The organism is Streptosporangium sp. NPDC000509 (assembly GCF_042898365.1).
Taxonomy (GTDB): Bacteria; Actinomycetota; Actinomycetes; order Streptosporangiales; family Streptosporangiaceae; genus Streptosporangium.
The window spans coordinates 172,006-228,831 of record NZ_JBIAYX010000003.1; the positions used below are offsets into that span (position 1 = coordinate 172,006).

At 69.9% G+C, this 56,826-nt stretch carries 51 protein-coding genes (2 of these 51 cut by a window edge); 15 read left to right on the forward strand and 36 right to left on the reverse strand.

Going from position 1 to position 56,826, the window contains the following annotated elements; genetic code table 11:
- From ACFY3D_RS07010 to ACFY3D_RS07040, 7 genes are all read right to left on the reverse strand, one after another.
- Positions 1 to 545 carry the start of a thymidine phosphorylase gene (locus tag ACFY3D_RS07010; RefSeq protein WP_350943462.1) on the reverse strand. Its footprint begins 736 nt before the window's first position, so the window shows 545 of its 1,281 coding nt (coding positions 1-545); the start codon lies at positions 543 to 545; its stop codon lies off the left edge, out of view.
- Positions 546 to 547: 2 nt separating this feature from the next.
- Complete coding sequence (locus ACFY3D_RS07015) at positions 548 to 1,000, reverse strand: cytidine deaminase (RefSeq protein ID WP_389975943.1); 453 nt, start codon at positions 998 to 1,000, stop codon at positions 548 to 550.
- Positions 1,001 to 1,048: 48 nt separating this feature from the next.
- Positions 1,049 to 2,326: an ABC transporter permease gene (locus ACFY3D_RS07020; protein ID WP_389975946.1), complete on the reverse strand. Its 1,278-nt coding sequence runs from the start codon at positions 2,324 to 2,326 to the stop codon at positions 1,049 to 1,051.
- Complete coding sequence (locus ACFY3D_RS07025) at positions 2,323 to 3,471, reverse strand: ABC transporter permease (protein ID WP_389975949.1); 1,149 nt, start codon at positions 3,469 to 3,471, stop codon at positions 2,323 to 2,325. Before ACFY3D_RS07025 ends, ACFY3D_RS07020 begins: the two co-directional genes overlap by 4 nt.
- 118 nt (positions 3,472 to 3,589) lie before the next feature.
- The gene (locus tag ACFY3D_RS07030; protein ID WP_389976596.1) at positions 3,590 to 5,113 is read right to left on the reverse strand and encodes an ABC transporter ATP-binding protein; all 1,524 of its coding nucleotides are present in this window, start codon (positions 5,111 to 5,113) and stop codon (positions 3,590 to 3,592) included.
- Positions 5,114 to 5,235: 122 nt separating this feature from the next.
- Entirely contained in the window at positions 5,236 to 6,315 is a 1,080-nt protein-coding gene (locus ACFY3D_RS07035) for a BMP family protein (RefSeq protein ID WP_389975952.1), read from the reverse strand.
- 300 nt (positions 6,316 to 6,615) lie between these two features.
- Positions 6,616 to 7,857 (reverse strand): M20 family metallopeptidase, encoded by a 1,242-nt coding sequence (locus ACFY3D_RS07040; RefSeq protein WP_389975955.1) that lies wholly within the window; start codon positions 7,855 to 7,857, stop codon positions 6,616 to 6,618.
- A gap of 537 nt (positions 7,858 to 8,394) precedes the next feature.
- Here ACFY3D_RS07040 and ACFY3D_RS07045 point away from each other — a divergent pair.
- Complete coding sequence (locus tag ACFY3D_RS07045) at positions 8,395 to 9,810, forward strand: peptide ligase PGM1-related protein (RefSeq protein ID WP_350943453.1); 1,416 nt, start codon at positions 8,395 to 8,397, stop codon at positions 9,808 to 9,810.
- Here ACFY3D_RS07045 and ACFY3D_RS07050 read toward each other — a convergent pair.
- Positions 9,769 to 9,987: an SCO4848 family membrane protein gene (locus ACFY3D_RS07050; RefSeq protein ID WP_389975959.1), complete on the reverse strand. Its 219-nt coding sequence runs from the start codon at positions 9,985 to 9,987 to the stop codon at positions 9,769 to 9,771. The two genes, ACFY3D_RS07045 and ACFY3D_RS07050, sit on opposite strands and share 42 nt — an antisense overlap.
- Positions 9,988 to 10,074: 87 nt before the next feature.
- Between ACFY3D_RS07050 and ACFY3D_RS07055 the strand changes: the two genes are divergently transcribed.
- Entirely contained in the window at positions 10,075 to 11,271 is a 1,197-nt protein-coding gene (locus ACFY3D_RS07055; protein ID WP_389975962.1) for a D-alanyl-D-alanine carboxypeptidase family protein, read from the forward strand.
- 233 nt (positions 11,272 to 11,504) lie between these two features.
- Here the strand turns inward: ACFY3D_RS07055 and ACFY3D_RS07060 are convergent, their stop codons facing one another.
- The 5 genes from ACFY3D_RS07060 to ACFY3D_RS07080 all read right to left on the reverse strand — a co-directional run bounded on the left by ACFY3D_RS07060 (position 11,505) and on the right by ACFY3D_RS07080 (position 16,579).
- The gene (locus tag ACFY3D_RS07060; RefSeq protein ID WP_389975964.1) at positions 11,505 to 12,686 is read right to left on the reverse strand and encodes a hypothetical protein; all 1,182 of its coding nucleotides are present in this window, start codon (positions 12,684 to 12,686) and stop codon (positions 11,505 to 11,507) included.
- Positions 12,683 to 13,036 carry a PadR family transcriptional regulator gene (locus ACFY3D_RS07065; protein ID WP_389975967.1) on the reverse strand — a complete coding sequence of 118 codons (354 nt, stop codon included), beginning with the start codon at positions 13,034 to 13,036 and terminating at the stop codon, positions 12,683 to 12,685. The genes ACFY3D_RS07060 and ACFY3D_RS07065 overlap by 4 nt, the downstream gene beginning before the upstream one ends.
- A gap of 64 nt (positions 13,037 to 13,100) precedes the next feature.
- Positions 13,101 to 14,033 (reverse strand): YihY/virulence factor BrkB family protein, encoded by a 933-nt coding sequence (locus ACFY3D_RS07070; protein ID WP_362896183.1) that lies wholly within the window; start codon positions 14,031 to 14,033, stop codon positions 13,101 to 13,103.
- Positions 14,034 to 14,215: 182 nt separating this feature from the next.
- Entirely contained in the window at positions 14,216 to 15,220 is a 1,005-nt protein-coding gene (gene trpS / locus ACFY3D_RS07075) for a tryptophan--tRNA ligase (RefSeq protein WP_362502675.1), read from the reverse strand.
- A 45-nt stretch (positions 15,221 to 15,265) separates the two neighbouring features.
- Positions 15,266 to 16,579 (reverse strand): hemolysin family protein, encoded by a 1,314-nt coding sequence (locus ACFY3D_RS07080; protein ID WP_389975970.1) that lies wholly within the window; start codon positions 16,577 to 16,579, stop codon positions 15,266 to 15,268.
- 122 nt (positions 16,580 to 16,701) lie between these two features.
- Here ACFY3D_RS07080 and galE point away from each other — a divergent pair, with 122 nt between their 5' ends.
- Positions 16,702 to 17,661 (forward strand): UDP-glucose 4-epimerase GalE, encoded by a 960-nt coding sequence (gene galE, locus ACFY3D_RS07085; protein ID WP_350943445.1) that lies wholly within the window; start codon positions 16,702 to 16,704, stop codon positions 17,659 to 17,661.
- Between the two features lie 94 nt (positions 17,662 to 17,755).
- Here galE and ACFY3D_RS07090 read toward each other — a convergent pair whose 3' ends face one another.
- The 3 genes from ACFY3D_RS07090 to ACFY3D_RS07100 form a co-directional block, all read right to left on the reverse strand.
- Entirely contained in the window at positions 17,756 to 18,604 is an 849-nt protein-coding gene (locus tag ACFY3D_RS07090; RefSeq protein ID WP_389975973.1) for a hypothetical protein, read from the reverse strand.
- 274 nt (positions 18,605 to 18,878) lie between these two features.
- Positions 18,879 to 19,856: a malate dehydrogenase gene (locus tag ACFY3D_RS07095; RefSeq protein ID WP_389975976.1), complete on the reverse strand. Its 978-nt coding sequence runs from the start codon at positions 19,854 to 19,856 to the stop codon at positions 18,879 to 18,881.
- Positions 19,857 to 20,139: 283 nt separating this feature from the next.
- Positions 20,140 to 22,608 carry a protein kinase gene (locus tag ACFY3D_RS07100; protein ID WP_389975978.1) on the reverse strand — a complete coding sequence of 823 codons (2,469 nt, stop codon included), beginning with the start codon at positions 22,606 to 22,608 and terminating at the stop codon, positions 20,140 to 20,142.
- A gap of 245 nt (positions 22,609 to 22,853) precedes the next feature.
- On the opposite strand from ACFY3D_RS07100, the gene ACFY3D_RS07105 reads away from it, so the two are divergent.
- The gene (locus ACFY3D_RS07105) at positions 22,854 to 24,455 is read left to right on the forward strand and encodes a hypothetical protein (RefSeq protein WP_389975981.1); all 1,602 of its coding nucleotides are present in this window, start codon (positions 22,854 to 22,856) and stop codon (positions 24,453 to 24,455) included.
- A 142-nt stretch (positions 24,456 to 24,597) separates the two neighbouring features.
- Here ACFY3D_RS07105 and ACFY3D_RS07110 read toward each other — a convergent pair whose 3' ends face one another.
- The 3 genes from ACFY3D_RS07110 to ACFY3D_RS07120 all read right to left on the reverse strand — a co-directional run bounded on the left by ACFY3D_RS07110 (position 24,598) and on the right by ACFY3D_RS07120 (position 27,485).
- On the reverse strand, positions 24,598 to 25,812 hold the full coding sequence (locus ACFY3D_RS07110) for an NADP-dependent isocitrate dehydrogenase (protein WP_389975984.1): 1,215 nt from the start codon (positions 25,810 to 25,812) through the stop codon (positions 24,598 to 24,600).
- Between the two features lie 113 nt (positions 25,813 to 25,925).
- Positions 25,926 to 26,216: a DUF3017 domain-containing protein gene (locus ACFY3D_RS07115; protein WP_350943439.1), complete on the reverse strand. Its 291-nt coding sequence runs from the start codon at positions 26,214 to 26,216 to the stop codon at positions 25,926 to 25,928.
- A 147-nt stretch (positions 26,217 to 26,363) separates the two neighbouring features.
- Positions 26,364 to 27,485: a citrate/2-methylcitrate synthase gene (locus ACFY3D_RS07120; protein ID WP_389975987.1), complete on the reverse strand. Its 1,122-nt coding sequence runs from the start codon at positions 27,483 to 27,485 to the stop codon at positions 26,364 to 26,366.
- A 181-nt stretch (positions 27,486 to 27,666) separates the two neighbouring features.
- On the opposite strand from ACFY3D_RS07120, the gene ACFY3D_RS07125 reads away from it, so the two are divergent.
- Positions 27,667 to 28,323 carry an FHA domain-containing protein gene (locus ACFY3D_RS07125; RefSeq protein WP_350943436.1) on the forward strand — a complete coding sequence of 219 codons (657 nt, stop codon included), beginning with the start codon at positions 27,667 to 27,669 and terminating at the stop codon, positions 28,321 to 28,323.
- A 264-nt stretch (positions 28,324 to 28,587) separates the two neighbouring features.
- Here the strand turns inward: ACFY3D_RS07125 and ACFY3D_RS07130 are convergent, their stop codons facing one another.
- The 3 genes from ACFY3D_RS07130 to purN form a co-directional block, all read right to left on the reverse strand.
- Positions 28,588 to 28,770 (reverse strand): hypothetical protein, encoded by a 183-nt coding sequence (locus ACFY3D_RS07130; protein ID WP_389975990.1) that lies wholly within the window; start codon positions 28,768 to 28,770, stop codon positions 28,588 to 28,590.
- 151 nt (positions 28,771 to 28,921) lie between these two features.
- On the reverse strand, positions 28,922 to 30,466 hold the full coding sequence (gene purH, locus ACFY3D_RS07135; protein ID WP_389975993.1) for a bifunctional phosphoribosylaminoimidazolecarboxamide formyltransferase/IMP cyclohydrolase: 1,545 nt from the start codon (positions 30,464 to 30,466) through the stop codon (positions 28,922 to 28,924).
- 46 nt (positions 30,467 to 30,512) lie between these two features.
- Positions 30,513 to 31,100 carry a phosphoribosylglycinamide formyltransferase gene (gene purN, locus ACFY3D_RS07140; RefSeq protein ID WP_389975996.1) on the reverse strand — a complete coding sequence of 196 codons (588 nt, stop codon included), beginning with the start codon at positions 31,098 to 31,100 and terminating at the stop codon, positions 30,513 to 30,515.
- A 112-nt stretch (positions 31,101 to 31,212) separates the two neighbouring features.
- Between purN and ACFY3D_RS07145 the strand changes: the two genes are divergently transcribed.
- Positions 31,213 to 31,623, forward strand: coding sequence for a hypothetical protein (locus tag ACFY3D_RS07145; RefSeq protein ID WP_362502719.1), 411 nt, complete (start codon positions 31,213 to 31,215; stop codon positions 31,621 to 31,623).
- Between the two features lie 240 nt (positions 31,624 to 31,863).
- On the opposite strand, the gene ACFY3D_RS07150 is transcribed toward ACFY3D_RS07145, so the two are convergent.
- The 4 genes from ACFY3D_RS07150 to ACFY3D_RS07165 form a co-directional block, all read right to left on the reverse strand.
- Positions 31,864 to 33,525, reverse strand: coding sequence for a DUF6350 family protein (locus tag ACFY3D_RS07150; protein ID WP_389975999.1), 1,662 nt, complete (start codon positions 33,523 to 33,525; stop codon positions 31,864 to 31,866).
- A gap of 187 nt (positions 33,526 to 33,712) precedes the next feature.
- The gene (sucD, locus tag ACFY3D_RS07155; RefSeq protein ID WP_350943426.1) at positions 33,713 to 34,588 is read right to left on the reverse strand and encodes a succinate--CoA ligase subunit alpha; all 876 of its coding nucleotides are present in this window, start codon (positions 34,586 to 34,588) and stop codon (positions 33,713 to 33,715) included.
- Entirely contained in the window at positions 34,588 to 35,769 is a 1,182-nt protein-coding gene (gene sucC / locus ACFY3D_RS07160) for an ADP-forming succinate--CoA ligase subunit beta (protein ID WP_350943424.1), read from the reverse strand. The genes sucD and sucC overlap by 1 nt, the downstream gene beginning before the upstream one ends.
- Before the next feature lie 265 nt (positions 35,770 to 36,034).
- Positions 36,035 to 36,442 (reverse strand): cobalamin B12-binding domain-containing protein, encoded by a 408-nt coding sequence (locus tag ACFY3D_RS07165; RefSeq protein WP_350943422.1) that lies wholly within the window; start codon positions 36,440 to 36,442, stop codon positions 36,035 to 36,037.
- A gap of 464 nt (positions 36,443 to 36,906) precedes the next feature.
- Here ACFY3D_RS07165 and ACFY3D_RS07170 point away from each other — a divergent pair, with 464 nt between their 5' ends.
- Together ACFY3D_RS07170 and ACFY3D_RS07175 are read left to right on the forward strand one after the other, a co-directional pair.
- Complete coding sequence (locus ACFY3D_RS07170) at positions 36,907 to 37,800, forward strand: hypothetical protein (protein ID WP_389976002.1); 894 nt, start codon at positions 36,907 to 36,909, stop codon at positions 37,798 to 37,800.
- Between the two features lie 345 nt (positions 37,801 to 38,145).
- Entirely contained in the window at positions 38,146 to 39,054 is a 909-nt protein-coding gene (locus tag ACFY3D_RS07175; RefSeq protein WP_350943419.1) for a hypothetical protein, read from the forward strand.
- Positions 39,055 to 39,340: 286 nt separating this feature from the next.
- Here the strand turns inward: ACFY3D_RS07175 and pcrA are convergent, their stop codons facing one another.
- Positions 39,341 to 41,605 (reverse strand): DNA helicase PcrA, encoded by a 2,265-nt coding sequence (pcrA, locus tag ACFY3D_RS07180; RefSeq protein WP_389976005.1) that lies wholly within the window; start codon positions 41,603 to 41,605, stop codon positions 39,341 to 39,343.
- Positions 41,606 to 41,723: 118 nt separating this feature from the next.
- Here pcrA and ACFY3D_RS07185 point away from each other — a divergent pair, with 118 nt between their 5' ends.
- Entirely contained in the window at positions 41,724 to 42,443 is a 720-nt protein-coding gene (locus tag ACFY3D_RS07185) for a PIG-L deacetylase family protein (RefSeq protein WP_350943416.1), read from the forward strand.
- A 102-nt stretch (positions 42,444 to 42,545) separates the two neighbouring features.
- Here ACFY3D_RS07185 and ACFY3D_RS07190 read toward each other — a convergent pair whose 3' ends face one another.
- The 6 genes from ACFY3D_RS07190 to ACFY3D_RS07215 all read right to left on the reverse strand — a co-directional run bounded on the left by ACFY3D_RS07190 (position 42,546) and on the right by ACFY3D_RS07215 (position 48,368).
- A complete protein-coding gene (locus ACFY3D_RS07190; RefSeq protein ID WP_389976008.1) occupies positions 42,546 to 43,553 on the reverse strand; it encodes a CPBP family intramembrane glutamic endopeptidase in 1,008 nt (335 codons plus the stop codon).
- Positions 43,554 to 43,676: 123 nt separating this feature from the next.
- Entirely contained in the window at positions 43,677 to 43,955 is a 279-nt protein-coding gene (locus ACFY3D_RS07195) for a WhiB family transcriptional regulator (RefSeq protein WP_389976011.1), read from the reverse strand.
- A 241-nt stretch (positions 43,956 to 44,196) separates the two neighbouring features.
- Positions 44,197 to 44,871 carry a neutral zinc metallopeptidase gene (locus ACFY3D_RS07200; RefSeq protein WP_389976014.1) on the reverse strand — a complete coding sequence of 225 codons (675 nt, stop codon included), beginning with the start codon at positions 44,869 to 44,871 and terminating at the stop codon, positions 44,197 to 44,199.
- Between the two features lie 55 nt (positions 44,872 to 44,926).
- Positions 44,927 to 46,396, reverse strand: a complete 1,470-nt coding sequence (locus tag ACFY3D_RS07205; protein WP_389976017.1) for a glutamate-cysteine ligase family protein — start codon at positions 46,394 to 46,396, stop codon at positions 44,927 to 44,929.
- A 51-nt stretch (positions 46,397 to 46,447) separates the two neighbouring features.
- Positions 46,448 to 47,086 carry a response regulator transcription factor gene (locus ACFY3D_RS07210; protein ID WP_362502753.1) on the reverse strand — a complete coding sequence of 213 codons (639 nt, stop codon included), beginning with the start codon at positions 47,084 to 47,086 and terminating at the stop codon, positions 46,448 to 46,450.
- Positions 47,087 to 47,153: 67 nt separating this feature from the next.
- A complete protein-coding gene (locus tag ACFY3D_RS07215) occupies positions 47,154 to 48,368 on the reverse strand; it encodes a PspC domain-containing protein (protein WP_350943406.1) in 1,215 nt (404 codons plus the stop codon).
- A 142-nt stretch (positions 48,369 to 48,510) separates the two neighbouring features.
- Here ACFY3D_RS07215 and ACFY3D_RS07220 point away from each other — a divergent pair, with 142 nt between their 5' ends.
- The 6 genes from ACFY3D_RS07220 (at position 48,511) to ACFY3D_RS07245 (ending at position 54,099) form a co-directional block, all read left to right on the forward strand.
- Positions 48,511 to 50,139 carry a PspC domain-containing protein gene (locus ACFY3D_RS07220; RefSeq protein WP_389976021.1) on the forward strand — a complete coding sequence of 543 codons (1,629 nt, stop codon included), beginning with the start codon at positions 48,511 to 48,513 and terminating at the stop codon, positions 50,137 to 50,139.
- Positions 50,129 to 50,335, forward strand: coding sequence for a hypothetical protein (locus ACFY3D_RS07225; protein ID WP_350943403.1), 207 nt, complete (start codon positions 50,129 to 50,131; stop codon positions 50,333 to 50,335). Before ACFY3D_RS07220 ends, ACFY3D_RS07225 begins: the two co-directional genes overlap by 11 nt.
- Positions 50,336 to 50,491: 156 nt before the next feature.
- Positions 50,492 to 51,067, forward strand: coding sequence for a CGNR zinc finger domain-containing protein (locus ACFY3D_RS07230; RefSeq protein WP_389976024.1), 576 nt, complete (start codon positions 50,492 to 50,494; stop codon positions 51,065 to 51,067).
- A 414-nt stretch (positions 51,068 to 51,481) separates the two neighbouring features.
- On the forward strand, positions 51,482 to 51,925 hold the full coding sequence (locus ACFY3D_RS07235) for a VOC family protein (RefSeq protein ID WP_362896135.1): 444 nt from the start codon (positions 51,482 to 51,484) through the stop codon (positions 51,923 to 51,925).
- 6 nt (positions 51,926 to 51,931) lie between these two features.
- The gene (locus ACFY3D_RS07240) at positions 51,932 to 52,906 is read left to right on the forward strand and encodes a pyridoxamine 5'-phosphate oxidase family protein (RefSeq protein WP_389976027.1); all 975 of its coding nucleotides are present in this window, start codon (positions 51,932 to 51,934) and stop codon (positions 52,904 to 52,906) included.
- A 179-nt stretch (positions 52,907 to 53,085) separates the two neighbouring features.
- Entirely contained in the window at positions 53,086 to 54,099 is a 1,014-nt protein-coding gene (locus ACFY3D_RS07245; protein ID WP_389976030.1) for an SRPBCC domain-containing protein, read from the forward strand.
- 259 nt (positions 54,100 to 54,358) lie between these two features.
- On the opposite strand, the gene ACFY3D_RS07250 is transcribed toward ACFY3D_RS07245, so the two are convergent.
- From ACFY3D_RS07250 to ACFY3D_RS07260, 3 genes are all read right to left on the reverse strand, one after another.
- Positions 54,359 to 54,847, reverse strand: coding sequence for an AAA family ATPase (locus ACFY3D_RS07250; protein WP_389976033.1), 489 nt, complete (start codon positions 54,845 to 54,847; stop codon positions 54,359 to 54,361).
- Positions 54,848 to 55,109: 262 nt separating this feature from the next.
- Positions 55,110 to 55,679: a DUF4276 family protein gene (locus tag ACFY3D_RS07255; RefSeq protein ID WP_389976036.1), complete on the reverse strand. Its 570-nt coding sequence runs from the start codon at positions 55,677 to 55,679 to the stop codon at positions 55,110 to 55,112.
- Between the two features lie 57 nt (positions 55,680 to 55,736).
- Positions 55,737 to 56,826, reverse strand: the 3' portion of a protein-coding gene (locus ACFY3D_RS07260; protein WP_389976039.1) for an AAA family ATPase. It continues 74 nt past the right edge of the window; only the last 1,090 of its 1,164 coding nucleotides appear in the window; its start codon lies beyond the right edge, outside the window; the stop codon is at positions 55,737 to 55,739.

Genomic DNA, 56,826 nt, shown 5'->3' on the forward strand with positions numbered 1-56,826 from the left:
GAGGCGATCAGCGGGATCGCCTCGACGGTGCCCGTGACGTCGCGGAGGGCGTAGAGCTTCTTGTCGGCGGGGGCGAGACCGTCGCCCGCCGCGCAGACGACCGCTCCGGCCTTGCCGAGTACGTCGAGCATCTCGTCGTTGGACAGCGACGCCCGCCAGCCGGGGATGGACTCCAGTTTGTCCAGGGTGCCGCCGGTGTGACCGAGTCCTCTGCCGGACAGCTGGGGGACGTATCCCCCGCACGCGGCGACGAGCGGCGCGAGCGGCAGCGTGATCTTGTCGCCGACGCCGCCGGTGGAGTGCTTGTCGGTGGTGGGTCCCGGCAGCGACGACCAGTCCATCCTCGCCCCTGAGCGGATCATGGCCTGGGTCCACTCGGCGATCTCCCGCCGGTTCATGCCGTTGAGCAGGATCGCCATCGCGAGCGCGGACATCTGCTCGTCGGCGACGACGCCCTTGGTGTAGGCGTCGATCACCCAGTCGATCTGCTCGGCCGACAGCTCCCTGCCGTCCCGCTTGGTGACGATGACGTCGATGGCGTCCATGTTCAGGCTCCCCGGCTCAGGTCGTGGGGCCCGAAGGCGTAGGGCAGGATCTCCGCCATCGGCTTCGGGCCGTCGATGGTCTCCAGCAACAGCTCGGGGCCGCCGAACTCGTACAGCAGCTGACGGCACCTGCCGCACGGCATGAGAAGCTCCTCGTGCCCGTCGACGCAGGTGAACGCGACGAGACGGCCGCCGCCGGTGGCCTGGAGCGAGGACACCAGCCCGCACTCGGCGCACAGCCCGATGCCGTAGGAGGCGTTCTCGACGTTGCAGCCGGACACGATCCGCCCGTCGTCCACCAGCGCGGCGGCGCCGACGGGGAACTTGGAGTAGGGGGCGTAGGCGTGCCCCATCGCCCGTACGGCCTCGGCCTTCAGCGCCGCCCAGTCGATGCCCTGGCCGCCCTGCCCGCTGCCCGGCTCGCCGGTCGGGCCGGTGTTCGCTTCGCTGCTCATCTCGGTGCCCATCGAATCAGATCCGCTCGTGAGGTGCGCGTGTCACGGTCACTTACCCTGTCCCCTGCGGTACGGCAGACCGACCGCGGCGGGCGCGCGGAGCCGCTGCGCCGCCAGCGAGAGCACCAGCAGCGTGGTGATGTGCGGAGTGACGGAGGTGAACTCCGAGGGAACGCTGTCGGTCAGCGCGAACACGACGAACACGGCGACCGCCGCGACCCCGGTGATCAGCGCGGCCCGCGTCCGGTTCTGCCGTACGAGCTGGTAGACGGCGACCCCGACGATCAGGATCGTCACCACGAGCAGCAGCGCGTGCACCGACTCGCCGCCCCTGCGCAGCTGGAGCGCGTCGGTGTAGCCGAACAGCACGGCGCCGCCGGCCAGCCCGCCCGGCCGCCAGTTACCGAAGATCATGGCGGCGAGGCCGATGAAGCCGCGCCCGCCGGTCTGTCCCTCGCGGTAGGCGCTCGCTGCCACCTGCGCGAGGAATGCGCCGCCTATGCCCGCCAGGGCGCCGGAGACGAGCACCGCGATGTACTTGTAGGTGTAGACGTTAACGCCCAGCGACTCCGCGGCCACCGGGCTCTCCCCGCAGGAGCGCAGGCGCAGGCCGAACGCGGTGCGCCACAGCAGGTAGTACGAGAGCGGGACGAGCAGGATCGCGACGATCGTGAGCGGCGAGACGTTCGTGGTCAGGCCGCGCAGGATGCCCGCCACGTCCGACAGCAGGAACCACTGCTTGGCCTCCAGCGCCCTGAGCGGCTCTCCGATCCGCGGCAAGCTCACCAGGTCGAGTTTGGGTACGGGGGGCGACTGGGAGTCGCCGCCGCCCGGCATCTCGGCGAAGGTGACCTTGGACAGGAACTGGGTGACGCCCAGGCCCAGGATGGTGATCGCGACACCGGAGATGATGTGGTCGACGCCGAACGTCACGGTGGCGATCGCGTGCAGCAGGCCGCCCAGGGCCCCGCCGATCGCGCCCGCGACGACGCCCGCCCACGGGTTGCCGAACTGGATCGCGCCCCAGGCGCCGCACCAGGTGCCCATGATCATCATGCCTTCGAGGCCGATGTTGACCACTCCGGCCCGCTCGGCCCACAGGCCGCCCAGACCGGCCAGGCCGATGGGGATGGCGAGCGCGACGGAGGCGTTGATCGCGCCCGCGGAGGTGAGGTCGACGGCGCCGGTGACGGCCCGCGCGAACGAGAGCAGCAGGACGAGCGCGCCGAGGGCGAGCAGCAGGACCCGCCAGGTGACCCTGAAGCGGGCGGGGGCCTTCGGCTCCAGGAAGGGAGCCTCCGGCGTGGTGAGGGCGCCCTGGCTCATGCCGGCGTTCCTTCCCTGGTCGGGGTGGTGTCCGCCAGCTGGCGGCTCACCCGGCGCTGCTCGGCGGAGATCTGGTAGCGGTGGACCAGCTCGTAGGCGATGATCACCGAGAGCACGATCGTGCCCTGCATGATGGTGACGATGTCCGGGGAGATCTTCTGGAGCTGCAGGATGCCCGCCGAGGTGTCGAGGAAGGCCCACAGCAGGGCGCCGAACGCGATGCCGATCGGGTTGTTGCGGCCGAGCAGCGCGATCGCGATGCCGGTGAAGCCGAGTCCGGTCGGGAAGTCCAGGCTGTAGCTGTAGGAGGCCCCGAGCAGCTGCGGCATGCCGACCAGGCCCGCCACCCCGCCGGACAGGATCATCGAGATGAGGATCATCCGCTTGACGTTCACGCCGCTCGCCACCGCCGCCGTCTCGGAACGACCGGTGGCGCGCAGGTTGAAGCCGAAGCGGGTCCGGTTGATCACCACGTGGTAGAGGACGCCCATCACGACCGACAGGATGATCAGGCCGAACACCTTCGTCTGGGTGCCGGGGATGAGCTCCAGCCCCGGCACCTGGCCGGAGGGGCCGATCGGCCTGGTGCCGATGTTGTTGCTGCCCGCGACCTCGACCGCGAGGCGCTCCTTGTTGAGCAGCCAGAAACCGACCGAGGTGGCGATCGCGTTCAGCATGATCGTGGAGATGACCTCGCTCACCCCGCGCCGCACCTTGAGCAGAGCGGCGATCGCGGCCCATCCGGCGCCGACCAGCACCGCGACGAAGATGATCAGCGCGACGTGCAGCGGGGCGGGCAGGGTGACCGCGCCGCCGACGGCCGCGGCGGTGAGCGCCGCCAAGCGGTACTGGCCGTCGACGCCGATGTTGAAGAGGTTCATCCTGAACCCGATCGCCACCGCGAGCGCGGACAGGTAGAAGTAGGTCGCGGCGTTCAGGGTGAGCACGATCGAGCGCGGCCGGATGCCGTACTCGCCCATGATGACCAGCGTGTCGAGCGGCGGGGCGCCGGTGATCGAGAGGATGACCATGGTGATCGCCGCGGCGAACGCGATGGCGACGAGCGGGGCGGCGAGCGAGAGCAGCCCCGCCGGGGAGACCCTGCCGAGCAGCCGGTCGGCGAAGGTGGACTTTTCCCGGCTCATCCGCGCGTCCCGGGATGCGTGTGCGCCGTCTGGGTTTTCATGCCGCGCGTCCCGGGGGGCGTGTGCGTCTGGGGGTTCATACCGCGCGCTCCCGGGGGCGTGTGCGCTACGTGGGTGTTCATGCCGCCTCTCCAGCACCCGTCATGGCCGAACCGAGCCGCTCGGGTGTCACGTCCTTGGGATCCACCTCGGCGACGATCCGGCCGCGCAGGATCACCTTCAGGGTGTCCGACAGGCCGATGAGCTCGTCGAGGTCGGCCGAGATCAGCAGGACCGCGAGGCCCGCGGCGCGCGCCGCGCGCAGGTGGTCCCAGATCGCGGCCTGCGCGCCCACGTCGACGCCGCGCGTCGGGTGGGAGGCGATCAGGAAGACGGGCTCCCCGCTCATCTCCCGGCCGACGATCAGTTTCTGCTGGTTGCCGCCGGACAGGGCCGAGGCGTCCACGTCGATGCCCGGGGTGCGGACGTCGTACGCCTCGACGATGCGCCGGGTGTCCTCGCGCGCTCCCGCGCGGTCGATCCAGGGACCCTTCACGTTGGGCCGCCTGGTCTGGTGTCCGAGGATCCGGTTCTCCCAGAGCGGGGCCTCCAGCAGCAGGCCGTGCCGGTGGCGGTCCTCCGGGATGTAGCCGATGCCGGCCTCGCGGCGGCGCAGCGTCGTCCATTCGGAGATGTCGTGCTGGCCGAGACGGATCTCGCCGTCGGCCGGGCGCATGCCCATGATCGCCTCGACCAGCTCGGCCTGGCCGTTGCCCTCGACCCCGGCGATGCCGAGCACCTCGCCCTTGCGGATCTCGAAGCCCACGTCGTCCACAACACGGCGGCCGTCGGCGGACAGGACGGTGAGGTCGCGCACCGACAGCGCCACCACGTCGGTGACGGTGGACTCGCGGGTCTCCGGGCTGGGCAGCTCGCTGCCGACCATCAGCTCGGCGAGCTGCCTCGCGGTCACGTCCTTGGGGTCCACGCTGGCCACGGTCGTGCCGCGCCGGATGACGGTGATGGCGTCGGCGACCGAGAGCACCTCGTCCAGCTTGTGCGAGATGAAGATGATCGTCAGCCCTTCGCGGACCAGCTCGCGCAGGTTGGCGAAGAGCTCCTTCACCTCCTGCGGCACGAGCACGGCGGTCGGCTCGTCCAGGATGAGGATCCGGGCGCCCCGGTAGAGGACCTTCAGGATCTCCACCCGCTGGCGGGCCCCGACGCCCAGGTCCTCGACGGTGACGTCGGGGTCGACGCCGAGGCCGTACGAGTCGGAGATCTCCTTGATCTTTCTTCGCGCGGTGCCGAAGTCGAGGGCGATCCCGCCCTTTCTGGGCTCGCTGCCGAGAACCACGTTCTCCAGGACGGTGAGGTTGTCGGCCAGCATGAAGTGCTGGTGGACCATGCCGATGCCCACGGCGATCGCCTCGCCCGGGGAGCGGAAGCTCACGTCCTCGCCGTTGACGCGGATCTTCCCCTCGTCCGGGCGCTGCATGCCGTACAGGATCTTCATGAGGGTGGACTTGCCCGCGCCGTTCTCGCCGACGACGGCGTGCACGTGGCCCTGTCGCACGGAAAGGGAGATGTCGCGGTTGGCGACGACGCCGGGGAATCGTTTGGTGATGCCCGAGAGTTCGACGGCCGGTGCCGAGGTGCTGATGACGGCCTCCTCCGTACGGATGCCCCGATACGGAACGTGGTGGTGAAAGTGGAACAGATGTTGATCAAGGTAGGACAAAGGGCCCGGGGGAAATGTCCGCCGGGCCCCTCATTAGTACCAGGTCAGGAGGTCTTGTCCGGAACGGTGATCTCGCCGGAGATGATCTTCTGCTTGTACTCGTCGAGCTGAGCCTTGATGTCGTCGACCTGGCCACCGGTGGTGGAGTAGTCGACGCCGTCGGCCTTGAGGTCGTAGATCGTGCTGCCGGCCTTCACCTGGTTGGTGGTGAAGCTCTTCAGGAAGTCGAAGACGGCGACGTCGACCTTCTTCACCATGGAGGTCATGATGACGCCCTGCAGGTCGGCGGCGGCGGTCTTCGCCTGGTCGGAGTCGACGCCGATGGCGAGGCCCTTGGCCGCCTTCGCCGCCTCGAACACGCCGCCACCGGAGCCGCCCGCGGCCTGGTAGACCACGTCGGCGCCCGCGTCGAACATGCCCTCGGCCGCGGTCTTGCCCTTGGCCGGGTCACTGAAGCCGGTGAAGTCCGGCGGCTGGGTGAGGTACTTGACCTCGATCTTCACGTCCGACTTGACAGCCTTGGCGCCCGCGGCGAATCCGGCCTCGAACTTGTTGATCAGCGGCACCTGCACGCCGCCGACGAAGCCCACGTGGTTCTTCTTGCTCTTCAGCGCCGCCGCGGCACCGACCAGGAAGGAGCCCTCGTGCTCGGCGAACAGCAGGTTCGAGATGTTGGGAGCCTCGGCCGCCGCGTCGTCGACGATCGCGAACTTGACGTCGGGGAACTCGGTCGCGACCTTCTTCACCGGGTTGGAGTACGCGAACCCCACGGCGATGATCGGGTTGAAGCCGCCGTCGGCGAGCAGGCGGAGCCGCTCCTCCTTGGCCGCCTCGGTCTCGCCGTTACCGGCCTCCAGCTCGCTGACCTCGGCCAGGTTCAGCTCGGTCTTGGCCTTGTCGATGCCCGCCGCCGCGGAGTCGTTGAACGACTGGTCGCCACGCCCGCCGATGTCGTACGCGAGACCGACCTTCGGTCCCGTCGCCGCCGGCGCCTCACTGCTCGCGGCCCCGCTCGGCTGCGCCGACGTGGCCGGTTCCTCGCTTCCACCACACGCGGCAGCTCCCATGAGCATGCTGCCCGCCAGTGCGGTCGCGGCCAGCTTGCCGAATCGGTTCTGAAGCAAGATGGACTCCCTTCGCGTTTCAGTGCACGCGCGAAGAGACGCACGGCAACCCTGCACGGAAGATAGTTGGTCCATCAGGGTTGACCAAACCAACGCATGAGTCCGCAACAGGTCCGTTATCCAGCTCAAGCCACCTTGTGACCCAAAAACCGGGCAGGGTTACCTGTCGGTAGCTCCGGACGTCCGCCACGGCCCGACGCCTGTGCGTCCGCCCGGGAGCCGATGATCTTCTTCGGGGACCATCGGCTGGTTCCTCAGGATATGTCCGGACTTTTCGTCTGACTAGATGTCAGGAACCCACTACTTGTCGGCGTTCACGGCCATGAGCGTGTCGCCCGCGACGGGGCGCTGCCCCTCCCACAGGGCGGTGAGCGCGGTCGCCGCGAGGAAACGTACCCCGGTGCCGATCGCGCTCTCGTCCACGTCGAAGGTGCCCTGGTGGATGTCGGCCAGGTGCGCCGACCCCGGCTCGCGGGTGCCGAGCCTCGCGAACGCGCCGGGGATGGACTCCAGATACCAGCCGAAGTCCTCACCGCCCAGACTCTGCTCCGTCGGCACGGGGGCACCCTCGCCGAGCACGCCTTCGGCGGCCTCGGCGAGCATCTGCACGCTCACCTTGTCGTTGACCACCGGCGGCACGCCGCGCACGTACTCCATCTCGGCCTCGACGCCGTACGCGCCGGCGACCGACTCGAGCAGCGACTTGATCATGTCGGGGGCCGCGTGCCAGGCCGCCTCGTCCAGGCAGCGCACGGTGCCCTCGGCGACGCCGTCGTCCGGGATGGCGTTGGCCACCGAGCCCGCCTCGACCCGGCCCCAGACCAGGCTGAGCGAGGAACGGGGGTCGATCCGGCGCGAGAGCGCGGCGGGGAGCTCGGTGAGGATCTTGGCGAGCGCGAAGACGAGGTCCGCGGTGAGGTGCGGCCTGGCGGTGTGCCCGCCGGGACCGCTCACCCGGATCGCGACCCTGTCGCAGGCCGAGGTGATCGGACCGACCTTGAGGCCGACCTTGCCGACGTCCAGCCGGGGGTCGCAGTGCAGGCCGAAGATGCGGTCCACGCCGCTGATACCGCCCGAGGCCATCACCTCCAGCGCGCCGCCGGGAAGCTCCTCGGCGGGCTGGAAGATCAGCCGGACCCTGCCGGGCAGCAGACCGGCCTCGGCCTGCTGGGCGAGGAAGAGCGAGGTGCCGAGCAGGATCGTGGTGTGCACGTCGTGCCCGCAGGCGTGACACACGCCGGGGACCGTCGAGCTGTAGGGGACGTCCTTCTCGTCGGGCACGGGCAGCGCGTCGAGGTCGGCCCGCAGCGCCACGGTCGGGCCGTCGCCGCTGCCGACGTCACAGAGCAGGCCGGTGCCGCGCGGCAGCACCGAGGGGACCAGCCCCGCGGCGGTGAGGCGCTCGGCGACGCGCTGCGTCGTGCGGTATTCGGCGAACGCGAGCTCGGGATGCATGTGCAGGTCCCGGCGGAAAGCGATGAGCTCCTGCTCACGACCGGCGAGGAACGTGTCGAGCTCTCCCCGCAAATTACGCCCCCGCATTGCACACCGTCCCATCCGCGCCGGCGGGCTCTGGATCCTCGACGCACCGTGCAACTGCCCAGGATCTCGAAACCCATGAGGCAGTCTCGAAAAAAGCGATCGCCGCACCGACGGACCGGAGTGGGGTCTCACGGGCCGCGTCAGCACGGGCTGGTCGGTCACCGACGCGTGAGCGGCAGGCCGGTGCCCCGGGGAAGCCGTCGCGTTGGCGATGACAACGACTTTATCCCTCCTCCCGAGCAGCTCGCCGACATCCAGGCCAAATGTTTTGGCACCCCATGCCCCACTCGTACACCTTCCGACCCGGGATGACCAGGAAAGATAGCCCAAATTGACTATGAGACGATGGTCGTACCGGGGGAGGGCGGGTACCGGAGGGACGTCACCACCGGACCATTCCCAAACATCGCCGACCTGGCAATTTACGTGACCTCAGGTGCCGGTCATCGAACCCGGCGGAGTGATGTAAACGGGAGGAATGCATGTTTCACTCCTCACATGATCACTAACATCCCATTCGGGGAGAGGCAGTCGCGTTTGAGCATATTCGAACCGGACGAGGGCACCCTGGTGGTCCTCCCCTCGCTGTCGCTTCCCCAGGATGAGCTGCGCAGGATCACCGGCGCCCTCTCCTACGAGGAGCGACTGTTGTTTCTCCTCCTCACCCTGAGGAAGCCGAAGGTCGAGGTCGTCTACCTGACCTCGACGCCGGTGGACAGCGCGGTCGTGGACTACTACCTGGGCTTCCTCGACGATCCCGACGAGGCCCGCACCCGTCTGCGGATGATCAGTTTGGATGATCCTGACACGCATCCGCTCACCGAGGCGCTGCTGCGCCGCCCGGACGTGATCGCGCGCATCCGTGCCGCCCTCGGCGACCCCCCGCAGGGCGACGTCCCCTCGGACGCGGGCAGGAACGACAGACCCGCCTGGATGGTGCCGTTCGTGGTGAGCGAGTACGAGGAGCGCCTCGCGGGGATCCTCTCCCTGCCGATCTACGGCCCCGCCACCTCCCTCGCCCACCTGGGTTCCAAGAGCGGCGGGCGCGTGATCGGCGACGAGGCAGGGGTGCCGCTGGTCAGGGGCTTCGGCGACCTGCGCTCGCTGACCGAGGTGGAACACGCCGCCCGCGCGATGAAGCCCGCGAGCAGGCTCATGGTCAAGCTCAACAACAGCTACTCGGGGCTCGGCAACGCCATCGTGACCAAGGACGATCGGCCACTCGCCTCCTGCCCCACGAGCTTCTCCGCCTCCGACGAGAACTGGACGACGTTCGCCGAGAAGGTCGCCGAGCGGGGAGCGGTGATCGAGGAGTTCATCGAGGACCGGCCGCTGCGCTCCCCCAGCGCGCTGGCCCGGATCACCCCCGGCGGCTCGTACGACGTGGTCGCCACCCACGAGCAGGTCCTCGGCGGCCCCAACGGTGACGTCTACCAGGGCTGTTGCTTCCCCGCCCGGCAGGAGTACCGGGCCGAGCTGGGCGAGTACGCCGAGCGGATCGCCAGGATCCTCGCGGGCCGCGGGGTGGTGGGGCTGTTCGGCATCGACTTCTTCGCCGTCAAGACCGACGGCGGCTACCGGACGCTGATGTGCGAGATCAACCTGCGCATCGGCGGCACCACCCACCCGTTCGGCGCCGCCCTCCTGACCACCGGCGCGTCGTACGATCCGGAAAGCCACACGCTCGTGCACGCGGGCCGGCCGAAGCACTACGTGGCGACGGACAACTGCGCCTCGCCCTCCCTTCGGGGCCGTCTGCCCGGTGAGGTGGTCAAGCTGATCCACGACGAGGGCCTCGGCTTCGACCGCGAGCGCCGCACCGGGAACGTGCTGCACATGCTGGGCGGGGTCACGAAGTACGGCAAGCTCGGGTTCACCAGCATCGGCGACTCCGCCGAGGAGGCCGCCGAGCTACACGGAAGGACGCTCGTCACGCTTCGCCAGAGCGCGTAGGCCGATCGCACCGAGCACGATCGCCAGCACGATGTTGACGGCGATCAGGATTCCGTGGACCACGTAGAAGGCCGTCGGATGACCATCCGCCAGGTTGAAGCCAAGGGTGATCCATTCGAAGATCATGAAAGCGGCAAGGCCGACCAGGAAAGCGGCTGTCTTTCGCGTTATTCGCATGGTGTCAGTATTCCGCCGAGTGGTTCGCAGCTGGTCAGGGCACCTGTAACTCCATGCGAACCGGTACGAAGCTACCCTGAGCTCATCATGGGGATCAAACATGTCGCACCCGTCGGGGTGCTGCTCGCGGCGACCGCCCTCCTCGGCGCGCCCGCACAGGCCCGGGTCGCGGACGCGCCCGCGGCGGCCGGTTCGCCGGACCTGCGCATGGGTGCCGTTCCAGCGGCCGCGCGCCACGAGAGGGAGCCGGTCGGTGGCTCCCGGCTCGGGGGGCGAGGTCTCATCCTCCCGGCGGGTGTGAAGGCCCCTCCCAAGACGGCCGCGAAGTCGTACGTGATCGCCGACGCCGAGACCGGTGAGGTGCTGGCCGCCAAGGACGCCCACGGGCGCTACCTTCCCGCGAGCACGCTGAAGGCGCTCACCGCCCTCACCCTCATCCCCAAGCTGGACAAGAAGCTGAAGATCACGCCGAGCAGGCGCGCGGTGAACGAGGAGGGCAGCGCGGTCGGCCTGGTCCCCAAACCGCTCTACACCGTCGAGGACCTGTTCAAGGCGCTGATGCTGGTCTCGGGCAACGACTGCGCGATGGCCCTGGCCGAGGCCAACGGCGGCCTCGCCACGACCCTGGCGGACATGAATGCCGAGGCCAGGCGCCTGCAGGCGTTCGACACGGTGGCCAAGACCCCGAGCGGGCTGGACAAGCCCGGTCAGAGCAGCTCGGCCTACGACCTGGCGCTGATCGCCCGCGCCGGCCTCGCCAACGCCGATTTTCGGCGATATATCAGCACGAAGACCGACAAGTTCCCGGCGCCCAAGGGCTACTACGAGATCGGCAACCACAACAAGCTGCTCTGGCGCTACAAGGGCATGATCGGCGTCAAGAACGGCTGGACCTCCAAGGCCCTGGGCAGCTTCGTCGGCGCCGCGAAGCGCGACGGCCACACCGTCATCGTGTCGATCATGCGGCATGACGGCTACTTCTGGGAGGAGGTCGCCGACCTGCTCGACTGGGGATTCGCCAACCGCGGCAAGGTCGTCCCGGTCGGCCAACTGGTCGACCCGGTCCCCGAACCGGCTCCGCTGCCCACCGGGCCCGCCGCCTCGGCGCCCCCCGCCGCGGCCCCCGCACTCCCCGCTCCGGTCTCCGCGCAGGACCCGGCCGCGGCCACGAGACCCGCCGACGAGAACGTCCCCGTCGTCTACTACGCCCTCGGCGCCGTCCTGCTCGGCAGCCTGACCTGGCTGATGTACGGCCTGCGCGGACGCTCCCGCCGGGCGCGCTGACGAGAGCCAGCACGAGATCCAGCACGAGATCCAGCGCCGCCCGGAGCGACCCGCTCCGGGCGGCGCGCACGACCCCGCGCATCGGAATCGGCGCCGACGCCTGCACTCCGGCGAACGTCCGCTCCGGGCGGTGCGTGCGACACCACGCCCCTCGGAGAGATCCGCTCCGGACACGCGTACGCCCCGGAGCGACCCGAGGCGGTACGCACGGCCCCGCCGCGAAGGGCGGCCCTTCACCCCTCGACCGGTCCCCGGCCGCTCCTGGCCGGTGCCGCCGGAAGGATCCTCATCCCCAGGACGACACTCCCGACGACGAGGGCGAGGAGCAGCACCGCCTGGCCGACCATGCCGAGGGTGATGGTCCGGCTTATCCCGTCGGCGAAGCCGAAGTGGTGGCTCAGCCCGACCAGGCGAGCACACAGCGTCGGCAGCGCCAGGATCGCGAGAGCGAGCGGCCACGACGGGGTGCGCCGCGCGGGTGCGTACGCGTGCACGCAGACGTACGCGACGCCGACCCCCAGGACGAACGCGCTTCTGAGGCCGAGCTCGTCCAGCCACGGCCATACCCAGGCGACGGTCGCGGCGGGAGACGCGATCACCTCGTACAGCGCGGCGACGGCGACACCGGCGGCGAGCGGAGGGAGCAGAAGCCACGGTGACCGCCGCGCGGGGCGCGAGTCCCGCTGGAAACCGGCCCACAGGGCCGACACGGTGACCAGGGGGGCCAGAAGGCCGGCGAGCGCGAGCCCGGGGAAGCCGTCCAGGGACGTCTGGACCGGGACCGGCAGCCCCGCCGCGAGTGCGACGAGCGCCGACGTCCTGGCGACGCGGGGGTGTCCGAGGAGAAGCGCCGCGAACGGGGCGAACCACAGAAGGCTCGCGAGAACCCCCAGGATGTTCGCGAGCCGCTCAGGCGACCCCGCCGGACCCGCCGCCTGGGCGAGCAGGGGCTCGGCCGTGCCGATCATCCCGTACGTACGCAGGGCGACCACGGCGGTCAGGGTGCCGAGGAACGCCTGGAGGCCCAGTCCCAGCAGGGCCGTCAGGCGGACCGTCTCGCCCCACGCGAGGAACCTGGGCTCCGCGCCACCCGCTCCGCCGAGGCGGACCCGGACCGCGAGCACGGCGATACTGGCGATCTCCGACCAGCGCGGCCGGGGCCCGTCGGCGTCGGAGACGCCGGGCGAGCCCTCCAGGAACACCGAGACCATCTCCTCCTCGCGCTCGGCGCGGTAGGAGGCGGGCAGCAGGCGCAGCCAGTGGCGGTAGCGCCTCTCCAGCAGGCTCGTCGGCGCACCGTCGTCCCCGCTCTCCCTCACGCGGGTGTCCTCGCCCGCTTTCGCGTAGGCGTCCCCGCCCTCCCTCACCTGGGCGTCCTCGCCCTCTTTCGCATGGGCGTCCTCGCTCCCTCTCACGCGGGGCCTCCCGCGACGGAGGGGCGGCCCCGCCGGGCGTGGAGACGATCGACGGCGGTCCTCGCGTTCTCCGCGAGCCGGACGGCCTCGGCCTCCAACGTCCGTGAACCGGAGTCGGTGATCCGGTAGTAACGGCGCAGCCGTCCCTGCTGGACCTCCTCGCGGTCGAGGGCCACCAGCCCGTCGCCCGCGAGCCGGTCGAGCACGCCGTAAAGCGTGCCGACCTTGAGCCGAACCCGCCCGCCGGACAGTTCCTCGACCTCCCGCACGATGCCGTAGCCATGACACGGCTCGCCGACCAGCGCGGTGAGGATGAGAAACGCCGGCTCCGTCATCACTCTCGGAGTCATGCCTGACAACATATATCGGGGAACAAGATATAGCGAGCGGCGGAGCTCGCGAGATTGCGGAGGATCAGGCCCGGAGGGCGGTCGTCGGGACCGGGGTGGGATCGGGCGGGGGACCGAGGGAGGCGGTGGCGGTCCAGGCGGCGGCGTACATGATCACCCGAGCCGAGAGGTTGAGCCAGACCAGCAGGCCGACGACCACGGCGAACACCCCGTAGACGGGATTGTTCAGGGTGCCGGAAAGGATCAGCACGGCGAGTTGCTTGAGCAGGGCGAAACCGACCGCGCCGAACAGCGCGCCGCGCAGCAGCACCCGCAGCGGCTGCCTGGAGCGACCCAGCCAGCGCAGGATGACCAGGAAGACCACGACGTCGGTGAGCACGCTCACCGTCAATCCCGCCAGCCAGATCGTGACGGTGGCCACCGGCGAACCCGCCAGACCGAGCCACCCGGCCACGACCCCGCTCGCCTGGGTGGCGAACCCCCCGATCAGCACCGACAACACCAGCGTGGTGCCGATGAGCAGGAGCGCGGCCAGATCCCTGAGCTTGGCCAGGACGAAGTTGAGCGGCGCCTCGGTCGTCATGAAGATCTCGCGCAACGCGCCGCGCAGCGCGTCGATCGCGCCGAGTCCGGCGTAGAGGAGCCCGAGCAGGCCGATGATCCCGGCACTGGTCCGGGACTCGGCGATCTGCTGGATCGGCAGCTTGTCGGCGAGACCCGGCAGATACTGGTTGATCGCCGTCTGCAGGGTCACGATGGCGTCGGGCCTGACGGAGAGGAAATAGCCGAAGACCGCGAACGCGAGCGCGATGATCGGGAAGAACGACAGGAAGGCGAAGTAGCTGACCGCTCCGGCGAGCCGGTCACCGGACTGGATCTGGTAGCGCTGGAAGGTCCTGACCAGATGATCCAGCCAGCGCCACCTGATCCGGGCCGCACCAAACGCCCTCCCGAACCGCTCACGGGCCGATTGGATACGTTCCAGCACGCTTGTCACGTGCGCCCCCTACCCAATCACCGCCGTCCCGATCGTGAACGGCGGCGAAAAAACAGCCGTGCGTACACGAGAGATCACGCAGCGGGCGGGAGACCGCCCGAACCCGCGCAAAGGAAGGTCGTCAGGGCCGTGTGGAGGCGTCGCGGTCCGGCTGAGAACACCGCCCGGACCGCGACGGAAGATCACGAAGTGGGCAGGAAGCCCACCCGGTCACGCACCTTGGCCATGGTCTCGGCGGCCACCGCGCGGGCCCTGGTCGCCCCGACGGCGAGCATCCGGTCGAGCTCCGCCTCGTTGGCGAGCAGCTTCTCGGTGCGCTCGCGGATCGGGGTGAAGGTGTCGATCACCACCTCGGCCACGTCCTTCTTGAACGTGCCGTACCCCTGCCCGGCGTAGCGCGCCTCCAGCTCGGGGATCGGGACGCCGCTCAGCGCGGACTGGATGCGCAGCAGGTTGGTGACGCCGGGCTTGTTCTCGTCGTCGGCGAGGACCTCGGAGCCGGTGTCGGTGACCGCACGCATGATCTTCTTGCGGAGCGGCCCCGGCTGCTCCAGCAGGTCCAGGATCCCGGTGGGCGAGGAGGAGGACTTCGACATCTTCGCCGTGGGCTCCTGGAGGTCGGTGATCTTCTCGACCCCCTTGACGATGTGCGGGTCCGGCAGCGTGAAGGTCTCGCCGAAGCGGTGGTTGAAGCGCTGCGCGAGGTCGCGGGTGAGCTCCAGGTGCTGCTTCTGGTCGGCGCCGACCGGCACCTGGTTGGCCTGGTAGAGCAGGATGTCGGCCGCCTGCAGGATCGGGTAGGTGAACAGCCCGACACTGGCCGAGCTCTCACCGGCCTTCGCCGCCTTGTCCTTGAACTGGGTCATCCGCCCGGCCTCGCCCATCCCGGTGAGGCAGATCAGCACCCAGGCCAGCTCGGTGTGCTCGCGGACGTGGCTCTGCACGAAGACCGTGGAGCGCTCGGGGTCGAGACCCGCGGCGAAGAGCTGGGCCGCGGCGACCCTGGAGCGCCTGCGCAGCACCTCCGGCTGGTAGTCCACGGTGATCGCGTGCAGGTCGACGACGCAGTAGAACGCGTCGTACCCCTCCTGCATGGCGACGTACTGCCTGATGGCACCGAGGTAGTTTCCCAGGTGGAAGGAGTCTGCGGTCGGCTGGATTCCCGACAGGACACGAGGACTGGCCATAGCAGCCAATTCTGTCAGCTGTCGGGAGTGCTTGGTTCGCGAGGCTCAGCCCTCGGAGGCGGGCGGCGTCTCCTGGCGCGGCGCGCTCCGCTTGATCCTGACCCGGGAGACCCTGCGGCCGTCCATGTCGGTGACCGTGAGGTCGAACCCCGGGATCTCCACCCGATCCCCCAGCGCGGGAAGGTGTCCGAGCGCTCCCATGACGAACCCGCCGAGGGTCTCGTACGGACCGTCGGGCAGTCGGATCCCGGTCTCGGCCGCCACCTCGTCGAGGTTGGCCAGACCGTCGAGCTCGACCTCTCCCGCGGGCAGCGCGACGTGCTCGTCCGCCACGTCGTGCTCGTCGCGGATGTCGCCGATCAGCTCCTCGACGAGGTCCTCCAGGGTGACGATGCCCGCCGTTCCGCCGTACTCGTCGACCACGATCGCCAGGTGGTGCCCCTCCTTGCGCATCTCCGACAGCGTCGCCATCAGCCGCTTGCTGGTGGGGACCAGCTTGACCGGGCGGATCGGCACCAGCTCGCTGATCGGCTCGATGGACCCGGTCAGCACCGGGTCGAGCAGGTCGCGGATGTGGACGAAGCCCACGATGTCATCGTAGGAGTCGCGATAGACGGGAAAGCGGGAGTGCGGCATGGCCGCGGCCAGGACCGCCGCCTCGGCCAGCCGCGTGTCGACGGACATGAACTCCACCTCGGTGCGCGGCAGCATCACCTCGCGCAGCTGCCGCTTGCCCGCCGCGAAGACCTCCCCGATCAGGTGGCGCTCGTCGGCGGTGAGTTCGTGGTGACCCACCACCATGTCGCGCAACTCCTCGGTGGAGATCTCCTCGCGGTCGGCACGGGGGTCGCCGCCGAGCAGCTTGACGACCCCGTCGGTGGACTTGGAGAGCGTCCAGATGATCGGCCGCGACAGCAGGGCCATCCGGTCGAGGAACGGCGCGACCAGCAGGGAGATCCCCTCGGCCCGCTGCCGGGCGATGCGCTTGGGGACCAGCTCGCCGAGGACGAGCGAGGCGTACGAGATCGCCAGCGTCACCAGCACCAGGGAGAGCGGGGCCGCCACGGCCTCGGGCGTCCCCCAGCCGGTCACCACGGGGATGAGGTCCTGGGCGAGGGTGTCGGCGCCGAAGGCGGCCGAGAGCATGGTCGCCACGGTGACGCCGATCTGCACGGCGGACAGGAAGCGGTTGGGGTCGCGAGCGAGCTTCGCCGCCCTCGCCCCCCTGCGGCCCTGGGCGTCGAGCCGCCTGACCTGGCTCTCCCTGAGGGAGACCATGGCCATCTCGGCCGCGGCGAAGAATCCCCCGATCAGTACGAAGAGCATGACCAAGGCGATGTTCGCCAGGACGCTGTTCACGAGATCGTCTCCGTCATGGCGGTCGCCCGTTCCGGCGGTGGTCGATATTTGATGTGCCAGCATATGCTGGCAATAGACTTACAAAAGTAAACAAGTACAAACATCATCAAACAGGAGGCCCCGTGAAGCTGCTCGTCACCGGAGGCGCCGGATACATCGGCGGCGTCGTGGCGGCGCGACTCGTCGAGGCGGGCCACGAGGTCACCGTGCTGGACGACCTCTCCACCGGCCACGCCGACGCGGTGCCACCGGGCGCCCGTTTCGTCGAAGGGTCGATCACCGAGGCCGCCGGCCTGCTGACCGGCATGGACGGCGTGCTCCACTTCGCGGCGAAGTCCCTCGTCGGCGAGTCGGTGGAACGGCCGGACCTCTACTGGGCGCACAACCTCGGCGGCACCCTCGCCCTGCTCGACGCCATGCGGAGCGCGGGAGTGGGACGGATCGTCTTCTCCTCCACCGCCGCGACGTACGGCGAGCCGGAGCGCTCCCCGATCGAGGAGACCGACCCGACCCGGCCGACCAACCCCTACGGCGCGTCCAAGCTCGCGGTCGACACCGCGCTGAGCGCGTTCGCCGGACTGTACGGCCTGGCCGCGGTGAGCCTGCGCTACTTCAACGTGGGCGGCGCCTACACCGCCGCGGACGGCGGCGTCTACCGCGAGCGTCACACCGTGGAGACCCACCTGATCCCTAACGTCCTCGCCGTCGCACTCGGCGGTCGCGAGTCGGTCAGCGTGTTCGGCACGGATTACCCCACTCCCGACGGCACATGCGTGCGCGACTACATCCACGTGGCCGACCTCGCCGAAGCCCACCTGCTGGCACTGGACGCCTGCTCGGCGGGCGAGCACAAGATCTACAACCTGGGCAGCGGGACGGGCTTCTCCGTGCAGGAGGTGCTGTCGGTCTGCCGTGAGGTCACCGGCCACGAGATCCCCGCGGTCGTGCGCGAGCGCCGCGCCGGCGACCCGGCCGTGCTGGTCGCCTCGTCCGCCAAGATCCAGCGTGAGCTCGGCTGGAAGCCCGAGCACCCGTCGATCCGCGACGTCGTCGCCGACGCCTGGGCCGCCCTGCGCGGCTGACACAGCGCCCCCGTCTGCCCTCGTCCGCCCTCGTCTGCCCTCGTCCGCCGCCGCCTGCCGCCGTCCGTGGAAACGTGCGGCCGGGCGGCCACGCCTACCTCAAGCGGAAGCGAGCCGTGTTGTTGGCGGGACGGCGGTCGCCCAGCCGAAGAGAGTAGACGGTCGCCTCGGCCCTGGGCGCGTGCGCGCGGGCCACGAAGGCGAGCGTGAAGCGCACCCGCCTGCCCGCGCCGACCGTACGAAGCCTGCACCCGACATAGGCGGGGAGGGAGTCGCAGCGCGCCCCCCTCGCCGACATGAGGCGCGCCCCGCCGGTGTCGAAGAGGACCCCGGCGTCGTGGACGCGTCGCGGTCCCCGGTTGCGCACCACCGCGGCCACGGTCACCAGGCGGCCCGCCCGCGTCGTACGCGCCACGCGCGACAACCGGACCGCCAGATCCGTACCCTCGTCCACCTCGGTCAGCGTCTCGAAGACATTGTTCGCCTCGTCGTCGTCCACGACCTCGGAGGAGATCGTCGCGCTCGCCCTCAGCGGCCCCCTCGCGCCGGACCTCACCAGCCCCGTGATCGTCACCCCACCGACCTGACCTGCCATGACATCCTTCACCGAGGGGCAGACCACCTCCCCTGCCACCGCGCCGGGACGGCACTCGGCGACGTTCACGCCGATCACCGCCACCTCTTCCGGCAGCCGGACGGTGAGCAGCGGAAGCACCGCGTCCCCCGGCCCGTCGTTGCGCACCTCGGCCCGGTAGGTGATCGGCTGCCCCGGCTGCGCGCGCTTCGGGGAGGCCGTGAGCCGAACCGACAGGTCGGCGGCCCCCCAGGTGTCGTCCCCTGGCGAGGCGAACGCTCCCCGAGGTGTCGCGACGAGCGCGAGACAGATCACCCCGGCGACGACCCTCACCGCGGCGTACTCCCTGAACACCGATCCCCCGGCCACAAGTGATCATTGAACGCCGGGTCACGCCGCTCCGCGACGATCGACACGCCGCTTTCTCCCCTCGCCGTCCGCGCCGCGAAGGTGCGGAGGAGCCTCCCACCGCCGCGCGGGGGAACCTCCCGCCGCCGCGCGGAGAAAGGGCCGGGAACGCGAACGGGGCCCCGGCGTGCCGGGGCCCCGTTCGCGGGGCGGCTCAGGTCGAAGAGCGCGTGACGGGCTCGGACCGGAGAACGTGCAGGTGCTCGGATCGAAAACCGCCTGGCCGCGTGGCCGCTCAGACCAGACCGAGCTCGCGCACCGCGGAACGCTCCTCCTCCAGCTCGCGCACCGTGGCGTCGATGCGCTCGCGCGAGAAGGCGTCGATCTCCAGCCCCTGGACGATCTCCCACTTTCCGTCGCGCGAGGCGACGGGGAAGGACGAGATGAGCCCCTCGGGAACGCCGTACGAGCCGTCGGAGGGGATCGCCGCCGAGGTCCAGTCGGTGCCGTTGACCCAGTCGAAGACGTGGTCGATCGCCGCGTTGGCGGCGGAGGCGGCCGAGGACGCGCCCCGGGCCTCGATGATCGCGGCGCCGCGCTTGGCGACGGTGGGGATGAAGGTGTCACGCAGCCAGGCGTCGTCGACCAGCTCAGCGGCGATCTTGCCACCGACCTCGGTGTGGAAGAGGTCGGGGTACTGAGTGGCGGAGTGGTTGCCCCAGACGGTCATCTTCTTGATCTCGGAGACCGGGACCTGGAGCTTGGCGGCGAGCTGGGAGATCGCGCGGTTGTGGTCGAGACGCATCATCGCGCTGAAGCGCTCGGCCGGGACGTCCGGGGCGTGCTGCTGGGCGATGAGCGCGTTGGTGTTGGCCGGGTTGCCGACCACCAGCACGCGGATGTCGTCCGCCGCGTTGTCGTTGATCGCCTTGCCCTGCGGGCCGAAGATGCCGCCGTTGGCCTGGAGGAGGTCACCGCGCTCCATGCCCTTGCTGCGGGGACGGGCCCCGACCAGCAGCGCGATGTTGGCGCCGCTGAACGCCACGTTCGGGTCGTCGGTGACCTCGATGCCGCTCAGCAGCGGGAACGCGCAGTCGTCGAGCTCCATCGCGGTGCCCTCCGCGGCCTTCACGGCCTGCGGGATCTCCAGGAGGCTCAGCGTGACCGGGACGTCCGCGCCCAGCAACTGGCCCGAGGCGATGCGGAAAAGCAGCGCGTAGCCGATCTGACCGGCGGCGCCGGTGACGGTGACCTTTACGGGAGTCTGGGCCATGACCTTCCCCCACTCGAAGGATGAATTGTGACGCTCGGATGCTACCCGTCCACCGTGGACGACCGTCCGGCGAGTGCCTTGATCGGCCCTCTGGGTGGCGGGACCGGTGCGACGAACGCCCCGCCGACCGCGGGTGAGAGCACCCCCGTACGTCCGTCCGCCGATGGACGCCGGTGTCCACCGGTGGACCGCCGGCCCGTCTCCGGACGTCGGCCGAATGTCACGACCGGGTGACCGGCTCCCTCCAGGTCCGGTTCCCCCGGCAAGGTCGTGTGACGGCGCGTCAGGAGCAGGGGGCCATGGTGGGGAGGTTGTTCTCCCGCTCAGGGAACTCGACCTTGGAGAAGTGCTTGTCGAGCAGCTTACGGACCGTGCCGCTCCGGTAGAGGTCGGCGATCGCCCCCCTGACGGCCTCGCAGGTGCGCACGTCGCCCCTCTTGAGCGCCACCGCGTAGCGCTCGTCGGTGAGCTTCAGGCCGAGCAGCTTGTAGCGGATGCTCTCCCGGTTGCCGAAACCGGCGAGCAGCAGGTCGTCGCCGGGGATCGCGTCGACCTCGCCGGCGGCCAGCTTGTTGACGCAGTCGGAGTAGGTCTTCGCGGGAACCAGCGTGAGCCGCTCCACCGCGCCCTGCAGGACCGCCACGGCCGCGCTGAAGTCCGGCTGGCACATCCGGCTGCCCTCCAGGCCCTTCACGGTCACGATCGGCGAGCCGTCCTTGACGAGCGCGTCGACGTGGGCGAGGTAGTACGGCCCCGCGAAGGTGACGTCGTCGGTGTCGTTGATCGAGTACGTGGCCAGGACGAGGTCGACGTCACCGTTCGCCAGCAGTTTCGGCCGGTCGGGACGGGCGGTGGCCCGGAAGGTGACACCGCTCTCCGGCACCCCCAGCGCCTTGGCGATCTCAAGGGCGAGGTCGACCTCGAAGCCGCTCCACCTGCCCTGGTTCTTCAGCGCGATGCCGGGCAGGGAGTCGCGCAGGCCGATGACGAGTTTGCCGGTCTTGGCGGCCTTGTCCGCCACGGAGGTGAACGCCGTCGGGACCGGTTCCTTCGGCCCGCCCTTGTCGACGGGCCTCGGCCACCACTGGTAGGCGGCGACCGCCCCGGCGGCGAGCAGCAGCACGGCCACCGCGGCGGCGATCCAGCGCCTCCCACGCGGGCGGCGCGGCGTCTTCTGCGTCTTCGGTGTCCCGTCGGGGATCGTGGCCGCCTGCCAGCTGGGCGGCGGCACCTCCCCGGCGTACCCCACGTACCCGGGAGACCCCGGAGACGGGGACCGGTCCCAGTAGTCGGGAGACGGCGGGCGGTCCCGGTGGTCGGGAGAAGCCGGATGGTCGTGACGGCCCGAGGAGCGGTGCTCCTGCGGGCGGTGGTCCGGGAGGCGCCGCTCCGAAGGATACGACTCGGGAGCGCGGTGGCCGGGGAAGGACGGATACTCCGGGGGATACGACTCGGGAGCGCGGTGGTCCGGGAGGGACGGGTACTCCGAGGATGTGGGCACGTGTGAGGGCCCGCCGTGGTCGGTGGGTGCGCGGCGCTCGTCCTGGCCGGCCCCGGTCCGGCTCCCCTGCCCCGGGTGAGTCCCTCCGCTCTGATCGCCGTGGCCGGGGTGCGTACGCCGGTCGTGGGCGGGATGCCGGACCTGGAACCCGGTGGACGGGAGAGGCGGGTCGTTCGGGAGACCGCCCGTCCTGGGGTTCGGAGTCCGCATGGGACTGGTGGCGTCGTCGTCACGGCCCTGACCGCCGACGTCGCGGGCATACCCCCGCTCACGGCCCTGCTCACCGGAAAGGCCCTGCCCATGGGAACGGCCCTGGTCACCGCTTCGGTCACCGCTCTGGTCACGGTCCTGGGTACGAGACCGAGGCTCGTCGCGGGAGGACTTGGGGACGGCGACCTGGGCACCCTGGGTGAGGATCGCGGGCGAGGCGTTCGCCGTCTCGGGATGGCCGAGCAGCCGGAGCAGGAGCTGGTCGGCCGAGGGTCGCATGGCGGGTGACTTGGCCAGCGCCGAACCGACCACGCCGCGCAGCGGCTCCGGCAGCATGCCGAGGTCGATCTCGTGGTTGAGGATGCGGTTGAGCACCACCGCGATCGAGCCGCCCGCGAAGACGGTCTCGCCGGTCGCGGCGAACGCGATGGTCGCCCCCCAGGCGAAGATGTCGGTGTGCGGCCCGACCTCGGCGCCGGAGATCTGCTCGGGCGCCATGTAGGCGGGGGTGCCGATGGCCCGGCTGGTGATCGTGCCGGTGGAGTCGAGGATGCGGGCGATCCCGAAGTCGACGACCCTCGGGCCGTCGGCGGCGATGAGCACGTTGTCGGGCTTGAAGTCGCGGTGCACGATCGCGGCGTGGTGGATCGCGGTGAGCGCGGTGGCCGTGCCGATCGCCAGCCGCTGCAGCGGGGCGCCCCTGAGGGGGCCGTCGGTCTCCACGACCTCGCGCAGCGACCTGCCCTCGATGTACTCGCTCGCGATGTAGGGGGTGTCGCCTTCGAGGTCGGCGTCCATCACGCCCGCCGTGCAGAACGAGGCGACCCGCTGGGCCGCCCTCGCCTCCCTGGCGAACCGGGATCTCGCGATGGCGTCGCCGGAGAACTTCACGTGCAGCAACTTGATCGCCGCCCGCTCCCCCGCGGCGTTGATCCCGAGGTAGACGACGCCCTGCCCGCCCTCGCCGACCCGCCCGACAACGCGGAACGGCCCGAGCTGGCGCGGCTCTCCCGCTTCCAGTGGCGCGATATCCGGCATCATCGTCCCCACGGTCTCGTAATCTTCGACGTGGCAAACTTTACGGCGCCATGACCCGCCCTCTCCCGCTGTTATCCCGACGTGACCTCACATTCCTTCCGGGAACGACCGGTCTTCCGGTCGTGTCACGCCAAGAAACAACGGGCGTCCCACCCACCCAATTTCCGACATTAACCCCAATCTGGCGCTCCAGCCGCTTAGATCGCTACCGTTGTACGTCCCTCAGGCAAGCCGGAGCAAAAACTTCCATGCGCCGATATATCGGTTATCGCGAGTTCGTACAGCGCGATCAGCGTTCCCTCGTCGGCACCGCCCTTCTCCTCACCGGCAGCCACGAGCAGGCCATCCGCCTCACCCTGCGCTCCTTCCACACCGTCGCCCTCTCCTGGCCGCCGCCGCTGTGGGAGAACCCCACCACGCACGCCCAGATCGCGCTCTACCGCCGCTTCCTCCAGCGGCCGAGCGCGGCGGGGCCGACGGCGCTGGTACGGATCCCGCCCCGGCAGCGGCTTCTCGTGGTCGCCTGCCTGCACGACGGCAGGTCCCGCGCGGAGATGGCCTCCCTTCTCGGGCTGCCGGAGAAGACCGTGGAGGCGGAGATCGCCGAGGCGGTCGACACCCTCACCAAGGGCAGTGAGAGCCGCCTGATCACCAGGATGGCCAACGCCGCGGGTGAGGCCTCCGTCCCCGATCTCTCCGCCCGGTCCATGCGCACGCTCAGGCGGCGCCGCGCCAGGGGGATCCTGCTCACCGTGGCCGCCGCGCTCGTCCCGGTCGGACTGGTCGCCGCCTTCATCGTGCTCCAGCAGGGCGAGGTGTGGAACTCGGCGCTGGGCGAGCGCAACCAGGCCCGCGCGGCGCAGGAGCCCGTACGGGCGGTCTCCAGCCCCGAACCCGACGGCCGGGAGCCGGACGGTTCCGCGCCCGACGGCCGGGAACAGGCCGGCGGGGAACCCGGCGGCGCCCCGGCGGCGTGGCAGGCCCCGCGGACCTCCTCGGTGATCCGCTACGCGGTCCCCGCACCGTGTCCCGAGGGCGACGCCGCACCCCCGGCGCGGGCCGGAGACGTCACCTGCGCGGGCTGGACGCTGACACTGGCTCCCGGTGGCCCCGAGAGCCCCGCTCCCGGCCCCAACGCCTGCGAGGGCCGGAAACCCTGCGCGTCGACGCTGAGCGTCCCCGACGCCGCCCAGCGCCTCGCACACGGGGACGAGGGGGAGCGCCCCCGGCTCGTCCCCGCCGTCAGCCGCGACGGGCGCCGCATCGCCTACCTCAGCGCGGCGGAGCGCCGCTACGTCGCCCATGACCTCGGCAGCGGCGTGAAGCGCCACCTGTCGCCGGTCCTCGTCCCCGCCGACACCGAGAACGGCACCGCGGTGAGCGTCTCCCCCAACGGCCGCCACTTCACCGTCACCCTCGGCGAGCGGCGTCTGCGCACCGACTTCACGACCGGCACCCTGACATCCCTGCCCGCGGAACAGATGTCCCCGGCGGAGAAGATCTCCCCCTGGCTCCGGGAGCGGTACGGGACCTGGTCGGACTCCCCCAGCGGGAGATACTCCGCCGCGATCGTCGCCGGAAAGGGCGAGAACCCTCACCGGCTCCACATCGTCGACGCCACATCACGAGACGTCTTCAAACGGCTCCCGCTTCCCGAGGTGAAGCGGCCCGCCGAGGCCGAGGTCGTGAGCTGGCTGAACAACCGCGAGGTGGTCGTGAGGATGAGCGCGAAGGCGGGAGGCGACCTCCTCGGCTTCTTCCGCGTGGACGCCGTCAACGGACGGGCGCACCGCGTACCCGGCCTCCCGGCCGACGCCTCGCTCGTCCTGGGGGCCGCGACGGCGTCGTGACCGGCTCCCCTGTGCCGGGCCATGGCCGCAACGGAAAAAGGGCCGCCGTGGGGCGGCCCTTTCCTACGGGTCCTGCGGGTTCTGCGTGCGACGGTGCCGGCCGGGTGAGGGCCGGTGCCGCCGGAGACCGGTCGGGTGCCGGTCAGCCCATCTTCTTCTTCAGGTTCTCGTCCAGGGCCGCCAGGAAGTCCTGGGTGGTCAGCCACTTGGCGTCGCCGCCGACCAGCAGGGCGAGGTCCTTGGTCATCTGGCCGCCCTCGACGGTCTCGACACAGACCTGCTCGAGCTTCTCCGCGAAGTCGATCAGCGCGGGGTTGTTGTCGAGCTTGCCGCGGTGCTGCAGGCCCCGGGTCCACGCGAAGATCGAGGCGATCGGGTTCGTGGAGGTGGGGTTGCCCTTCTGGTGCTCACGGTAGTGGCGGGTCACCGTGCCGTGGGCGGCCTCGGCCTCGACGGTGCGGCCGTCGGGGGTGAGCAGGACCGAGGTCATCAGGCCGAGCGAGCCGAAGCCCTGCGCGACGGTGTCGGACTGGACGTCACCGTCGTAGTTCTTGGCGGCCCAGACGTATCCGCCCTCCCACTTGAGCGCCGCGGCGACCATGTCGTCGATGAGGCGGTGCTCGTAGGTGATGCCGGCGGCGTCGAAGTCGGCCTTGAACTCGGTCTCGTAGACCTCGGCGAAGATGTCCTTGAAACGGCCGTCGTAGACCTTCATGATCGTGTTCTTCGTGGAGAGGTAGACCGGGTAACCGCGCGACAGGCCGTACCGCATGGAGGAGCGGGCGAAGTCGCGGATCGATTCGTCCAGGTTGTACATCGCCATCGCGACGCCGGGGCCGGGGAAGTCGTAGACGTCCAGCTCGATCGGCTCCGAGCCGTCCTTGGGGGTGTAGGTGAGAGTGAGGCTGCCCTCGCCGGGGATCTTCAGGTCGGTGGCGCGGTACTGGTCGCCGAACGCGTGACGGCCGATGATGATCGGCTTGGTCCAGCCGGGGACGAGCCTCGGCACGTTGGACATGATGATCGGCTCACGGAAGATGACACCGCCGAGGATGTTGCGAATGGTCCCGTTCGGGGACTTCCACATCTTCTTGAGGCCGAACTCCTCCACCCGAGCCTCGTCAGGGGTGATCGTGGCGCACTTGACGCCGACGCCGTACTGCTTGATCGCGTTCGCGGCGTCGATCGTCACCTGGTCGTCGGTGGCGTCGCGGTGCTCGATCCCGAGGTCGTAGTACTTCAGGTCGACGTCGAGGTAGGGAAGGATCAGCTGGTCCTTGATGAACTGCCAGATGATCCGGGTCATCTCGTCGCCGTCAAGCTCGACGACGGGGCCCTCTACCTTGATCTTGGGCATGCGTGTGGTTCCCCTTCTGAACTAATTTGGCCAGACAGTCCTTTTTGAGGCTCACTGGCCGTTGAGGCTATCGGACCGGGCCCGTCGCCTGGCGACGCACCCGTTCCTCCGACCTATCGCATCGGCATGAGCGCCGGATATTCGAGGATCAGCCCGCCCACCATGAGCGCGATTCCGAGACCCGCGAGGGTGAGGACGTCGGTCGTCTTGCGGCGCACGGCGAGCCGCCCGCCTCCGGCCAGCCTGGCCAGCGCCCCCAGCGTCATGACGGCACCCAGGGCGAAACCGCCCCACTCGGGCATGTCAAGCAGCACCGCGAAGACAATGGCGGCGACCGCGCCGACCGCCACCAGTGGGTACGCGCCCCAGCGCTCCTCGTTCGCGTTCACCGCTCGCGCGTTCACCGGCCCATCACTCGCTCTCGCCTCCGACTCATCGATTCCGACCTGTCCGATCCCGGTTCTTCTGATTCGGGGTCACATGATCCCGGTGCGCATGATCCCATTTCCTCTGATTCCAGGTCATACGATCCCTGATCACCTGATCCCGGCTCATCGCTCGGTGATCGGCTTCCACTTCTGGTCACGCTCGCCGATGTACTCGCTGTCCGGACGAATCAGCCGGTTGTCGGCGTGCTGCTCGATGACGTGCGCGGTCCATCCTGACATGCGGCTCACGGAGAAGACGGGAGTGAACAGGTCCGTCGGGATGCCGAGATAGTGGTAGACGGTCGCCGCGTAGAAGTCGACGTTCGGGTAGAGGCCCTTCGTCTCGAAGACGACCTCCTCCATCTCCTTGGACATCCGGTAGTACGTGTCGTCGCCGGACGCCTCGCCGAGCTCCCGCGACATCCTGCGCAGATGCGTGGCCCGCGGGTCCTCGGTCTTGTAGACGCGGTGCCCGAAGCCCATGATCTTCTCTCCCGCGGAGAGCCTGTCCCGTACGGCCTGGGCGACGGAACCCGCGTCGAGCGACTCCAGGGTGCGCATGACCTGCTCGTTGGCGCCGCCGTGCAGGGGGCCCTTGAGGGTGCCGATCGCCGCCACCACGGCCGAGTGCATGTCGGACAGGGTCGCGGCGCAGACGCGGGCGGCGAACGTGGAGGCGTTCATCGTGTGGTCGGCGTGCAGGACCAGGCAGGCGTCGAAGATCTCGACCTCGCGCTCACCGGGGGTACGGCCGGTGATCTGGAGGAGGAAGTTCGCGGCCACGCTCAGCTCGGGGTCCGCGTCGGGAACGGTGGTGCCCGTCCTGGCCGCGTGGTAGCGGGCGACGAGGATCGGCTGCTGCGCGGTCAGCCTGGCGGCCTTGCGCAGGTTCGCCTCGGGGTCGTTGGTGTCCTTGTCGGGATCGTCGCCTCCGGCCAGCGAGACCAGCGTGCGCAGCGCCTCCATGGGGGCCTGCTTCTCCGCGATCTCCGGGATGTTGGCCTCGACGAGCGCGCCGAGCGTGCGCCCTCGAACCAGCTCCTCGCCGTACGCCGCCAGCTGGTCCCGGGTGGGGAGGGTGCCGTACTGGAGCAGGTGGGCGGTCTCTTCGAAGGTGGTGCGGCCCGCCAGATCGTGGATGTCGTAGCCACGATAGAAGAGGCGACCGGCCTGACCGTCGATGTCACTGAGCGCTGTGGATGCGGCTACGACATCGGCGAGACCTTTGGTGGGTTTGTCCGCCATAAGTGTTTCCTCCGCTTATCTGTGCCCGAAGTCTACCTGTGAGCAGCGGAAACTCTCCCGAGAGGTGCACGCCAATTTCACGTGGGATTCTCCTTCTGGCAAAGGCGATTCCCCATCACCTCGTCTGGGTAAGCCGGAGCTGTAGGAATAGTTACGGCGGGCTACCTGGGGAGGAACTGCCGTGGAGGGGCCGTTCATACGCATCGAGGACACAGGCGAGGTGGTCCCGTTGCGCCCCGAGATCACGACGATCGGACGTGGCCGGGGAGTGGACATCCGGCTCACCGATCCGAGTGTTTCCCGGCTGCACGCGGAATTCGTCCGGCGCGGACCCTACCTGTACGTCGTTGACCTGGGCCTGTCCCGCAACGGCACTCGGGTCAACGGTCGGCCGATCGCCCGGAGGGTGCTTGACGACGGTGACGTGGTGTCCTTCGGTGCGGCACGAGGCAGGATCGGCGGAGTGCCACGCGAGGACTTCGCCCCGGAGATCGAGCTCCGCCGCGCCGCGGCGCCGGAGCTGACCAGGCGGGAGGTTGATGTCCTGACGTCACTGTGCCGTCCGGCGCTGTCGGACGAGGCGTTCGTCGCACCGGCCACGGCCAGGGAGATCGCCGACGATCTGGTGGTGACGGAGGCGGCTGTCAAACAGCACCTCCTGCGCCTCTACCAGAAGTTCCGGATCCCGGAGGGCACCAACCGGCGCACCAGGCTGGCGAACGAGGTCGTCGCCCTGGGGCTGGTCAGGCCCACCCCCGTGGTGCCGCCGCAGCGCGCGGCCGGCGCTCCCGAGCCTCAGACCGCGTCGTCCACCACCGCGAACCGCAGGGCCTCGTGAGCGAGGCCCGGTGGCCGCGGATCCTGTGAGAAAGGTCTCATGGACGGGCGCACCGAATGGGTCGGGCGGGTCCGGTGAGTGCCGGGCAGGTCCGGTGAGCGAGGTCTCGCGAACGAGCGAGCCGAATGGTTCGGGCGGGTCCGGATGATCCGGTCCTGCCCGAGACATTCGGTGTCGCCCGTGCTGTCAGGCGCCGCCCGTACCGTCAGGCGCCGCCGGGGCCTGCTCCGCGTCCCCGAGGGAGAAGGGCCCGAGATCGCGGGATCAGCCGCGCTCCGCCTCCCTCGCCTCCTTGCGCTCGATGATCCTGCGGGTGAAGGGGATCCACTCCATCGCCCGCCCGCTGAGGTAGGCCGCGCCGAGCGCGATGATGATCATCATCCAGGGGCTGATCCAGACACCATGCATGATCACAAAGGCGTACAGGGCGTGGTCGAGCAATGGCATGAGGAGGCTCCACGACTGTGACGAAAGGGATGCTTCAGACTAACCGCAGGTCAAAGCTTTTTCATCCAGGTGGTCCTGTCTAATCCGCCACTTTCCTATCTCCTGTGCGCAGCCGCCACAGTCGTCGCGGCGGCCGCGCAGCGGGAGCGGGTCAGTGGAAGAAGTGACGGGTTCCGGTGAAGTAGAGGGTCACCCCGGCCGCCTCGGCGGCCGCGACGACCTCCTCGTCCCTGATCGAACCGCCCGGTTCCACGACCGCCTTCACCCCCGCGTCGATGAGGATCTGCAGACCGTCGGGGAAGGGGAAGAACGCGTCGGAGGCCGCGGCGGCACCCGAAGTTCGCTCGCCCGCCCGGGAGACCGCGAGCCGCGCCGAGTCGACCCGGTTGACCTGACCCATGCCGACACCCACCGACGCGCCGTCCGAGGCGAGCAGGATCGCGTTGGACTTCACCGAGCGGCACGCCCGCCAGGCGAAGACGAGGTCGGCGAGCACCTCCGCGGAGGCGGCGGGTCCGGCCTTCAGCTCCCAGTTGGACGGATCGTCGCCCGGGGCGTCGACCCGGTCGGCGGTCTGCACCAGCAGGCCGCCGTCGATCCGGCGGAACTCCGCCGGGTTGGACGGTCCCGCGGGGCAGGACAGCAACCGGATGTTCTTCTTGGCGGTGAGCACCTCCAGCGCCTCCCCGGTGAAGGAGGGCGCCACCACGACCTCGGTGAACACCTCGGCGATCTGCCGGGCCAGCTCCCCGGTCACCTCCGCGTTGACCGCGATCACCCCGCCGTACGCCGAGACGGGGTCGCAGGCGTGGGCCTTGCGGTGCGCCTCGGCGACGTCCGCGCCGATCGCGATGCCGCACGGGTTCTGGTGCTTGATGATCGCCACGGCGGGCGCGTCGAAGTCCCACGCGGCCCGCCACGCGGCGTCGGCGTCGAGGTAGTTGTTGTAGGACATCTCCTTGCCGTGCAGCTGCTCGGCGTTGGCCAGGCCGTCCTTCTGCCCCGAGTACAGGGCGGCGCCCTGGTGCGGGTTCTCGCCGTAGCGCAGCGACGACCGCAGCTCCCAGGCCGCGCCCATGTAACGCGGCCACGCGCCCTCCTCGGCGGCGTAGACGCTCGCGAACCAGGAGGCCACCGCGGTGTCGTAGGCGGCGGTGTGGGCGTACGCGGCGGCGGCCAGGCGGCGGCGCTCCGCGAGGGTGAAGCCGCCGTCCGCGATCGCGGCCAGCACCTCGCCGTACGAGGCGGGGTCGACGACCACCGCGGCGGTGCCGTGGTTCTTCGCCCCGGCCCGGATCATCGCGGGGCCGCCGATGTCGATCTGCTCCACGCACTCGGCGTCGGAGGCGCCCGAGGCCACGGTCTCCTCGAACGGGTAGAGGTTCACCACCACCAGCTCGAACGGCTCGATCTCCAGCTCTTCGAGCTGCTTGGTGTGGGACGGGTTGCCGCTGTCGGCGAGCAGCCCGGCGTGCACGCGCGGGTGCAGCGTCTTGACCCGGCCGTCGAGGCACTCGGGGAAGCCGGTCAGCGACTCGACAGGAGTGACGGGGACGCCGAAGGAGGCGATCTTCGCGGCGGTGCCCCCGGTGGAGACGATCTCCACACCCGCGGCGTCGAGCCCACGGGCCAGCTCCTCCAGCCCGCTCTTGTCATACACCGCGATCAACGCGCGCCGGATGGCGATGCGGGTCACTTCGTGTTCCTCCTGGTTGGTTCCGGGTTTCCCCCGGGAACCCGGCTCATCCGCCGGGTCGTCCGAATCGAACAATCCTGCCGGTGACGGTCCAGCCCTCGCGGGCCATCCGGCCGACGGTGTCGACGAGCAGATGACGCTCGACGGTCTTGATGCGCTCGTGCAGGGTCGGCTCGTCGTCGCCGTCCAGCACGGGCACGGCCTCCTGGGCAATGATCGGCCCGGTGTCGACGCCCGCGTCGGCGAGCATCACGGTGCAGCCGGTGACGCGCACGCCGTACGAGAGCGCGTCACGGACGCCGTGCGCGCCGGGGAAGGAGGGCAGCAGGGCGGGGTGGGTGTTGAGGACCGGGAAGGCGTTCAGCGTCGGCGCGCCGAGGATCTTCATGAACCCCGCGCAGACCACGAGGTCCGGCCGGTACTCGGCGATCCGGGCGGCGAGCCTGCCGTCCCACTCCTCGCGGGTGGGATGATCGGCCAGCCTCTCCACGAAGGTCGGCACCCCCGCGCGCTCCGCGCGGGTCAACCCCTCGATACCGCCGCGATCGGCGCCCACGGCCACGATCCGGGCACCGTAGGTCTCGTCTGCCACAGCGTCCAGCAGGGCCTGTAGGTTGGTTCCAGAACCGGACACGAGAACCACAAGCCGAACGGCCTGGGATGACACCGACGCACTCCATTCGGACGGGGACTCACGCCGCTGCAAGGGTATCGGCCTGTCCGTACGAACAACGCAAGGAGGTCAGGTGACACCACCGGTCGAGGTCCGGCCCACTGAGAGCGCCGGTCGCAGGGCGCTGTGGCTCGCGGTCGCCGCGGCGGTGATGACGCTGCTACTCCCCCTCGCGGGAATCGTCATGGCGATCTTCGCCCTCGCCACCTCGATCCGCGCGATCAGGACGCTCCGCGCCATCCCCAAGCCGGCGGGCACCGCCGTGGTGGGCGTCGTGCTGTCGGCCACGGCGTTGCTGATCTCGATCGCGGTGACGTCGCTGCAGTTCTACTTCGGTGACGAGCTGGCCGCCTACACCGAGTGCGGCAGGGGCGCGGGCACCGTGACGGCGCAGAACGAGTGCGTGGAGCAACTCGAACGGGCGATGGAGAAGAAACTGCCCTTCCTGGAGCCCGGCCAGGTGCGCTTCCCCTTCCCTCCCTGACCGGCGCGGCTCTCATCGCCCGGCCCTGACCGGCACGGGACTTCACCCGGCGCGACTCTGACCGGCTTGGTTCCGTCGGCCCCTGTTCGGCGCGAGGCTTCTCCCGGCGCCTCCCTGACCGGCTCGGACCGGGCTCGGACCTGCTCGGCTGTCATCGCCCGGCCCTGACCCGCCCAGAGCTTCACCGGCGTCTCCCTGACCGGCTTGGATCCATCGCTCGGCCTGGGCCGGCGCGGAGCCTCAGTCGCGGTCCCAGGCGTAGGGGTCGACGTAGATGACGTGGCCGCCCTTGTCGTCGCTCTCGTCGACGATGTCGCGCCGGGGCGGGCGCGGCGGGTCGGGGCGGCGGGCCTTCTGCGGGTTCTCCGCCGCGGCCGAGGCGTGCTCGTCCTCCCAGTCGTCCCTGATGACCGGGATCGGCTGGGTGTCGCACTCCGTGGCGTCCAGCCAGTAGCCGGGGAGTTTCTGGAGTTCCTCCGGCTCGGCGAAGCCGACCTTTCCCGCCGCCGAGGCCGCCGCCTTGGCGATCTTGACACCCGCCTTGCGCACCGGCGCGGTGGCGGTGCCGACCTTGGCCGCCGCCTTGGTGACGGCCGTGTTGTGCCCACGGAAGATCAACCACCAGTTGGCCAGTCCCGCGGCGATCCCGGCCGCGACGCCCACCTCCAGGGTCACCGAGACCATCACCTCCCAGCCAGAGGGACCCAGCGCGGCCAGCCGCGCGCCGCCGAGCGAGCCGCCGGAGAGCGCGGCGAGCAGGCCCGCCACCGTCCCGGTCGCGAGCCCGCAGGCGAACCCCCACAGCGGCGCCCCCTCGTACGAGGGGGAGGGCGAGATCCGGACGACCAGGACACCCGCCACGGCCCCGGCCAGGAAAGGCACCGCGATCACGATCATCACCCAGGCCGGCGTCGGGCCCGCCTCGGGCAGCGCGCCCAGGATCGGCAGGCTCGGGACCGTGCCGAGCTGCACGCCCGTCGGCGCGACCAGCGTGCCGGTGCCGACCGCGAACCCCGGACCCGCGATGTAGGCGAGGCCCCAGATGACGGCGTTGAGCAGGTAGAGCCCCTGCACCAGCAGGAGCAGCGCACCTCCGACGAACCCCGGCGCCAGGATCCCGGAGAGCTCCTGAACCTGCCCGAAGTTGACCACGACGGCCCCGGCCACCATGACGGCACCCGCGACGAGCATGATCCCCAGCGCGGCGGACGTCCCGGCCACGACCGAGCGCAGCCGCTCGGGCAGCAGGCGCAACATCGAACGCCAGGGGCCGATCGTCCTGGCGACGGCCACCGAGCCCGCGAGGAAGGCCAGCACCAGATGGCTGGCCAGCACGTCGCCGAGGAAGGGTTGGGTGATCTCGTTCCTGGTGACCAGCGCGATCAGCCCGGCCAGCAGCGCGTACGGCGCCGCCAGCGAGATGCCCGCCTGCGCGATCAGGACCAGCTGCGCCCTGCGGCGGGCGTTGGACACCTCCTTCGGGGTGTTCTTGGGCAGCCTGGCGGGCAGCCGGAGCCGCAGATCCGCGTCGCGGGCCATCCACATCCCGGCGCGGTACAGCAGGAAGGCGGGCAGGATCGTCAGCCCGAGCGGAAGCAGGCCAACCGAACCGCCGGGGATCGCGAAGCCCGCGTGGTGCGCGGCGAGCCAGAGCTGCGACGCGGTGCGGAACACCGCGGGCAGTCCCGCGCCGAGCGCGCCGCGGGGAGCGGCGATCCAGCCGACCAGGGTGAGCGTGGTGAGCACCGCCAGCCCCACGCCGAGGGTCCACGCGGCGGCGAGCATCCCGGAGACGGGAAGCGGCCGACGGGCGTCGTCGTCGTCACCCGTGAGGCCGGGCAGGGGGATACGGCTGAGGACGTTACGGGGAGCCGTCCGTAGCTGATCGAAAAGGGCCGTCACAGTAGTCGATGCTCTCAGGATCTTCGGTGCGGAAGGGACTCCCTCGCCCGCGTGTCGCGCACCGCGTCACGGGATCCCCCTGTGGTATCCGGGTGACGCCGACACGGAAACCGCATGGCGAAGGGCGCCCGGCGAGATGCCGGACGCCCTTCGAAAGTGGGCGGGGCCGTGGCCCCGGAGCCGTGCGTCAGAGCGACTTGACGACCTCGCGCATCAGGCGGGCGGTCTCGCTCGGGGTCCTGCCGACGCGGACGCCGACCTTCTCCAGCGCGTCCTTCTTCGCCTGGGCGGTGCCGGCCGAGCCGGACACGATCGCGCCCGCGTGGCCCATGGTCTTGCCCTCGGGGGCGGTGAAGCCCGCCACGTAGGCGACGACCGGCTTGGTGACGTGCTGCTCGATGTAGGCGGCCGCGCGCTCCTCGGCGTCGCCGCCGATCTCGCCGATCATCACGATCGCCTCGGTGCCCGGGTCGTCCTGGAACGCCTGCAGGGCGTCGATGTGCGTGGTGCCGATGACCGGGTCACCGCCGATGCCGACCGCGGTGGAGAACCCGATGTCGCGCAGCTCGTACATGAGCTGGTACGTCAGCGTGCCCGACTTCGAGACCAGGCCGATGCGGCCCGCGCTGGTGATGTCGGCCGGGATGATCCCCGCGTTCGAGGCGCCGGGGGAGGCGATGCCGGGGCAGTTGGGCCCGATGATCCGGGTCTTGCCGCCCTTGGCGACCGCGTACGCCCAGAACTCGGTGGTGTCGTGGATCGGGACGCCCTCGGTGATGACCACGCAGAGCGGGATCTCGGCGTCGATCGCCTCCTTGACGGCGTCCTTGGTGAACGCCGGGGGCACGAAGACGACCGACACGTCGGCGCCGGTCTCCTTGATCGCCTCCGCGACGGTGCCGAAGACGGGCAGGCCCTCGTGGACGGTGCCGGCCTTGCGGGCGTTGACGCCGCCGACGACGCGGGCGCCCGAGGCGAGCATCCGGCGGGTGTGCTTGGTGCCCTCACCGCCGGTCATGCCCTGGACGATGATCTTGCTGTTCTCGTTCAGCCAGATGGCCATTACGCACCTACCGCGGCGAGTTCGGCGGCGCGCTTGGCCGCATCGTCCATGGTGTCCACCAGTTCGACGCCGGGGAGCTTCGCGTCGGAGAGAATCTGACGCCCGAGTTCGGCGTTGTTGCCGTCCAGGCGGACGACGAGCGGGCGGCTCACGCTCTCGCCCCGGGCCTCCAGCAGCTGGAAGGCCGAGACGATGCCGTTGGCGACCGCGTCACAGGCGGTGATGCCGCCGAAGACGTTGACGAAGATCGACTTCACCGCGGGGTCGGAGATGATGATCTCCAGACCGGCCGCCATCACCTCGGCCGAGGCGCCGCCGCCGATGTCGAGGAAGTTGGCGGGCTTGGGCGTGCCGGGGAACGCCTCGCCGGCGTAGGCGACGACGTCCAGGGTCGACATGACCAGGCCGGCGCCGTTGCCGATGATGCCGACGGAACCGTCGAGCTTGACGTAGTTGAGGTCCTTGGCCTTGGCCGCGGCCTCCAGCGGGTCCTCGGCGGCCTTGTCCTCGAAGGCCGCGTGGTCCGTCTGGCGGAACGCCGCGTTGTCGTCGAGGGTGACCTTGCCGTCGAGGGCCTTCACCTGGCCGTCGGCGGACAGGATCATCGGGTTGACCTCGACGAGAGAGGCGTCCTCGTCGACGAAGGCGCACCAGAGCTTCTCGATGAGCTCGGCGGAGCCGTCGAGCGCGGCCTCCGGCAGCCCGCCGGCCTGGGCGATCTCACGGGCCTTGGCCCGGTCGACGCCGTCCAGGGGGGAGATCGGGATCTTCGCGACCTTCTCCGGGGTGCTGTGCGCGACCTCTTCGATGTCCATGCCGCCCGCGGCGGAGCAGATGGCGAGGAACGTACGGTTGGCGCGGTCGAGCAGGAAGGAGAAGTAGTACTCCTCCGCGATCGCGCTCGCCTCCTCGATCAGGACCTTGTGGACCGTGTGGCCCTTGATGTCCATGCCGAGGATGTCGGTGGCCTTCCGCTCGGCGTCGGCGGCGTCGTCGGCGACCTTCACGCCACCGGCCTTGCCGCGACCACCGGTCTTGACCTGGGCCTTGACGACGACACGGCCGGTCAGCTCCTCGGCTGCCGCCCGTGCCTCCTCCACGGTGTGCGCGACCACGCCGCGCGGCACCGGGATGCCGTACTCCGCGAAGAGCTCCTTCGCCTGATGTTCGAACAGGTCCACGAGGGTCCGTCCTTGCTTGTCCGGCTGGTGTACAGATGAGAGCGGGCCGACTCCATGATCCAAGGGGAGCCCGACGGTTTTGCGCCAATGAAGCCTAGCCCGCCTGATGACATGACCAGGTAACCGGGTTCCAGATCGTACGCCTCGAACACCGTGAGCGCCGAACCGACAGGCCCTGCCGCCGCCCCGTGAGATCGTTCACCGGAGCGGCGAGCGACCTGTCAGAGGTCCGTCGGAGTGGCGAGAGACCGGCCCGAAGGGGATGTCAGACGGGCGAGGGGATCGCGCTGCGCACCCAGTCGACGATCTCCTGGGTGGTGGCGCCCGGGGTGAAGACGCGTGCGACGCCCATCTCCTGGAGCGCGGGCATGTCGTCCTCGGGGATGATCCCGCCGCCGAACACGACGATGTCGCTCGCGTCGTTCTCCTTCAGCAGCTCCAGCACCTTCGCGAAGAGCGTCATGTGCGCGCCGGACAGGATGGACAGCCCGATCGCCGCGGCGTCCTCCTGGATCGCGGTGCGCACGATCTGCTCGGGCGTCTGGTGCAGGCCGGTGTAGACGACCTCCATCCCGGCGTCCCGCAGCGCCCGCGCCACGATCTTCACACCCCTGTCGTGGCCGTCCAGCCCCGGCTTGGCGATGACGACGCGGATTCTTGACACGGCATCCATCCAGACCTCCTTGTCTGCGCTCCCCTCGCGACGTGGGAACTGTCGGAAGCGTAACCGGCCACGTCTCACCGGGGTGGGCGGGCCACCGCGACCGGCACATCTCGCCGGAGTCGGCGGGCCATCGCGAACCACATTACAGCGGCGCCGATTTCATCGTTTTTTCTCGTACGGCGCCACGACCGCCGCCCGAACGACCGTGCCCCGGTTAAACCGGCGGGAATGCGCGGGAGGGCCGAGGTCCCGCGAAAAACCCACAAAAAAAGGAAACTGACCGTCCGTGGTCGACCGGAAACGGATCCGCGTTCCGACAGGGCTTCCAAAGATCGAGAGGGCGCCTCTGCACCGAATATGCACGTTTAATTCAAGGCGATCCTCCAAATGCGCTACCATTTCGTGATCTTGCCCCGCAAGAATGTGTTTCCCCTCCCCAGCGGGGTGGAGGGATCAATCAGGAGGATTTCCCTTTGAAGCGATACATCGCCGGTCTGGCGTGCGCCGCGACGGCCATGCTGGGCGTTCCGGCGCTGGCATCGACCGCGCACGCGCAGGCCGCCGACCCGGTCAGTGCGCTGAAGAAGCAGTTCAAGAGTGGTCACGGCGTCGCGTACGTCGACACCATCAAGAGGAAAGTCGCCGGTAAGAGCACGGTTTTCGGCAAGCGTAAGGGCGAATTCCAGTTCAACGCATCCGGGATCACCGCTTCGGACCACACCACCGAAGTGCGCTTCACCGAGGAAGACCTCGGACTCGGCACGGGGAGCGGCGACTCCAACGGCGAGAAGACCGCGGACGAGGAGCGGTTCGAGAAGCTGCTCGCCGGACTGGCGGAGCCCGAACGAGTCGTGCGGGTCAACAAGAAGGCCTATGTAGGGGGCGGCGCCTTCGGGCAGTTCCTTCCGAGGGACAAGCCCTGGCTCGGATCCCCCGAGGACACGCTCGGTCTGACCGGCTCAATGGGCCAGTTCGTCAACATCGCCGAGCCCGCGACCCTCAAGGCCCTCCTCGCCCGCGCCACGGTCAAGCGCTCGAACGCCTACGCCGGGCAGATCACTTCCGGCGAGCTCCAGAAGGTCTCACCGTGGTTCCGCGTCACGCAAGGGCGGAAGCTGACGGGGCAGGAGACCAAGGTCAAGATCAGCTGGAAGCTGTTCCTCAATGCCAACCGGCTCCCGGTACGGCTGGCGACGTCGTACACGACCTTCAAGAACGGCCCGACCTTCATGGTCGACACCAGCTACAGCGCCTGGGGGTCGGAGGTCGCGATCACCGCTCCGCCGGCCGACCAGGTCGCCACGATGAAGGAGCTGGACGCGGGCTTCCTGGCGGACACGCCCATCCCGCTGATCGCCGGCAAGTGACCTTTCCGCGCTGACCGCGCCCCGAACCATACGAGCCGCGCCCGGTGGATCTCACCACCGGGCGCGGCTCGCCGCGTTTCCACGTATGCGGGATCCGACACATGCGAGACCTGACGTGCGCGGGACCCGGCGCGTCGAAGGATCCTCCCACCGCCTGGGATGATCGGCTGTCCGGCACGTTCGGCTCCCGGTATGGTTCGGCAGGCGGTCGGCGCCCTCCGCGTTCTTCGGTCACACGGGACTCGCCGGCTTCGGCGGTTCTTGATCCGATATTTCGGGATATAGGCAAGAATCTTCTTCCGCCCTCAGCGACGACGCGAGGACACATACGGGAGGACCCCCTCGATGAGGCGAATGATCGCCGCCCTCACCGGCGCCACCGTGGCAGCCCTGATCGCTCCCACGCTGGTCGCCGTCACTCCGGCGAGCGCGAAGACCACCCCGGCCGCGACGGCCTCGGCGGCCGACCCGGTCTCGGCATTGAAGCGCCACTTCAGGACCCACAGGGGCGTGAAACTCACCGAGAACACGAAGGTCGTCGGTGAGGGCAAGAAGCACCGGGCGATCTTCACCCGGCGGAGCGGCGTGCTGGAGTTCGGCAGGACCGGCCTGGTCGCCTCGGACCTCACCACCAAGTTCAACCTGCCCGCAGAGGATGGCGAGCTCAAGGGCCTGTTCACCCCGTCGCGGACGATCTCACTGAAGGGCGTCTCCTACACCTCGGGCGGCATCTTCGCCGAGTCCATGCCCGAGGGCAAGAAGTGGCTGCGCACTCGCGGCGACACGGCCTACCTGGTCAGCGCCGTCCAGCAGATCATCAGCACCGTCGAGCCCGCCACGCTGCGGGCGACCCTGGCCCGCACCACCGCCAAGCGTCCCGGCGGGACGTGGGACGGGACCCGGACCACGGTCCACTCGGGCACGATCACGCTGGCCGAGCTCTTCAAGGTCTCTCCCGCGGTGCGCGCGATGCTGGTCAAGAAGCCCACCGGCAGGTCCGCGACGCTCCCGGTGACCTGGAAGATCTACGTCGGCTCCGACCAGCTGGTCCGCCGGGTCGTGTCGTCGTACACGGAGTCGACCCGGGGCCTCAACAGCACCGAGCTGTCCTACGTCAACGACACCCGCTACACCGGCTGGGGCACCAAGGTCACGATCAAGGCGCCGCCCGCCGGCCAGGTGGTCGAGTTCGACGAGCTCATCGGTGACACCTCCCCGCCGGAGGACCCCATCGGAGAGATCTTCAAGGGCTGAACCGCACGCCACCCGAGGTGATCGGCGACTCGGAGACCGGTCCGAGGCGATCACCGAGGGCATCTCGGACGGGACGAGTGCCCGGTGAGCGACAACCGGGCACTCGTCGGACACCTCCGGCCTGGACACCCCGGCTCTCGGCACCTCTCGCCCGATTACGGTCGGTCGACGTCCGGCATCGTCATCCGGTGCCGGACACGCGGGTCCCGAAGATCGGAAACGAGCTGGGCGACGGAGCCCCCGGGCCGTGGAGTAAGTCAGCCCGGCGTCAACCGCCGGTCGCGGGTCAGAGCTTCTCCAGCGGCGCGTACGCCAGCAGCAGGGTCTTCTCTCCCCCGCCACCGAAGTCGATCTTGACCTTGGTCTTCTCCGCGACGCCGTCCACCGACACCACCGTGCCCAGACCGAACTGGTCGTGGGTGATCCGGTCACCGGGGGTGAGGTTGGGGATCTGCCTGCCGCCGGGCTTCCTCGCCGGGGCGGGGCGGGAGTCGCGGCGGGTGGCGGCGCTCCAGGCGCTCTTCTCCGGGTCGCTGCGCCAGTCGACCAGCTCGGACGGGATCTCGGCGACGAACCGGGACGCCGGGTTGAACGCGGGTGAGCCCCAGGAACTACGGACGGCCGCCCTGGAGATGTAGAGGCGCCGCTCGGCCCTGGTGATGCCGACATAGGCCAGGCGACGCTCCTCCTCCAGCTCCTTGGGCTCGCCGAGAGAGCGCATGTGCGGGAAGACCCCGTCTTCCATGCCGGTGAGGAACACCACGGGGAACTCCAGCCCCTTGGCGGTGTGCAGCGTCATCAACGTCACCACGCCCTGGCCGCCGTCGGCCGCCGGGATCTGGTCGGCGTCGGCGACCAGGGAGACCTGCTCCAGGAACTCGACCAGCGTGCCCTCGGGATTCGCCTCCTCGAACTCTGAGGCGACCGAGATCATCTCGTCCAGGTTCTCCAGGCGGCTCTCGTCCTGCGGGTCGTTGGAGGCGGTGAGCTCCAGGCGGTAACCGGTGCTCACCAGCACCTCCTGGGCCAGCTCCGAGGGCGTCATGTCGTCGGCCTTCACCATGAGCTCGTCCATCAGCGCGACGAACTCGCCGATGGCCTTGAGCGAGCGGGTGGCCATGCCCGGCGCCTCGTCCGCCCGGCGCAGCCCCTCCCAGTAGGGGATCCGCTCCCTGGTCGCGAACGCCTCGACCATCGCCTCGGCCCGCTCGCCGATGCCGCGCTTGGGCACGTTGAGGATGCGGCGCAGCGAGACCACGTCGTTCGGGTTGGACAGGAAGCGCAGGTAGGCGAGCAGGTCGCGGACCTCCTTGCGCTCGTAGAAGCGCACCCCGCCCACCACCTTGTAGGGCAGACCGGTCCGGATGAAGATCTCCTCGAACACCCGGGAGGCGGCGTTGGTCCGGTAGAACACGGCGACCTGGCCGGGAACGACGTCCTCGTGGTCGGTGAGCCTGTCGACCTCCTGGGCGACGAACATGGCCTCGTCGTGCTCGTTGTCGGCGACATAGCCGATGATCTTCGCCCCGGCGCCCTGGTCGGACCAGAGGTTCTTGGGCTTGCGGCTCGCGTTGCGCGAGATCACCGCGTTGGCGGCGGACAGGATCGTCTGGGTGGAGCGGTAGTTCTGCTCCAGCAGGATCGTCCTCGCCTCCGGGTAGTCGCGCTCGAACTCCAGGATGTTGCGGATCGTCGCACCGCGGAAGGCGTAGATCGACTGGTCGGCGTCACCCACCACGCACAGCTCGGCCGGAGCGACCCTGCTCTCGCCGCCCTCCCTGACCACGTCACCGTCGGCGGTGCGCGGCTCGGGACGGCCCGCGATCTCGCGGATCAGGGTGTACTGGGCGTGGTTGGTGTCCTGGTACTCGTCGACCATGATGTGGCGCCAGCGGAGCCGGTAGTGTTCGGCCACGTCGGGGAAGATCTGGAACAGCGTCACCGTCAGCATGATGAGGTCGTCGAAGTCCATCGCTCCGGCCTCGGTGAGCTTCTGCTGGTAGTTGCGGTACGCCTCGGCGAGCTTGCGCTCCAGATGGGTGGACGCCTGGGCCGCCGCCGTCTCATAGTCGATCAGCTCGTTCTTGAAGTTGCTCACCTGGGCGGAGAACGACCTCGGCGGGTAACGCTTGGGGTCGAGGTCCATCTCGCGGCAGACCATCGCCATCAGGCGCTGGGAGTCGGCCTGGTCGTAGATGGAGAAACCCGAAGGGAAGCCGAGGCGCTTGGCCTCGCGGCGCAGGATCCGCACGCACGCGCTGTGGAAGGTCATCACCCACATCGCCGCCGAGCGCGGGCCGATGAGCCGGTCGACCCGGTCCTTCATCTCCCTCGCGGCCTTGTTGGTGAAGGTGATCGCCAGGATCTCCTGCGGCTGCACGCCCCGCTCACCCAGCAGGTAGGCGATGCGGTGGGTGAGCACCCGGGTCTTGCCGGAACCCGCACCCGCGACGATGAGCAGGGGGCTGCCGTGGTGCACGACGGCCTCGCGCTGCTGAGGATTGAGCCCGTCGAGCAACGGATGGGTCAGGGAAGAGGCTGGGATCGACACGTCCCCTAGGTTAGAACGACCGACCGACAACCGGGTCCAGTCGTCGTCAAGGAATGCGGGTGGACTCGCCCACGGTTGTGATGACCGAGCGGTACGCGGAAAACGAAAGGGTCCTCCCATGCTTTCGGAAAACGAGATCAGCCGCGTGCTCGCGGTCACCGCGCATCCCGACGACGTGGACTTCGCCGCCGCGGGAACCATGGCGCTGTTCACCGCGCGAGGTGTCGAGGTGACGTACTGCGTGGTCACCGACGGTGACGCCGGCGGCTTCGACCGCGAGCTGGACAACACCGGGATGGCCGAGCTTCGCCGGACCGAGCAGTCCAACGCCGCCAAGGCCGTCGGAGTGACCGACGTGCGCTACCTCGGCCGCCACGACGGGACCGTGGTGCAGAGCCTGGAGCTGCGGTGCGAGATCACCCGGGTCATCCGCCAGGTCAGGCCCGACCTGGTGATCACCCACAGCCCCGAGCGCAACCACCGGTTCATCGCCCCCAGCCACCCCGACCACCGGGCGGTCGGCGGCTGCACCCTCGACGCCGTCTATCCCGACGCGCGCAACCCGTACACCTTCCCCTCGCTGCTGCTCGACGAGGGCCTTGAGGCGTGGACCGTCCGCGAGGTCTGGCTCAACGGCGGCCCGACGCCCGACCACTACGTGGACGTCACCGACACCTTCGACCGCAAGCTCGCCGCCCTGCGCGCCCACGCCAGCCAGATCGACCACCTGGATGACTTCGAGGACTTCCTGCGGGGCCGCTTCTCGCAGATCGCCACCGAGGCGGGCTTCGGCGAGGGTCGCTACGTCGAGGCCTTCCAGCGGGTCATCACCGTCTGATCTCCCCGCGCGCAGGCCGGGAGGGCACGGCCCGGGGAGAGCCGGGAAAGCACGGCCGAAGGCCGAGACCGGGAGAGCACGGCCGGACCCGCCGGCGCGGGGTCACCTCGGCAGCGGGCCGCGGCCCGAGGCCGGCTCCTCCGGCGGGGCGAGGCGGGCGAACAGGTAGCCCAGGGAGTTGGTCGCGACGTGGAACAGCGCGGGAGCGGCGAGACCGCCCCTCCTGCGCAGCTCGGTGAAGAGCACCCCGGCGAGGCCCGTCGTGACCACCGACCCGGCCACGACGCGCGCCACCTGCCACGCGGGCGCCCCCTCCGGGCCTCGTGGCACGCCCGGCGCGTCCGGTTCGGCGGGCACAGCCGGTACGCCGGAGCCCTCCTCGCCTCCCGTTCCCCGCGCGCGAGAGGCGAGGGCGACCGGTACGCCGGGACCTTCGCCTCCCGTCCCCTCCGTACGAGAGCCACGGGAGCCACCGGAGCCCGCGGCGTCGGGGACACCGGGAACGTCAGGGGCGCCGGGAGCGCCGGGGGCGCTGAGGGCCTCCCCCGTGGCCAGGCGGCTCAGGGCGGGGTTGGCGGCCATCATGTCGACGGCGGGCAGGATGTGCCAGAGACCGAAGAGGACCGAGGAGACGGCGGTCGCCGTACCGTGGCCGTGCGAGCGGGCGACGAGGGCGTGCGTCACCCCGCGAAAACCGACCTCCTCCAGCAGGACCGTGCCGAACGGCACCTGGATCAGGGCCTCCTCCAGCGCGCGGGCGCGCGACAGGGACAGGGCGCGCTCGTCGCGGAAGAACCTGCGGGTGGCCGGCACGGCGATGCCGACGGCGTAGGCCCCGGCCACGGCGGAGGCGAGCGCGCCGCCGATCCGCAGACCCCGCGAACGCCGGTGGAACCCCAGCTCGGCCCAGGAGAGCCCGGAACGGCGGGCCATGACGACCAGCGCGCCGGTGGCCGCGGCCGAGGTCAGCGGTGCCAGCCTCGGCGCCAGGCGGTTGTTGAGCACGTTCGCCGCCACCAGCACCGCCACCGCGCCCGCCAGTGTGCCCGGCAGAGCGCCGGGCACCGCCTCGGATCCGGCACGGGCGGCTCGCTCCGGTTCGCGTTCCATGCCCACGACTCCCTCGGACGTCGTCTCGCGCCCCGCCTGCCGGGCCGCGCCGGGGATCGCGACCTCGGGTCCGCCCCGCGCCTTCGATGATCCCCGCCGATCCGGCACGAATCCGGTTCGAGGCTACGCGACGGGGGCCCGGCCCGTGGCGGCCTGGCGCCAGCCGTCGGGAAAGCGCAGGCCGCGGCGTTCCTTCACCGTCAGGCCACCCCAGATCCCCTCCGGCTCGGCCGCGCGGAGCGCGTAGGCCCGGCACTCCTGCAGCACCGGACACCGCTCGCAGACCGCCTTCGCCCGCGCCTCGTGCTCGGCCGACTGCGTCAGCGGGAAGAACAGCTCGGGATCGCTCGTACCGCAGGCACCTCGCGCGGCCCAGCCGATCTCCCGCACCGTCATCCGCATGCCATCACCCCCTGGTCGCTCCCCGCCCTCAGCGTAGGTGGACCGGGACGGCCCGGCATCAACCTCCCGGCGGATTCATGCGTACTCATCGCGGCGTACTTTCGTCGCGGCCTGGTCAGGCGGGTGCCCCGCCCGGCGGCTTCTCCGGCTCCCGCGCGGTGACTCCGGACGCCCAGGCGTGAGGCCGCGCGAGGCCATCGCGGACGTGGTCCCCGGCTCCGGGCCTCTCTGCGCCCATACCTCAGCAGGCGCTCGTTCCCTGGTTGTAGCCCTTGACGAACAGCTCCTGGCGCTGCCCCGCCGTGCCGTGGGCGTCCGGACGCAGCCAGTCGTCGGTGGGATCGCCGGCCGCGGCGAGGTTGAGCAGGAGTTCGTCCTCGTCGCCCGGCTCGGTCTGCAGCGCGCCGCCCTTGACCAGCGCTCCCAGGGTTCCTCCGGCGTAGCAGTCGGCCTGGAGTTCCTGCTCGATGCTCAGCCGGAAGGCGGTGTTCAGCTGCGCCTGCACCGCGTGGCCGAACTCGTGCGGAATGATCACGTAGACCGAGCCGTCGCCCATCCGCTCGTAGAGATCGTTCATCCAGCCCTCGTCGTAGGCGATGAAGTGCCCCACCGGGCAGTAGAAGGCGTTGTTCGGCACCGAGGGCTGCCCGCCGCAGTCGGGCCCGTTCTCCCCCTGGTAGGCGGTGAACGCGGCGACCGGGCGGTAGGTCAGCCCCGCCGCGGAGAAGGTCTGCTTCCAGTAGGCCTCGGTGAGCTCCCTGGCCAGCTCGACGTCCGACTCGAACGTCTCCCCGCGTGCGCTGGGCGTGGCCCGCTCACCGGCGGGACCGGCCTCCGGTTCCGTGCCCTTCCCGACGCTCCCGCAGGCGGTGACGGCCGCGAGCACGAGCACCAGGAGAAAAGAGAACGCTCTCATGAATCCATCGTGACGGAGTCTCGCTCCCCGCGCGCGGAATCGGCACGACCGGGGTTCAGGGGGACGGCCAGGTGTGGACGGGCTCGTTGGTGTGCATGTTCTCGATGTACCGCAATGTCATCCGGCGCAGCGCCTCGTGCCTTTCGAGGTCGCCGAACGCGTTCACCGTGTCGATCTGCCAGCTCGCCCCGGTCGTGCCCGTCAGGCAGCGCTGCTCGACGATCCCCAGTAACCGGTCCCTGGACTCGGGGGCCACGCCCCACAGGTCGAGTCCCTCGTGGGCGAGCGGCAGCAGGCGGCGCAGGATCAGTTCGGACGCGGCCACCTCGCCGAGCCCCGGCCAGAAGAGCCTGGCGTCCAGGCCGTGTCGTGCCGCGGCGTGCAGGTTGTCCTCGGCCGCGGCGAACGACATGCGCGTCCACACCGGGCGCTCGGCGTACGGCAGGACGCGCATGAGCCCGTAGTAGAAGGCGGCATTGGCGGCGACGTCCGCCACCGAGGGCCCGGCCGGCAGCACCCGGTTCTCCACCCGCAGGTGCGGGGTGCCGTCCACGACCGCGTAGATCGGCCGGTTCCACCGGTAGACGGTGCCGTTGTGCAGGGTCAGCTCGCCGAGTTGCGGGGTGATCCCGCGTGCCAGTTCCTCGCGCGGGTCCTCCTCGTCGCACAGGGGCAGCAGCGCGGGGAAGTAGCGGGCGTTCTCCTCGAAGAGGTCGAAGACCGAGGTGATCCACCGCTCGCCGAACCACACCCGGGGCCGGACGCCCTGGGTCTTCAGCTCCACCGGGCGGGTGTCGGTGGCCTGCTCGAACAGCGGGATCCTGGTCTCCTGCCAGAGTCTGCGGCCGAACAGGAACGGCGAGTTGGCCGCCAGCGCCACCTGGGGGCCCGCGATGGCCTGGGCGGCGTTCCAGTTGGCGGCGAACGCCTCGGGGCTGACCTGGAGGTGCAGCTGCAGGCTCGTGCAGGCGGCCTCGGGGGTGATGCTGTCGGCGTAGGTCTCCAGGGACTCGTCGCCCTCGATCGACAGGTGCAGGTCCTCGCCCCTCGCCGCGAAGATCTGCTCGTTGAGGAGTTTGTAGCGGGGGTTGGCCGACAGCGTGCCCTCGTGGACGTCGCTCTCCCGCAGCGTGGGCAGGATGCCGACCATCACCATGTGCCCGCCGACGGTGCGGGCCCGTTCCTCCGCGTGGTTGAGACGGTCCCTGATCACCTTCTCCAGCCGGGCCGCGCCGTCTCCCTCCAGCGACTCCGGCAGGACGTTGATCTCCACGTTGAACTGGCCCAGCTCGGTCCCCCAGTCGGGCTCGGCGATCGCCTCCAGCACCTCGGTGTTCTTCATCGTGGCCTCGCCGCGCTCGTCCACGAGGTTGAGTTCGATCTCCAGCCCGGCCCGAGGGCTGTCGAACTCGAACCTGGACTCGCGCAGCAGCTGCGCGAAGACGTCAAGGCACCGCCGAACCTTGTCCCGATAGCGCCGCCGGTCCTCGCGGCTGAACACCATCGCGGGTACATCGCGTCCCATACTTCGCAGAGTCGCACATAAGTAACTGCTCGTACAGGAGGGGGTGAAGGTTCAGACCAGTCGGCGCGCCGTGGCCCAGCGGGACAGCTCGTGACGGTTGGAGAGCTGCAGCTTGCGCAGCACGGACGAGACGTGGGTCTCCACGGTCTTCACCGAGATGAACAGCTCCTTGGCGATCTCCTTGTACGCGTACCCCCGGGCGATCAGCCGCAGGACCTCGCGCTCGCGCTGGGTGAGCGAGTCGAGTTCGGGGTCGATCGGCGGGGCCTCGCTGGAGGCGAACGCGTCCAGCACGAACCCCGCCAGCCTCGGCGAGAAGACCGCGTCGCCCTCGGCCACCCTGCGGATGGCGTCGGTGAGCTCCCGCCCGCTGATGTTCTTGGTCACGTATCCCCGCGCGCCGCCCCGGATCACGCCGATCACGTCCTCGGCCGCGTCGGAGACCGACAGGGCGAGGAAGCGCACCGTGGAACCGGAGCCGAGGACCCGGCGCAGCACCTCCTGGCCTCCGCCACCGGGCATGTGCACGTCGAGAAGGACCACGTCGGGCCCGAGCGCGGCGATCGCCTTGACCGCGGACTCCACGTCCTCGGCCTCCCCGATCACCTCGATGGACTCGCCGAGCTCGGCCCGTACCCCGGAACGGAACAGGCGGTGGTCGTCGACGATCAGGACCTTCACCACGCTCATCGGACTTCCCCTCGCGGTCCTGAGGTCCGCCTTCCGGCCGGTCGCACGACTTCGGCTCGCTCGATACTCACGTCTTCTCCAGCTTCATGGTCAGCATCACTTCCGTGCCCTCGCCGGGCTCGGTCCGCACCCGGGCGCTGCCCCCGTGGCGTTCCATCCTGCCGATGATCGACTGGCGGATACCCATACGATCCTCGGGCACCTCGCTCATGTCGAACCCGGCCCCCCGGTCCCTGACGAAGACGGTGACCTCGTCCGGCTCCGTCTCGGCGTACACGGAGACGACCTCGGCACCGGAGTATTTCGCGGCGTTGACCATGGCCTGCCTCGCGGCCTGCATCATCGCGGACAGTTCGGGGGTGAGCGGGCCGTCGCCGACGCAGACGACCTCGATCGGCACCCCGTGCGCGTCCTCCTCCTCGGCCGCGACCCGCCGCACGGCCGCGGCCACCGACGCGTCGGCGTCCTGCTGGGGCTGGTAGAGCCAGTTGCGCAGCTCCCGCTCCTGGGAGCGGGCGAGCCGCATCACCTCGCGCGGGTCCTGGGCGTTGCGCTGGATGAGCGTCAGCGTGTGCAGCACCGAGTCGTGCACGTGGGCGGCCACCTCGGCGCGTTCCTCCTGCCGGATGCGCTCGCGGCGCTCGCGCTGAAGCTCCTTCCACAGGGCGGCGAGCCAGGGCGCCGCGATCAGCGCGACGCCGCCCACGACCACCATGGTGAACACGATGCCGGGACGGGCCTTGCCCAGCTCGTCGTTGGCCACCAGGAAGCCGATCGCGCCGACCACGACGAGCACGAGCCCGAGGAACGTACGGACCCGGTTCTGGCGGACCTGCCCGACGGTGTGGTTCATCCAGCGCTGCCGCCGGTCGGGGTCGGCCTGCTGCCACAGGATCAGCGAACCGATGCCGCCCACGGCCAGCGGCCAGGCCCCGATCCCGGTCTCCGAGGCGCCGGTGAGCCAGCCCAGGGCTGTCAGCGCCAGCCCGATCGCGCCGTACGCGGCGAGCTGGCTCCAGTCCCTCGAAGGCTCCCTGCCCTCGTGCGGCTCGCGCGGGGTGAACATCCACAGCGCGGCGTACGCCAGGGTGCCGAACCCGCCCAGAACGGTGAGCAGCACGAAGGTCAGCCGCAGCACGACCGGGTCGAGCCGGAGCTGGGCGGCGGCGCCCTGGGCCACCCCTGCGATCAGCCGTCCTTCCACCGGCCGCACAAGGCGGGGGAAAGGGGCTTCTTCGGGTGTCACGGGCGCCGAATCACGAACTGTCTGTCGGTCAGCCATATCGTCAGCATCGTCACATGAATCAGCCTGCCACTGCATCAGGCGTTCCCCTGAAGCGACCCTGAGAGAGGCATCCCCCCTCCGGGACGACTCAGGGGTCTCCCGGATGCGTCACGGACCGGGAAAGGCCACGATTGACCATATGAACGACACCGGGCGGGCCCATGGTCCGGCGAGCTCGCCGTCCGCCTCCTACCTCTCGGGAAAGCGCTCCGAGGAGCGTTTCGAGGAGCACGGCCTGAAGCGCAGCAACGAGGGACGGATGCTCACGGGCGTCTGCGCGGGGCTGGGGAGATACGCCCAGATCGATCCCGTGGTGCTGCGGGTCGGCTTCGCGGTCCTGGTGCTCGGCTCCGGTATCGGCATCATGCTCTACCTCGCGGCGTTCCTGCTGATGCGCGAGACCGACGGCGGCCCCGGCTACTTTGAGCAGTGGACCCGGCGCGACTTCGACAGCGAGACGGTCCTGACCCTGCTCACCGGCCTGTTCGCCCTCGGGCTGATCGTCAACGTCTCCTCGGACGGCATCGGCACCGGCACGGTCGTGGTCGGTACGGTGTTCGCGATCGCCCTGCTCGCCGCCCACTCCCGCGGGGTCGACCTGCTGGCCGTGGCCAGGTCCCTGCCCGATCGGCTGCGCAGGCGCCGCACCCCGCACCCGCCCGGCGGGTGGCCGGGCTCGTCCACCCCCGCAGGACCGCCCGGAGTCGGCGAACGGGACCCGGCCGCCCACGCCGCCGCGCCCTGGGCCACCGGCCCCACCGCGTACGCCGAAGCTCCGACGGCAGGCCCTCCCGGCACCACCTCGGGAGACACCGCTCACGCCGCGGCGCGGCCGGGTGGCGAGGCGGTCACGGAGCCGTACGCGCCCGAGGCCGGACCGGGCTCCACGACGTCCCATCCGCCCTCCACCCCGCAAAGCCCCACCGGGCATGCGCCGGGCATACCCCCCGGTCCCGCCATGCCACCGCGGGAGGCACCCGGCGAGACCCCGCAGGACCCGTATTACGCCCACACGAGGCCGTCCTTCGACTCCTCCGGCGCGCCCTTCTCGCCGTACGGCCCCTATCAGCCTCTGGATCCCCGGAGGCGGCAGCCCTACTCCCCCTACGACCCGGCCGCGTACGGCGGGCCGGTGGTGGCACCACCCGGCCCGCGACGGCCCAGGTCGCTCGTCGGGAGCATCACCATCTGTCTGGCCATGATCGTTGGAGGGGTCATCGTGGCGATCCAGTCCGCCTCGGGATCGGTCAACATGACGGTCGCCGGCGGCGCGGTACTCGTCGTCATCGGCGCCGGCCTGCTGGTCGCCACCTGGTTCGGCCGGGGAGCGGGACTGGTCGCGACCGGCACGATCCTGTCGATCGCCCTGGTCGCGGGGCCCACGCTGGGCGGCATGCCGAAGAAGTTCGGCGACTTCGACTGGCGGCCCGTCACCCTGTCCGAGGTGGCCCGCGACTACTCGGTGGGCGTGGGAGCGGGCAGACTCGACCTGAGCGACCTGGTCCTGCCCCAGGGCTCACGGACCATCGTGGACGTCTCGATCTCGGTCGGCTCGATAAGCGTGATCCTGCCCGCGACGGCCAGAGTCGAGGTGAACAGCTCCACCAGGTTCGGCGACATCAAGATCGACCACGCGGTGGAGGGAGGGGCGGACATCGCGCACAACAAGATCCTGGAGCCCGAGGTGCCCCCCAAGGGCGACGTGGCGACCATCGTGCTGAACGTGAAGGCCGGCATCGGGGACGTGGAGGTGCGCCGTGCGGCCTGACATCGACAGGGCCGAGCAGCGTCGCGTACACCGCACCGACTGGATGGCCCTGCTCAGCGGCGTGGTCTTCATCGCGGCCGGGATCGTCTTCATCAGCGAGCCGTCCGTCTCGCCACTGGTCATGCTCACGATCCTGGTGGGCGGCCTGGGCTTCGCGGGCCTGGTCACCATCCTGGTCAAGTCCGTCCGGCGCTAGAAGGCCGGTGTTTCACCCGGCGACGGGCGCTCCGGAGTCGCCGCAGCAGGCGCACCCACGCCGACCGGCGCGCGGGGCCGCGACCGACCCGGCTGAAGATCCGCCCCCGAGCAGGACCTAACGGTGAAAGGCCAGATCAGGCATTAGAGTCGGAGCATGTCCGCCCTGGAGTTCGTCAGCACCGTCCGCGCGACGCGGGCCGGCCTCACGGACACGCTCGCCGACGTGGCGGGCATGACCGCGTGGGGCCGGGCGCACGCCGCCGAGCTGGGGATCGACTCGGAGTTCGTCGCCTCCGAGCGGCTGCGGGTCGAGGTGGTGGAGCTGCGGCAGGCCGTACGGGCGCTCTTCGCCAGGGCGGTGAAACCGGGCACCGCGAGCGGCGCGGACGCGCACCGGCTTCCCGATTTCGCCGAGTCGCTCGACCTGGTCAACGCCGCGGCTCTCGCCGTGCCGCTCGCCGCGCGGCTGGAGTGGCCCGCCGAGGGCGTTCCCCGGGCACGCAGCGTCCACGGCGACGGGGTCACGGAGTCGGAGCGGATCCGGGCGGCCCTCGCGACGTCGGCGATCGAGCTGCTCGCCGGGCCTCAGCGGGAGCGGCTCCGCACCTGCCCCGCGCCGCGCTGCGTGCTCTACTTCCTTAAGGACCACGCCCGGCAGGAGTGGTGCTCGGTCGGCTGCGGCAACCGTGCCCGCGCGGCCCGCCACTACCACCAGCACCGCGACGGCTGACCCCTCCGGGATCCCCTCACGAGTGCCACGTGAGCCGTCACCGCGTCGGCTCCCCCTATTCCCCGCGCACGGGTGTTTCCCCACGCACGGGTGCGAGGCGGCGCGAACCGGCACCGGAACTTCGGCCACGAAACACCGCGAACCAACACCGAGACCCCGGCCACGGAATGACATGAGGCGGCACCGGCCCCCGGCCGCGGAACGACGTGGGGCGGCGCCGGGACGACCCATCTCATGTCCGCGTCTCCAAGGCGGGCCGCACCCGCGACACCCGCGCCGAGCTCACATCGAGGTCTTCTCCATTGTGATTTACACCACAAATTTATAATGGGAAAAATGCCAGTTATGCGTTAGATTCATCCTGCAGCCAAACTAACGGGCCGATCCGTTAGAAAACCTGACGGGAGAGATCAGATGACCTTCCAGACCGGCCATGTCGGCCTCAACGTCTCCGACCTCGACAGGTCCAGGGACTTCTACCTGAAGATCTTCGGCTTCGAGGTCCTCGCCGAGTCCGGTGAGGCCGACCGCAGGTACGCCTTCCTCGGTCTCGACGGCACGCTGATGCTCACCCTCTGGCAGCAGAGCGAGGGCCGCTTCGCCACCGGTCTGCCCGGCCTGCACCACCTGTCCTTCCAGGTTCCGGACCTCGATGCGGTCCGCCGGGCCGAGGACGCGATCAGGGAGGCCGGCGCCACGCTCCACCACGACGGCGTGGTGGCGCACGGCGAGGGCGCGTCCTCGGGCGGCGTGTTCTTCGAGGACCCCGACGGGATCCGGCTGGAGATCTACACGCCCACGGGCGTCGAAGGCTCTCCCGTACCGGTGGCCGCCGCTCCTACCTGCGGCTTCTTCTAGATGCCCATGGAACACGCCGGAGAGCTCGCGGTCCAGCGAAGGGCCGGGGTCCGCGCGGTGGCACTGGGCTCGGCCAGGACCCGGCCGGAGATCCCGACGGTGGCGGCCGAGTTCCTGGGGCGACAGCGGATGCTGCTGATCGGGGCGACGGGACGGGACGGGCTCCTGTGGGCGTCCGTCCTGACCGGGCCCGAGGGATTCGCGGAGGCGGTGGACGAGCGGACGGTCGTGATCGACGCGGTGCCCGGCGAGCACGACCCGCTGACCAGGCTGGACGGGGGCCAGATCGGGATGCTCGCGATCGAGCCGCGGAGCAGGCGCAGGATGCGGATCAACGGCACGGTCTCGCGGCAGGGCGACCGGCTGATCGTCCGTACCGAGCAGACGTACGCCAACTGTCCCAAGTACATCCAGGCACGAGAGATCGTCACGGAACCGGTGGGACCCACCTCCCGAACTCCCGGCTCCGCCGATCCCCACGGAGACTCCCCGGAAGCTCCCGGCTCACCCGATCTCCATGAAGGGACCTCCGGCCCTCCCGGCGCCGCCCCCGCCGGTTTCTCCTCCGCGACGGCGTTCGGCGACGACGACCGGACCTGGATCGAGGGCGCCGACACGTTCTTCGTCGCCACCACCGCCCCCGGCCTCAGCACCGACCTGTCGCATCGGGGCGGCAATCCCGGGTTCGTCCGGGTGCTGGACGACCGGCGGCTGGTCTGGCCGGAGTACGTCGGCAACTCCATGTACATGACGTTGGGGAATCTGGAGTTGAACGATGACTGCGGCCTGCTCTTCCTCGACTGGGAGGGCGGCGGCGCCCTGCACCTGACCGGACGTGCCCGCATCGACTGGGATCCGGGGGACGTCCCGGGTGCGGAGCGCCTGGTCAGGTTCGAGGTGGACCGGGTCGTCCGCGTACCGGAAGCCAGCCCGCTCCGCTGGAGGTTCACCGAGTACTCCCGCCACAACCCGCCGGTCTGACCGCGCGGCTGGACGCATCGCCCTCGCCAACGCGGGCAGTAGGAAGGAGAGGACACGAATCTGGAGCGTGGACACGGACCGCCGTGAGGGCCCAAAGGGACTCCAGGGCGGCATACTGGCGATACGCCCCCGTGTAGTCGTAATGTCGCGACAGCGGCCGACCGGCAAGGAGCGGAGCGATGGCGATGCGGTTCGAGCACGAGTTCACGGTTCCCCTGCCTGTCGAGCAGGCGTGGCCGGTGCTGCTCGACGTCGAGCGGATCGCGCCCTGCCTGCCGGGTGCCGCCGTGGACAAGGCCGAGGGCGGCTCCTACACCGGCCGGATGAAGATGAGGATCGGCCCGGTCACGGTGACGTACCAGGGCGACGTCGCCTTCGAGAAGGTGGACGAGGACACCCACACCATGACCATCAGGGCCTCCGGCAAGGAGGCCAAAGGTCCGGGCACGGCCGGCGCCACGGTCGTCGCGCGCCTGCACCCCCAGGGGCGCGACACCCGGGTCACCGTCGACACCTCCTTCGACGTGACCGGCCGTCCGGCCCAGGCCGGCCGGGGCGTGCTGACCGAGGTGGGCGGGAAGCTGATCGACAAGTTCGAGGCCAACCTCTCCCGCCTGCTGGGCGAGGGCTCCGGCGCGGAAACGACCGGCGTGGGCGGCCGGAGCGCGGCCGGGAAGCCGGAGGCGCCCGACGACGTTCCGGCGATCTCGGAGAGCTGGGGTCCCGGCCCGGCACGTCCGGCCGACTCGGACTCGGCGGACTCGACGCCCCCCGGCGCCGGGAGCCCCGGCACCACCGGCTCGGCGTTCCCCGGCCCCGCGGGCTCCACCGGCCACGGCGCCGAAGGCCCCGGTGGCCCGGGATCGGACACTGCGGCCCCTGGCGCGGCGGCGTCCGGACTGGGCGGCCCCGGCGGCCCGGAAGGACTGAACACCCCCGGCGCCCCGGCGGCACCGGGACGTCACCTCAGCGCGGTGCCCACACCGCCCGGCCTCTCCGTCAACGAGGAGGCCGAGTCCCGCCAGAGTCACCCCGCGGGCACCTCGCGCACCTCGCTCAGCCCGGAAGAGGAGGCCCTGAACCTCCTGGAGGTGGCGGGCATGCCCCTGCTCAAGCGCATCGGCCCCCTGGTCGCCGCCCTGGCGGCCCTCATCCTGCTCACCTGGCTGATCCGCCGCGCCCTACGGCACTGACCAGCTGTCAGAGCGTCTCCCACGATCGTCAGTAAACGCACTTTTCGACGTCGTCCGACGTGCTGCCGGAGCCGAAGGTCCTGGTCGACGATATCGACACCGCTTTCGGCTGACCTTCGCAGCCTGTTGATACGACATGCACGCGTCGTGCCGCGCTGCCCGCTTGTGGGGCCTTCATGGTTGCGCACGACGCAGGGCACTCGCACTGGTTCGATGACTGCCTTGTTCGTAGTACTTCAGCCTGCCGGCCGATGTCGTCTCATTTGCACCGCCCCAGAAGCGGTTCGTCGAAAAGAGCGAGTTCGTCGGCAGCTGGAGCCTGGAAGCTCTTCGCATACTCCTCAAGCAGCTCGCGGTTGATCGGGACCGTCCCGGGCGCACCTTCCCGGTTGCGGGCCTCCAGACGGCGGCACAGCTCGTCGATCGGCGCGGTGAGATAGTGCAGTTCGACGGGAAGACCGAGTGCGCGGGCTCCCAGACGCTTCTCGTCGCGCTCGGAACGCGCCCAGAAGCCGAACTCCAAGATCACACTCTGCCCCAGCCTCAGCAGATCCTGAGCGTGCTCCCAAAACCGCCGCTCAAGCCGGTCCCGGGTGTGCTCGTCGAACAGGTCGACGCCGAGATCGGCCATCCATTCGTCCGGGCACAGCCGCACCGCTGGAAGCTCTCTCGCCAAACGCCTGGCCAATGTCGTCTTCCCCGAGCCGGGCAGCCCGCACAGCAAGATCAGCCTGGATTCCGGGCTCATGTCCTCCCTCAAGAGTCATGGCGAACCTGGGCCGGTAGAGGCCCTGGAAGCCGTGGGCCATCAGAGCGGGCGAGTTCCCCGACAGAGATCATGTACCCGGAACATCCGGTGAGCCATCCGTTGCGGACAACAGCGCCTATACCGCTTCGTGCTCCCCTTGCCGGTCGCGAGCGGGGCGGCACTCGCGGAGGCGAGAAAGATCCCCGAGGGCGCGATCGGCTCAGAAACACACGCCGGCGTCGGCCGGGGCTTCCACGATCGGTCAGACCTCGCCTCGCATAAGCCGTTCGATATCGCGCCAGAACTTGTCGAAGGAAGGCGCGGCTTTACGGGCCTGCTCCAGATCGAAGACGTCGGCCAGCCCTGCCTGGTCCACGGTCGGCCGGTACGACGTGCCGTCGTTCTTCCTGGCGGAGAGCCATTCTTTGGCACCACGAATCTTCTCCGGATCCGAAGGCGGATCCAAGGGATCGACGAGACCTCGGCAGCCGGACAGCGACGCCGCAGCGGCCAGGAACCATGCCTCGAACTCCCGATGAGCGAGCACCACCGAGATCTCCCGGTCACCACGCGCTTGACGGGCCCGTTCCAGGAGCGCGGGACCGAGGGAGGCCGGGCAGTCGTCGTCCGAGTCGATCAGCAGCAGGATCCCGCCGGCACCGGTCACCTGGTAGGAAGCCTGGAGAACGGCGCTCTCGACTCCGCCTGGGGCGATGAGCTTGCTCCGCGGGATACGACGAGGCTGAGGAATCCGTAGGTTCCAGACCGAGAGCGTGCCGGCGATCCTGCGGAGCAGGACGGGAAGCGCGGAGACCTCGCCGTCGCCCTCCACGATGGCGGCGATCGTGACCGGACCGGCTCACCGGGGGAGGCACGGTGATCGGATCGGTCATTCGCCCGCCTCAGGTTGGAGCTGGCCGCCGCGCATCAACTCGCCCAGTGTGGTTCGTTTTTCTTCGACGAGACGACGGCTGACCTCGTCGATCACGCCGATCACGGTGACCCCGCTGTTCATCGCCACCACCCGCACACAGGTCGGATCGAAGTCGTCACGGTCGAGCAGGTCGGCGCTCTGCGTGGTGATGACGACCTGGACACGCTCGCTCGCCTCGGTCAGCGCGTCGAACAACGCACCGGCGGCGGCAGGGTGGAGCGCGGTCTCCGGTTCCTCGATCACCACCAGTTTCGCCTGCCCGTCCAGCACAAGGGGCTGGAACAGCGCGGCGAGCACGCCCGCCGCGTGTAATGTCCCGACCGAGATGGCCTCGGGGCCGAACGGTCGCTCCCCCTCCCGGGTGCGGAGCTCCACGGTCGAATATCTGTCGATGAGCCGCTCGTCCACTCCCAGCGCATCCGGCACGATCGCTTTGAGATAGTCGTCCACCCGAGTCTTGAACACGGGATACCTGAAGGCGAGTTCTCCTAGCACGGATCCGATGTGCTCTCCGGAGTAGCCGATCCCCCCAGTCCGCTGATCCGACTGGGGCTGCCGCATCTCATTGATATCCAAGTGGTGAAAAAGCATATCCCGGAGGTCGTAATACACATCACTGAAGTTTCCCCGAGTAGCGGCTAGCGGTAGGTAGAGCCGATCCTGCTCGATGTTTCCTTCGCCTGTGACCAGCCCTGCCGTCACATCAAATCGGGTCTCCCCCGATCCGGACTCTCCCTCGCCCCCATGAATGACGCAGCACTCCTCCTTGACCACTACCTGTCGGCGTCCCGTGGAGTCCCGGCCAATGGTGAATCCGTACTCGACCGGCGTCAGCGTGCCCGCCACCTCGATCACGCACTCCAGATAGATGGTGAACTCGTCCACGGGCTCAGGCACCTGCCGGAACACGTCATCCAACCCACCGTGTTTGGCCACAGCGTCGGCCGGGGTCGAGTTCAGCGCGTCCGCCACAAATCGGAGCGCGTCAACGAAATTACTCTTCCCCGCCCCATTGGGACCCAGCAGGACCAACAGCGGGGTGAAA

Excerpts from the sequence above, each read along its gene's own strand:
- ACFY3D_RS07210 (WP_362502753.1), bottom strand. The coding sequence starts at position 47,086 with ATGAGCGTGGTGAAGGTCCTGATCGTCGACGACCACCGCCTGTTCCGT.
- ACFY3D_RS07235 (WP_362896135.1), top strand. The coding sequence starts at position 51,482 with ATGACCTTCCAGACCGGCCATGTCGGCCTCAACGTCTCCGACCTCGAC.
- ACFY3D_RS07130 (WP_389975990.1), bottom strand. The coding sequence starts at position 28,770 with ATGCCATTGCTCGACCACGCCCTGTACGCCTTTGTGATCATGCATGGT.
- ACFY3D_RS07040 (WP_389975955.1), bottom strand. The coding sequence starts at position 7,857 with ATGCGGGGGCGTAATTTGCGGGGAGAGCTCGACACGTTCCTCGCCGGT.
- ACFY3D_RS07230 (WP_389976024.1), top strand. The coding sequence starts at position 50,492 with ATGTCCGCCCTGGAGTTCGTCAGCACCGTCCGCGCGACGCGGGCCGGC.
- ACFY3D_RS07195 (WP_389976011.1), bottom strand. The coding sequence starts at position 43,955 with ATGCGGATGACGGTGCGGGAGATCGGCTGGGCCGCGCGAGGTGCCTGC.
- ACFY3D_RS07110 (WP_389975984.1), bottom strand. The coding sequence starts at position 25,812 with ATGCCCAAGATCAAGGTAGAGGGCCCCGTCGTCGAGCTTGACGGCGAC.
- ACFY3D_RS07015 (WP_389975943.1), bottom strand. The coding sequence starts at position 1,000 with ATGAGCAGCGAAGCGAACACCGGCCCGACCGGCGAGCCGGGCAGCGGG.
- ACFY3D_RS07215 (WP_350943406.1), bottom strand. The coding sequence starts at position 48,368 with ATGGCTGACCGACAGACAGTTCGTGATTCGGCGCCCGTGACACCCGAA.
- ACFY3D_RS07190 (WP_389976008.1), bottom strand. The coding sequence starts at position 43,553 with ATGGAACGCGAACCGGAGCGAGCCGCCCGTGCCGGATCCGAGGCGGTG.
- ACFY3D_RS07100 (WP_389975978.1), bottom strand. The coding sequence starts at position 22,608 with ATGATGCCGGATATCGCGCCACTGGAAGCGGGAGAGCCGCGCCAGCTC.
- ACFY3D_RS07200 (WP_389976014.1), bottom strand. The coding sequence starts at position 44,871 with ATGAGAGCGTTCTCTTTTCTCCTGGTGCTCGTGCTCGCGGCCGTCACC.
- ACFY3D_RS07050 (WP_389975959.1), bottom strand. The coding sequence starts at position 9,987 with ATGCGAATAACGCGAAAGACAGCCGCTTTCCTGGTCGGCCTTGCCGCT.
- ACFY3D_RS07205 (WP_389976017.1), bottom strand. The coding sequence starts at position 46,396 with ATGGGACGCGATGTACCCGCGATGGTGTTCAGCCGCGAGGACCGGCGG.
- ACFY3D_RS07055 (WP_389975962.1), top strand. The coding sequence starts at position 10,075 with ATGGGGATCAAACATGTCGCACCCGTCGGGGTGCTGCTCGCGGCGACC.
- ACFY3D_RS07025 (WP_389975949.1), bottom strand. The coding sequence starts at position 3,471 with ATGAGCCGGGAAAAGTCCACCTTCGCCGACCGGCTGCTCGGCAGGGTC.
- ACFY3D_RS07185 (WP_350943416.1), top strand. The coding sequence starts at position 41,724 with ATGCTTTCGGAAAACGAGATCAGCCGCGTGCTCGCGGTCACCGCGCAT.
- ACFY3D_RS07220 (WP_389976021.1), top strand. The coding sequence starts at position 48,511 with ATGAACGACACCGGGCGGGCCCATGGTCCGGCGAGCTCGCCGTCCGCC.
- ACFY3D_RS07120 (WP_389975987.1), bottom strand. The coding sequence starts at position 27,485 with ATGGCGGACAAACCCACCAAAGGTCTCGCCGATGTCGTAGCCGCATCC.
- ACFY3D_RS07065 (WP_389975967.1), bottom strand. The coding sequence starts at position 13,036 with ATGACTCCGAGAGTGATGACGGAGCCGGCGTTTCTCATCCTCACCGCG.
- ACFY3D_RS07105 (WP_389975981.1), top strand. The coding sequence starts at position 22,854 with ATGCGCCGATATATCGGTTATCGCGAGTTCGTACAGCGCGATCAGCGT.
- trpS (WP_362502675.1), bottom strand. The coding sequence starts at position 15,220 with ATGGCCAGTCCTCGTGTCCTGTCGGGAATCCAGCCGACCGCAGACTCC.
- ACFY3D_RS07020 (WP_389975946.1), bottom strand. The coding sequence starts at position 2,326 with ATGAGCCAGGGCGCCCTCACCACGCCGGAGGCTCCCTTCCTGGAGCCG.
- ACFY3D_RS07165 (WP_350943422.1), bottom strand. The coding sequence starts at position 36,442 with ATGGATGCCGTGTCAAGAATCCGCGTCGTCATCGCCAAGCCGGGGCTG.
- sucD (WP_350943426.1), bottom strand. The coding sequence starts at position 34,588 with ATGGCCATCTGGCTGAACGAGAACAGCAAGATCATCGTCCAGGGCATG.
- ACFY3D_RS07245 (WP_389976030.1), top strand. The coding sequence starts at position 53,086 with ATGGCGATGCGGTTCGAGCACGAGTTCACGGTTCCCCTGCCTGTCGAG.
- ACFY3D_RS07095 (WP_389975976.1), bottom strand. The coding sequence starts at position 19,856 with ATGGCCCAGACTCCCGTAAAGGTCACCGTCACCGGCGCCGCCGGTCAG.
- ACFY3D_RS07240 (WP_389976027.1), top strand. The coding sequence starts at position 51,932 with ATGGAACACGCCGGAGAGCTCGCGGTCCAGCGAAGGGCCGGGGTCCGC.
- ACFY3D_RS07175 (WP_350943419.1), top strand. The coding sequence starts at position 38,146 with ATGAGGCGAATGATCGCCGCCCTCACCGGCGCCACCGTGGCAGCCCTG.
- ACFY3D_RS07250 (WP_389976033.1), bottom strand. The coding sequence starts at position 54,847 with ATGAGCCCGGAATCCAGGCTGATCTTGCTGTGCGGGCTGCCCGGCTCG.